Annotated in this window: 57 protein-coding genes and 1 riboswitch (1 of these 58 running past the window's edge); of the genes, 33 read left to right on the plus strand and 24 right to left on the minus strand. The window is 50.9% G+C overall.

Annotated features, from left to right (window positions below; all coding sequences use genetic code 11):
* A partial coding sequence (locus tag ABYK60_RS07695) for a prolyl oligopeptidase family serine peptidase (RefSeq protein WP_372871391.1) occupies positions 1–330 on the plus strand: 330 nt, incomplete at its 5' end.
* A gap of 155 nt (positions 331–485) precedes the next feature.
* Here the strand turns inward: ABYK60_RS07695 and arcA are convergent.
* A complete protein-coding gene (arcA, locus tag ABYK60_RS07700; RefSeq protein ID WP_372871392.1) occupies positions 486–1202 on the minus strand; it encodes a two-component system response regulator ArcA in 717 nt (238 codons plus the stop codon).
* A 554-nt stretch (positions 1203–1756) separates the two neighbouring features.
* On the opposite strand from arcA, the gene ABYK60_RS07705 reads away from it, so the two are divergent.
* From ABYK60_RS07705 to ABYK60_RS07715, 3 genes are all read left to right on the plus strand, one after another.
* Positions 1757–2203, plus strand: coding sequence for a DUF3293 domain-containing protein (locus tag ABYK60_RS07705; RefSeq protein ID WP_372871393.1), 447 nt, complete (start codon positions 1757–1759; stop codon positions 2201–2203).
* A gap of 97 nt (positions 2204–2300) precedes the next feature.
* A riboswitch (Lysine riboswitch) is annotated at positions 2301–2477 on the plus strand.
* A 138-nt stretch (positions 2478–2615) separates the two neighbouring features.
* Positions 2616–3983: a lysine-sensitive aspartokinase 3 gene (gene lysC / locus ABYK60_RS07710; RefSeq protein ID WP_372871394.1), complete on the plus strand. Its 1368-nt coding sequence runs from the start codon at positions 2616–2618 to the stop codon at positions 3981–3983.
* Positions 3973–5076, plus strand: a complete 1104-nt coding sequence (locus ABYK60_RS07715) for a succinylglutamate desuccinylase/aspartoacylase family protein (protein ID WP_372871395.1) — start codon at positions 3973–3975, stop codon at positions 5074–5076. The genes lysC and ABYK60_RS07715 overlap by 11 nt, the downstream gene beginning before the upstream one ends.
* 62 nt (positions 5077–5138) lie before the next feature.
* On the opposite strand, the gene asnC is transcribed toward ABYK60_RS07715, so the two are convergent.
* Entirely contained in the window at positions 5139–5600 is a 462-nt protein-coding gene (asnC, locus tag ABYK60_RS07720) for a transcriptional regulator AsnC (protein ID WP_372871396.1), read from the minus strand.
* 78 nt (positions 5601–5678) lie between these two features.
* The gene (gene rluA / locus ABYK60_RS07725; protein ID WP_372871397.1) at positions 5679–6353 is read right to left on the minus strand and encodes a bifunctional tRNA pseudouridine(32) synthase/23S rRNA pseudouridine(746) synthase RluA; all 675 of its coding nucleotides are present in this window, start codon (positions 6351–6353) and stop codon (positions 5679–5681) included.
* A 155-nt stretch (positions 6354–6508) separates the two neighbouring features.
* On the opposite strand from rluA, the gene ABYK60_RS07730 reads away from it, so the two are divergent.
* Both ABYK60_RS07730 and ABYK60_RS07735 read left to right on the plus strand, forming a co-directional pair.
* Positions 6509–8698, plus strand: a complete 2190-nt coding sequence (locus ABYK60_RS07730) for a winged helix-turn-helix domain-containing protein (protein WP_372871398.1) — start codon at positions 6509–6511, stop codon at positions 8696–8698.
* 336 nt (positions 8699–9034) lie between these two features.
* Entirely contained in the window at positions 9035–9226 is a 192-nt protein-coding gene (locus tag ABYK60_RS07735; RefSeq protein ID WP_372871399.1) for a hypothetical protein, read from the plus strand.
* A 266-nt stretch (positions 9227–9492) separates the two neighbouring features.
* Here ABYK60_RS07735 and ABYK60_RS07740 read toward each other — a convergent pair whose 3' ends face one another.
* From ABYK60_RS07740 to ABYK60_RS07750, 3 genes are read right to left on the minus strand one after another with little or no spacing between them, the layout of a single operon-like run.
* Positions 9493–9780, minus strand: a complete 288-nt coding sequence (locus ABYK60_RS07740; RefSeq protein ID WP_372871400.1) for a hypothetical protein — start codon at positions 9778–9780, stop codon at positions 9493–9495.
* A gap of 2 nt (positions 9781–9782) precedes the next feature.
* Positions 9783–10307, minus strand: coding sequence for a class I SAM-dependent methyltransferase (locus ABYK60_RS07745; RefSeq protein ID WP_372871401.1), 525 nt, complete (start codon positions 10305–10307; stop codon positions 9783–9785).
* Entirely contained in the window at positions 10304–10714 is a 411-nt protein-coding gene (locus tag ABYK60_RS07750; protein WP_372871402.1) for a hypothetical protein, read from the minus strand. The genes ABYK60_RS07745 and ABYK60_RS07750 overlap by 4 nt, the downstream gene beginning before the upstream one ends.
* 363 nt (positions 10715–11077) lie before the next feature.
* Between ABYK60_RS07750 and fccA the strand changes: the two genes are divergently transcribed.
* From fccA to ABYK60_RS07765, 3 genes are all read left to right on the plus strand, one after another.
* Positions 11078–12859, plus strand: a complete 1782-nt coding sequence (fccA, locus tag ABYK60_RS07755) for a fumarate reductase flavoprotein subunit FccA (protein ID WP_372871403.1) — start codon at positions 11078–11080, stop codon at positions 12857–12859.
* Positions 12860–13030: 171 nt separating this feature from the next.
* A complete protein-coding gene (locus ABYK60_RS07760; protein ID WP_372871404.1) occupies positions 13031–14020 on the plus strand; it encodes a 2-hydroxyacid dehydrogenase in 990 nt (329 codons plus the stop codon).
* A 66-nt stretch (positions 14021–14086) separates the two neighbouring features.
* On the plus strand, positions 14087–14821 hold the full coding sequence (locus tag ABYK60_RS07765; protein WP_372871405.1) for a dienelactone hydrolase family protein: 735 nt from the start codon (positions 14087–14089) through the stop codon (positions 14819–14821).
* Positions 14822–14893: 72 nt separating this feature from the next.
* On the opposite strand, the gene ABYK60_RS07770 is transcribed toward ABYK60_RS07765, so the two are convergent.
* Positions 14894–15535 carry a mechanosensitive ion channel family protein gene (locus ABYK60_RS07770; RefSeq protein WP_372871406.1) on the minus strand — a complete coding sequence of 214 codons (642 nt, stop codon included), beginning with the start codon at positions 15533–15535 and terminating at the stop codon, positions 14894–14896.
* Positions 15536–15630: 95 nt separating this feature from the next.
* Between ABYK60_RS07770 and ABYK60_RS07775 the strand changes: the two genes are divergently transcribed.
* The 12 genes from ABYK60_RS07775 to ABYK60_RS07830 all read left to right on the plus strand — a co-directional run bounded on the left by ABYK60_RS07775 (position 15631) and on the right by ABYK60_RS07830 (position 29313).
* On the plus strand, positions 15631–16377 hold the full coding sequence (locus tag ABYK60_RS07775) for a fused MFS/spermidine synthase (RefSeq protein WP_372871407.1): 747 nt from the start codon (positions 15631–15633) through the stop codon (positions 16375–16377).
* A 114-nt stretch (positions 16378–16491) separates the two neighbouring features.
* On the plus strand, positions 16492–18018 hold the full coding sequence (locus ABYK60_RS07780; protein ID WP_372871408.1) for a leucyl aminopeptidase: 1527 nt from the start codon (positions 16492–16494) through the stop codon (positions 18016–18018).
* Positions 18019–18227: 209 nt separating this feature from the next.
* On the plus strand, positions 18228–18797 hold the full coding sequence (ahpC, locus tag ABYK60_RS07785) for an alkyl hydroperoxide reductase subunit C (protein WP_011758735.1): 570 nt from the start codon (positions 18228–18230) through the stop codon (positions 18795–18797).
* Positions 18798–18889: 92 nt separating this feature from the next.
* Positions 18890–20464 (plus strand): alkyl hydroperoxide reductase subunit F, encoded by a 1575-nt coding sequence (gene ahpF / locus ABYK60_RS07790; RefSeq protein ID WP_372871409.1) that lies wholly within the window; start codon positions 18890–18892, stop codon positions 20462–20464.
* 194 nt (positions 20465–20658) lie between these two features.
* Positions 20659–21726 (plus strand): membrane-associated sensor domain-containing protein, encoded by a 1068-nt coding sequence (locus ABYK60_RS07795; RefSeq protein WP_372871410.1) that lies wholly within the window; start codon positions 20659–20661, stop codon positions 21724–21726.
* Positions 21727–21832: 106 nt separating this feature from the next.
* Complete coding sequence (locus tag ABYK60_RS07800) at positions 21833–22918, plus strand: porin (protein ID WP_372871411.1); 1086 nt, start codon at positions 21833–21835, stop codon at positions 22916–22918.
* Between the two features lie 9 nt (positions 22919–22927).
* Complete coding sequence (locus ABYK60_RS07805; protein ID WP_372871412.1) at positions 22928–23335, plus strand: phosphate ABC transporter substrate-binding protein; 408 nt, start codon at positions 22928–22930, stop codon at positions 23333–23335.
* A 45-nt stretch (positions 23336–23380) separates the two neighbouring features.
* Positions 23381–25000 carry a methyl-accepting chemotaxis protein gene (locus ABYK60_RS07810; RefSeq protein ID WP_372871413.1) on the plus strand — a complete coding sequence of 540 codons (1620 nt, stop codon included), beginning with the start codon at positions 23381–23383 and terminating at the stop codon, positions 24998–25000.
* Between the two features lie 483 nt (positions 25001–25483).
* Complete coding sequence (locus tag ABYK60_RS07815; protein WP_372871414.1) at positions 25484–27010, plus strand: M20 family peptidase; 1527 nt, start codon at positions 25484–25486, stop codon at positions 27008–27010.
* A 110-nt stretch (positions 27011–27120) separates the two neighbouring features.
* A complete protein-coding gene (locus ABYK60_RS07820) occupies positions 27121–27765 on the plus strand; it encodes a DUF3299 domain-containing protein (protein WP_372871415.1) in 645 nt (214 codons plus the stop codon).
* Between the two features lie 235 nt (positions 27766–28000).
* A complete protein-coding gene (locus ABYK60_RS07825; RefSeq protein WP_372871416.1) occupies positions 28001–28909 on the plus strand; it encodes a LysR family transcriptional regulator in 909 nt (302 codons plus the stop codon).
* Positions 28910–29040: 131 nt separating this feature from the next.
* A complete protein-coding gene (locus ABYK60_RS07830) occupies positions 29041–29313 on the plus strand; it encodes a hypothetical protein (RefSeq protein WP_372871417.1) in 273 nt (90 codons plus the stop codon).
* 17 nt (positions 29314–29330) lie between these two features.
* On the opposite strand, the gene ABYK60_RS07835 is transcribed toward ABYK60_RS07830, so the two are convergent.
* Positions 29331–29531 carry a cytoplasmic protein gene (locus ABYK60_RS07835; RefSeq protein ID WP_372871418.1) on the minus strand — a complete coding sequence of 67 codons (201 nt, stop codon included), beginning with the start codon at positions 29529–29531 and terminating at the stop codon, positions 29331–29333.
* A gap of 104 nt (positions 29532–29635) precedes the next feature.
* Positions 29636–31036: a cytochrome C biosynthesis protein gene (locus ABYK60_RS07840; protein ID WP_372871419.1), complete on the minus strand. Its 1401-nt coding sequence runs from the start codon at positions 31034–31036 to the stop codon at positions 29636–29638.
* 355 nt (positions 31037–31391) lie between these two features.
* Between ABYK60_RS07840 and ABYK60_RS07845 the strand changes: the two genes are divergently transcribed.
* Genes ABYK60_RS07845 through rlmC form a run of 3 tightly spaced genes read left to right on the plus strand, consistent with a single transcriptional unit; the run spans position 31392 to position 34215 of the window.
* Positions 31392–31832, plus strand: a complete 441-nt coding sequence (locus ABYK60_RS07845; protein ID WP_372871420.1) for a MarR family winged helix-turn-helix transcriptional regulator — start codon at positions 31392–31394, stop codon at positions 31830–31832.
* The gene (locus tag ABYK60_RS07850; protein WP_372871421.1) at positions 31829–33046 is read left to right on the plus strand and encodes a glycerol-3-phosphate dehydrogenase/oxidase; all 1218 of its coding nucleotides are present in this window, start codon (positions 31829–31831) and stop codon (positions 33044–33046) included. Before ABYK60_RS07845 ends, ABYK60_RS07850 begins: the two co-directional genes overlap by 4 nt.
* A 32-nt stretch (positions 33047–33078) precedes the next feature.
* Positions 33079–34215 (plus strand): 23S rRNA (uracil(747)-C(5))-methyltransferase RlmC, encoded by a 1137-nt coding sequence (rlmC, locus tag ABYK60_RS07855; protein WP_372871422.1) that lies wholly within the window; start codon positions 33079–33081, stop codon positions 34213–34215.
* Here the strand turns inward: rlmC and ABYK60_RS07860 are convergent.
* From ABYK60_RS07860 to ABYK60_RS07875, 4 genes are read right to left on the minus strand one after another with little or no spacing between them, the layout of a single operon-like run.
* Positions 34212–35408, minus strand: a complete 1197-nt coding sequence (locus tag ABYK60_RS07860; protein ID WP_372871423.1) for a sensor histidine kinase — start codon at positions 35406–35408, stop codon at positions 34212–34214. The two genes, rlmC and ABYK60_RS07860, sit on opposite strands and share 4 nt — an antisense overlap.
* Positions 35405–36109 carry a response regulator transcription factor gene (locus ABYK60_RS07865; RefSeq protein WP_372871424.1) on the minus strand — a complete coding sequence of 235 codons (705 nt, stop codon included), beginning with the start codon at positions 36107–36109 and terminating at the stop codon, positions 35405–35407. The genes ABYK60_RS07860 and ABYK60_RS07865 overlap by 4 nt, the downstream gene beginning before the upstream one ends.
* Positions 36094–36465: a DUF3019 domain-containing protein gene (locus tag ABYK60_RS07870; RefSeq protein ID WP_372871425.1), complete on the minus strand. Its 372-nt coding sequence runs from the start codon at positions 36463–36465 to the stop codon at positions 36094–36096. Before ABYK60_RS07870 ends, ABYK60_RS07865 begins: the two co-directional genes overlap by 16 nt.
* Before the next feature lie 9 nt (positions 36466–36474).
* Complete coding sequence (locus tag ABYK60_RS07875; RefSeq protein WP_372871426.1) at positions 36475–37311, minus strand: MipA/OmpV family protein; 837 nt, start codon at positions 37309–37311, stop codon at positions 36475–36477.
* 399 nt (positions 37312–37710) lie between these two features.
* Here ABYK60_RS07875 and chrA point away from each other — a divergent pair, with 399 nt between their 5' ends.
* Entirely contained in the window at positions 37711–38856 is a 1146-nt protein-coding gene (chrA, locus tag ABYK60_RS07880) for a chromate efflux transporter (RefSeq protein ID WP_372871427.1), read from the plus strand.
* Between the two features lie 70 nt (positions 38857–38926).
* Here chrA and lpoB read toward each other — a convergent pair whose 3' ends face one another.
* The 5 genes from lpoB to ABYK60_RS07905 are packed head-to-tail and all read right to left on the minus strand — an operon-like array spanning position 38927 to position 42608.
* Positions 38927–39520 (minus strand): penicillin-binding protein activator LpoB, encoded by a 594-nt coding sequence (lpoB, locus tag ABYK60_RS07885; RefSeq protein WP_372871429.1) that lies wholly within the window; start codon positions 39518–39520, stop codon positions 38927–38929.
* A 2-nt stretch (positions 39521–39522) separates the two neighbouring features.
* Entirely contained in the window at positions 39523–40911 is a 1389-nt protein-coding gene (locus ABYK60_RS07890; RefSeq protein ID WP_372871430.1) for a COG3014 family protein, read from the minus strand.
* Positions 40908–41405: a peptide deformylase gene (gene def / locus ABYK60_RS07895; RefSeq protein ID WP_372871431.1), complete on the minus strand. Its 498-nt coding sequence runs from the start codon at positions 41403–41405 to the stop codon at positions 40908–40910. Before def ends, ABYK60_RS07890 begins: the two co-directional genes overlap by 4 nt.
* 16 nt (positions 41406–41421) lie before the next feature.
* Positions 41422–41646, minus strand: coding sequence for a SlyX family protein (locus tag ABYK60_RS07900; protein WP_372871432.1), 225 nt, complete (start codon positions 41644–41646; stop codon positions 41422–41424).
* Between the two features lie 2 nt (positions 41647–41648).
* Positions 41649–42608 carry a WD40 repeat domain-containing protein gene (locus ABYK60_RS07905; protein WP_372871448.1) on the minus strand — a complete coding sequence of 320 codons (960 nt, stop codon included), beginning with the start codon at positions 42606–42608 and terminating at the stop codon, positions 41649–41651.
* A gap of 159 nt (positions 42609–42767) precedes the next feature.
* On the opposite strand from ABYK60_RS07905, the gene fkpA reads away from it, so the two are divergent.
* Both fkpA and ABYK60_RS07915 read left to right on the plus strand, forming a co-directional pair.
* A complete protein-coding gene (gene fkpA, locus ABYK60_RS07910) occupies positions 42768–43544 on the plus strand; it encodes an FKBP-type peptidyl-prolyl cis-trans isomerase (protein WP_372871433.1) in 777 nt (258 codons plus the stop codon).
* A 127-nt stretch (positions 43545–43671) separates the two neighbouring features.
* On the plus strand, positions 43672–45108 hold the full coding sequence (locus ABYK60_RS07915; RefSeq protein WP_372871434.1) for a methyl-accepting chemotaxis protein: 1437 nt from the start codon (positions 43672–43674) through the stop codon (positions 45106–45108).
* Positions 45109–45159: 51 nt separating this feature from the next.
* Here the strand turns inward: ABYK60_RS07915 and ABYK60_RS07920 are convergent, their stop codons facing one another.
* On the minus strand, positions 45160–46125 hold the full coding sequence (locus tag ABYK60_RS07920; protein ID WP_372871435.1) for a zinc transporter ZntB: 966 nt from the start codon (positions 46123–46125) through the stop codon (positions 45160–45162).
* 141 nt (positions 46126–46266) lie between these two features.
* Between ABYK60_RS07920 and ABYK60_RS07925 the strand changes: the two genes are divergently transcribed.
* Positions 46267–46641, plus strand: coding sequence for a YacL family protein (locus ABYK60_RS07925; protein WP_372871436.1), 375 nt, complete (start codon positions 46267–46269; stop codon positions 46639–46641).
* A 79-nt stretch (positions 46642–46720) separates the two neighbouring features.
* Here ABYK60_RS07925 and ABYK60_RS07930 read toward each other — a convergent pair whose 3' ends face one another.
* The gene (locus tag ABYK60_RS07930) at positions 46721–47350 is read right to left on the minus strand and encodes a response regulator (protein ID WP_372871437.1); all 630 of its coding nucleotides are present in this window, start codon (positions 47348–47350) and stop codon (positions 46721–46723) included.
* A gap of 1 nt (position 47351) precedes the next feature.
* Positions 47352–49055 carry a nitrate/nitrite two-component system sensor histidine kinase NarQ gene (gene narQ / locus ABYK60_RS07935; RefSeq protein ID WP_372871438.1) on the minus strand — a complete coding sequence of 568 codons (1704 nt, stop codon included), beginning with the start codon at positions 49053–49055 and terminating at the stop codon, positions 47352–47354.
* Between the two features lie 243 nt (positions 49056–49298).
* On the opposite strand from narQ, the gene nrfA reads away from it, so the two are divergent.
* Positions 49299–50702 carry an ammonia-forming nitrite reductase cytochrome c552 subunit gene (gene nrfA / locus ABYK60_RS07940; RefSeq protein ID WP_372871439.1) on the plus strand — a complete coding sequence of 468 codons (1404 nt, stop codon included), beginning with the start codon at positions 49299–49301 and terminating at the stop codon, positions 50700–50702.
* A gap of 93 nt (positions 50703–50795) precedes the next feature.
* On the opposite strand, the gene ABYK60_RS07945 is transcribed toward nrfA, so the two are convergent.
* Positions 50796–51335 (minus strand): hydrolase, encoded by a 540-nt coding sequence (locus ABYK60_RS07945; protein WP_372871440.1) that lies wholly within the window; start codon positions 51333–51335, stop codon positions 50796–50798.
* Between the two features lie 238 nt (positions 51336–51573).
* On the opposite strand from ABYK60_RS07945, the gene ABYK60_RS07950 reads away from it, so the two are divergent.
* The 4 genes from ABYK60_RS07950 (at position 51574) to ABYK60_RS07965 (ending at position 54907) form a co-directional block, all read left to right on the plus strand.
* Positions 51574–51912, plus strand: coding sequence for a P-II family nitrogen regulator (locus ABYK60_RS07950; RefSeq protein ID WP_372871441.1), 339 nt, complete (start codon positions 51574–51576; stop codon positions 51910–51912).
* 12 nt (positions 51913–51924) lie between these two features.
* A complete protein-coding gene (locus tag ABYK60_RS07955) occupies positions 51925–53175 on the plus strand; it encodes an ammonium transporter (protein WP_372871442.1) in 1251 nt (416 codons plus the stop codon).
* 131 nt (positions 53176–53306) lie between these two features.
* The gene (locus ABYK60_RS07960) at positions 53307–53669 is read left to right on the plus strand and encodes a hypothetical protein (RefSeq protein ID WP_372871443.1); all 363 of its coding nucleotides are present in this window, start codon (positions 53307–53309) and stop codon (positions 53667–53669) included.
* A gap of 80 nt (positions 53670–53749) precedes the next feature.
* A complete protein-coding gene (locus ABYK60_RS07965) occupies positions 53750–54907 on the plus strand; it encodes a tetratricopeptide repeat protein (protein WP_372871444.1) in 1158 nt (385 codons plus the stop codon).
* A gap of 71 nt (positions 54908–54978) precedes the next feature.
* Here the strand turns inward: ABYK60_RS07965 and ABYK60_RS07970 are convergent, their stop codons facing one another.
* Both ABYK60_RS07970 and ABYK60_RS07975 read right to left on the minus strand, forming a co-directional pair.
* On the minus strand, positions 54979–56235 hold the full coding sequence (locus ABYK60_RS07970) for a DUF4785 domain-containing protein (protein WP_372871445.1): 1257 nt from the start codon (positions 56233–56235) through the stop codon (positions 54979–54981).
* A gap of 10 nt (positions 56236–56245) precedes the next feature.
* Positions 56246–56660, minus strand: partial view of a hypothetical protein gene (locus tag ABYK60_RS07975; RefSeq protein ID WP_372871446.1) — the end only. The gene runs 443 nt beyond the window's last position; only the last 415 of its 858 coding nucleotides appear in the window; its start codon lies off the right edge, out of view; its stop codon occupies positions 56246–56248.

The following is a 56660-nucleotide window of genomic DNA, read 5'->3' on the forward strand; positions in this document are numbered from 1 at the left end:
GCCCCTGTGACCGATTGGAAGCTATACGATACCCATTACACCGAGCGCTATATGGGTCATCCGGACCGCAACGGCGAGGGTTACGATAAGGCGAGCGTGTTTCCCCATGTTGGCGGCTATCAGGGCGGGCTTTTGATGTATCACGGTATGGCCGACGATAATGTGCTGTTTGAAAACTCGACCCGGGTTTACAAGGCGCTGCAGGACGAAGGCAAGCTGTTCCGTATGGTGGATTACCCGGGCTCCAAGCACTCGATGCGCGGTGAGAAGGTGCGTACACATTTGTACCGCACTTTGGCCGATTTCCTCGATACTGAGCTCAAGCATTAAACCCGGTTTGATTGGGATATAAAAAGGCCTGTCGGTGACAGGCTTTTTTATTAAGTGTTTATAAATTTCAAAGATTAAGCTATTGGCTTATCGATAAAATTCAGCCAATAAAAAAGCCAATCCTAAGATTGGCTTTTTTATGTAAGGGTTAACCCTTATTCGTCCAGGTTACCGCAGAAGCGATAGCCTTCACCGTGGATGGTAGCGATGATTTCCGGCGTGTCCGGCTGGCTTTCAAAGTGCTTGCGGATACGACGGATAGTCACGTCTACGGTACGGTCGTGTGGCTTGAGTTCACGGCCGGTCATCTTCATCAGCAGATCGGCGCGGCTCAAAATTTTGCCTGGGTTTTCCACGAAGTGCAGCATGGCACGGAACTCGCTGCGTGGCAGTTTGTAAGATTCGCCGGATGGGCTGACCAGAGAGCGGCTGTTAATCTCCAGGCTCCAGTCGTTGAAGCGATAAACTTCAACGGCACTCTTTTCCTCAACTTCGGTGCCGGTGCTGTTAACGCGGGTCAGCAGGTTACGGGCACGAATTGTCAGCTCACGTGGGTTGAACGGCTTGGTAATATAATCGTCCGCGCCAATTTCAAGACCCAGGATCTTATCAACTTCGTTATCACGACCGGTCAGAAAGATAAGGCCGATGTTGTTGATTTCACGCAGTTCGCGTGCCAGCAACAGACCGTTTTTACCAGGCAGGTTGATATCCATCACCACCAGGTTGATTTTACTTTCCTGCAAGGCTTTATGCATTTCTGCGCCATCGTTGGCTTCAGTTACCACATATCCTTCAGCCTCGAAAATACTTCTCAAGGTGTTACGGGTAACGGCTTCATCTTCTACGATCAGAATGTGCGGATTTTGCATAGTTAAGTACCTAAATTAAATCAAATTCTTTGCCAACCGGAAATGCCGGTTTACTGTCGGTCAGGTTCTGCACGCCAGCAGGGCAGAAACTGTAAAACGCTGTGCTAAAGAGACGGCATATCATGCCAACATACTTTAGAGTCAGACTAAATACGTTCCATAAAAGGAATCAAAACTGTACTCACTTCGATAAACAATGCCTTGCTAAAGTTCCTCAGACATCATTTTTTTGCAAAGTATAAATGTTAAATTGAATATGGGTCACATTTCGTACAGTAGGTTAGCCAAGTCACTGACAATAACGAGGAAATTTGTAACAACCTGTATCAGATGTACGGCCAGATGTTTGGACGGCTAACGGGGCAGATTGTACTCGTTTTAGGCATTTGTTAACAATTGAAATGTTAACAAATGCGGCCTAACGACCGATTAATTATGATTAATATTTACTAAGTGCTTAAAAAATATATTTAATGTGTATTTTGTAAATGAGATCTCGCTCACACGACTAGGCAGAGTAAAAGAGTCTGCTAAACTGTATCGGGTTCTTTTGAATGATTCTCACCTTCATGAATAGTCATTTTGAACAGCTTTGGCAGCATTATCAGTCGACAGAATTTCTGTTGACTCAACAACTTTCTCTTTCTTCATCGTTCGCCATTGTCACGGCGCATAATCCCGAAGGTCAGATTTTGACATCCTGCCAGAATCGTCTGAGGGATAGAGCATTACTCAGGGACATTGAATCTTATGGTGTGCCCTACCGGGCCTTGGTAGGGGCCAGTAACGATCTTGCCCACATGGAAAAAAGTTGGGCGGTGTTTTTATCCAAAGCGGACAGTCTTGCGCTGGCGCGCCGTTATCAACAAAACGCCATCTACTATGTCATACAAGATCAGCTGGAATTATTGCCATGCGTGGCAGAAGCAACAGCTGTATCTCTGGGATCGTTCAGTAAACGGGTGCGTTTGGTGACCGAATTACCGGATTTAGGTCGTTAATCCCTGGCGTTGCTTATTAACAGTTTTGCCGGCTTTACTAATTTCGGATTGACTTGATTAGTCCTTTATTGCTACTTTTTTCATCCCTTCCAATGGAAGGCACAGAAGAGGAGCGTCAACTAGGTAGCAAGTTTGAGGAGTACCCACTCCAACGACGGCTTGTGAGGGAGATTGGCGCCGAGGCATGATTTTGCGGGGTAAGCACTTCATGTCGGTCGTTCAGGCTGAATCCTGACGATTGTCACCTGTAATTTGGTGGAGAGCTTCTGGTGACGATCGTTTTTCCCTCCTTTTGGGGTGCCGAATCTTTGCACCAGGCTCTTCGAACGAAGTCAGTTCGGAGCTTACACATGAAAACCCATATCAACCAATTTGCCGCTTTCGTCTACTCGCCGTCGACGGAGGTGTGCTGATGTCTCTTGTTGTTGCCAAGTTTGGTGGTACATCAGTTGCCGATTTTGAGGCAATGTCCCGCTGTGCCGATATAGTGCTGGCGAATGCCGCGACGCGGCTGGTGGTAGTCAGTGCCTCCAGTGGTGTGACTAACCTGCTGGTGGAACTCACTCAGGCTACCGTTACTGATGAGCGTCGGTTGCAGCTGCTCAAGCAAATTGCTCAAATCCAATACGCCATTTTAGACAAACTGAGTCGCCCACAGGATGTGGCTGCTGCGCTCGACAGTCTGCTATCGCGTATTTCCGTGCTGAGCGAGTCACTTATCCTTAATCGCAGCAAGGCGATTATGGATGAGCTCTTATCCATGGGCGAACAATGCTCGTCGCTGATTTTTGCTGCTGTGCTTCGCGAAAAAGGTGCCGGCAGTGTCAGCTTCGATGTCAGGCAAGTCCTGCGCACCGACAGCCACTTTGGCCGAGCTGAGCCACAGATTGAAGATATTGCTGAGCTGTCGCGCAACATTTTACGGCCGTTGCTGACAAGTCAGATTGTGGTGACTCAGGGCTTTATCGGTGCCAACGCTGAAGGGCAAACCACGACCCTGGGACGTGGTGGCAGTGACTATTCAGCCGCTTTGCTTGCCGAGGCGTTATGTGCTGATGCGGTGGAGATTTGGACCGATGTGGCCGGTATCTACACTACGGATCCCCGTCTTGCTCCCAACGCCAAACCCATTGCGGAAATCAGCTTCAACGAAGCGGCTGAAATGGCTACCTTCGGCGCCAAGGTATTGCATCCTGCCACCATATTACCTGCCGTTCGTCAGCAAATTCAGGTGTTTGTAGGTTCGAGTAAGGCACCAGAGAAGGGAGGCACCTGGATCCGTCATCAGGTTGATAATCCGCCTATTTATCGTGCGGTTGCGGTTCGCCGCGATCAGACACTGTTGAACCTGCATAGCCTGCAGATGCTGCATACCCGCGGCTTTTTGGCGGAAACCTTTGCCACTTTGGCGCGCCATAAGATTTCGGTCGACCTTATCACCACCTCGGAAGTGAACGTGTCGCTAACCCTGGACAAAACTGGTTCAGACTCCACCGGCAGTGGCCTTTTGAGTGAGGCGCTGCTGCAGGAGTTGTCGCAGCATTGCCGGGTGAGGGTTGAAGACAACTTGGCCTTGGTGGCCATTATCGGTAACCGTATCGCCAGCACACCGGGTATTTGCCGTCAGGTATTTACCGTGCTTGAGCCCCATAACGTGCGGATGATTTGTCAGGGTGCCAGCCCCCATAATCTGTGTGTATTGGTGGCTGAGAATGAGGCTGCACAGGTGGTTCGGGCGCTGCACGAAAATCTCTTTGAAGGTCATGCATATGCGTGTTGATAAGCATGAAGTTCGGGTGGGGGAACTCGCCGCTGGGCAGCCCCTGTCTTTACCTGTGTATCGCTTTAAGGGCAAGGGTGCTGGCCCGAGTGTTTACATTCAGGCCAACGTACACGGCGCCGAAGTGCAGGGTAACGCGGTAATTTATCAGCTGATGAAGCTGCTGGAACATTATGAGCTTTTGGGGGATATCCAATTAGTGCCTTTGGCGAACCCACTGGGTATTAACCAAAAAAGTGGCGAGTTTACTCTTGGGCGTTTTGACCCCATTACAGGTGTGAATTGGAACCGCGAGTATCTTGATCATGGCTTCAATATTGAGGTCTGGTATCAGGAACATGCTCATTTGGATGATAAGGCGCTGGTGATGGCGTTTCGCGCCACCTTGGTGGAAGAGTGCGCCCGTAAGCTTAATAATCCCTGGGGGGTGACCACGGGGCATCGGCTGGCGGTAACCTTGCAATCTATGGCTCACAGGGCGGATATAGTGCTGGATCTGCACACAGGGCCGAAATCCTGTAAGCATCTTTATTGTCCGGAATATGAGCGAGAGGCGGCGCAGTTTTTTTCCATTCCTTATACCTTGCTGATCCCAAACAGTTTTGGCGGTGCCATGGATGAGGCGGCCTTTGTCCCCTGGTGGACGCTGGCTGAGGTGGCGTCCAGCCATGGGCGTGAACTTGGGGTTAAGATCTCTGCTTTTACGCTGGAGCTTGGCAGTCAGGAGCGTATCGATTTGAATGATGCACTCGAAGATGCTGAGGGCATTCTGGCGTATCTGAGCCACCGTGGTGTGATTGCCGAAAAAGTGCTGCCCAAGCAGATGAAGCGTTATGGCTGCTTTCTGAAGAATTACCGCAAGTTTCATGCTCCAAAGGCTGGGATGGTGGAATATCTTGGACGGGTCGGTGAGCCAATGAAGGCGGGTGACGCCCTGGTGAAGCTGCTTAGACTCGATCTTTACGGTACCGGAGAGGAGTTGACATCGCTCCGGCTGCCCGAGGATGGGGTGCCAATATTGCATTTTGCCTCGGCATCCGTGCATCAGGGCACCGAGCTTTATAAAGTGATGACCAGGGTGTTTGAACTCTGAGTCAGCGAAACAAAAAAACACCGGATATAAGTCCGGTGTTTTTGTTTACAGCCCTTGTAAGCTTACGGCTTAACGGCCCGCACAATGGGGTTTTGCAGACTTATCAGTGTCTCAGTGGACTGAATTTCGGCAATGGATTGAATCCGATTAATCAGCACATGCTGCAGGCTATCGATAGACTGACACATTACCTTGACGAAGATACTGTAGTTGCCCGTGGTGTAATAGGCTTCCACCACTTCTTCCAGGGCATTCAGCTTAGCAATGGCGGCGGGGTAGTCGCCGGCACTCTTCAGATTGATGCCGATAAAGCAGCATACATCGTAGCCAAGCGCCTTTGGGTTGACGGTGATTTGGGCTCCGGTAACGATACCGGCCTGTTTCATCTTTTCCACCCGTACATGGATAGTGCCGGCACTGACACCAAAGCGCTTTGCAAGTTCAGCAAAGGGCGTGCGTGCGTCCGCCATCAGGGCTTCAAGGATTTGATTGTCCAATTGGTCGCGTTGAAATGATGTATCCACTGCGTACGGCTCTGCCTACTGAATGATTGAACAATAATTTACGGGTTTTAGTGTGAATTTGCCAGCGAAAAGGTGAGTTTACTGTTCACCGGTTGGTTCAGCAAATGGCACCTTTGCGGTGAATGTCAAGGGTTCGCCTGAGTAGGGATGAATAAAGCTGAGGCTGGCCGCATGTAGCAGCAGGCGATCTGCCAGAGACTTTGCCAGAGGATCGGCATAAAAGCCATCCCCTAGGATGGGGTGCCCAAGCGCCATCATATGCACCCTGAGCTGATGACTGCGGCCGGTGATGGGCGTGAGCTTAACCAGGGTGGAGCGTTTGCCGTAGCTGACAACTTCGACATGGGTAAGGGACGGTTTGCCGACAGCATGATCCACTTTTTGCCGTGGCCGATTGGGCCAGTCGCAAATTAATGGCAGGTCGACACTGGTGTTTTGCCGGACGTGGCCTGCAACCCGCGCATAGTAAATTTTGTTTGTCTCTCTATCCCGAAATTGGCGTTTCAGTTCCACTTCGGCACTTTTGCGAAGGGCGTACACCATAACGCCCGAGGTAGCCATATCCAGCCGGTGCACGACCTGGCTGTTGGGGTGCTCGGTCTTGATCCGTGACCAGGCGCTGTCATGGTGGATTGGATCTCTGCCCGGCACCGAGAGGAGACCGCTTGGCTTATTGATGACGATGATATCCCTGTCCTGGTGCAATATTTCCAGCCAGGGCTCGGTGGGGGGATTGTAAACAAAATCGTCCATCACAGGTCTCGGTACTCGTTTCGGGGCGCTAAAGATATCCAAGAGTGTACAGAGCGGCAAGTCTATTAATAGCAGAGATGCTTTCACTGCTTCCACTTGGCAATCAATATTGATTAAATACAGAAAGATAAATTAATAACAATAAAGCGAACGGCATGTTTAATAACAGCAGGTATCGCTTGGGTGACTACCTGATTGTTCCCGAGCGTTGTGTAGTGTCAAGAGATGGCATTGATACTAAGCTCGAACTGCGAGTGATGCAGGTGTTGGTCTGTTTGCTTGAGAGAGCCGGCCGCCCGGTAAGCAGGGACGAACTGATTAAGGTCGTGTGGCGTGGTGGGGTGGTATCTGATAATGCCATTAACAGGATTATTGCCCTTTTGAGAAATGCGCTGGGTGATGATGCCCGCAGTCAGAAAGTGATTAAAACCGTGCCCAAGGTCGGGTATGTAGTCGTTGCGGAGCTGGAAAAGATAGAGGAGACAGCGCCAAAGTTCCAAATTCCGCTTCAACAGGGTGAAAGTGCCTCAGAAAAGGTTTTGGGAGAAGGTCATTTCGGCCGGTTTCCTCCATCCGGCACAAACTCAGTTGATGCCTTGGTTAAAGAGGAGTCGACACTTAAGCTCAAAGGTAGCCTAAGGGGCCGCTTATTGGGATATGCCGCCGCGGGTCTTACTCTTTCGCTTTGTATTATAGGTGGCATCAGGTTTTTTACTCCTGAGCCTTCAGTTTCGAGCGCTGCTCTGATTAAAGATGCAATAGTTTCTTTGGAACCCCTGACTTCTCTGGAGGGGCAGGAAGTTGATCCGGTATTGTCTCCTGACGGTTCACACCTGGCATTTTCGTTTCGTTCTTTAAGCGACGAAAAATGGCAGGTTTTAATCCAGGATTTAAAGTCTGGCGTTGTGTCTCATATCGATGGCGGAAATCCCGGGAGTATGAGCAGCCGTTATCCGGCATGGAGTAGTGATGGTCGTCAGTTGGCCTATTTGCATTATGACGGTGTACAGCGATGTGAAATTGTGCTGAAAAATGTCATTTCAGATGAGTCGAGGGTGATTGCCAGTTGCGGTGCTGCAACACAGTCCAGCGCCCTGGCTTTCAGGGATAATCAGCTCCTTTTTATTGATTCAGAAGGTATAGAAGATTTCAAAAAAATCTACCGTCTGGATTTGGATACATTGCACAAGGAGCAGCTCAGTCAGCCTCATGTGTCTGGTCGGGGGGATCTGAGTTTTACGCTGTCACCTGATAATTCTCAGCTTGCAGTGTTACGTAATTCGGGATGGTCTGATACACAATTGATGTTGTTTACTTTTTCCTCCGGTGAGTGGCAAAGTTTGCATAAAGTAGGCTATCCGCTTCGAAGTGTTGCCTGGAGTAGTGATGGTAGAAGCCTGATATTTCGCGCTGAGGAAGGACAGCTTCATCAAATTGATTTAGGGTCGGGAGAGATCACTCGCCTGACCAAAATATTGCAGGAAATTAATTCACCCAAGTCGAATAATAACGGGCAGATTACGGCTGTTGTTGGTGAAATGGTGGAGGAAGAAATATGGCTCTGGGAGTCCCCCATGATAAAGCAATCGACTCCCAAACCCTGGATTTCCTCCAGCCGCAGAGATTACCGGGGAACCATTAGCCCCGATGGTGATAAAGTCGTATTTGTTTCCAACCGAACCGGCTTGCCGCAAATGTGGATTCGTTCAGTTGATGGGGTGGAACATAAATTGACTGATTTAAAGCGCTTTACTTATATCGATGAATTGTCTTTTTCGATGGATGGAAAGCGCGTTGCTGGTACATTAAACGGTGCCGCCTTTACGTTGGACTTAGCTGGTCAAGAGTTGGTCATGGTTCCGAAAAGAACTATGGTGAGAAATATTTCATTCGGTCTGGACTCGAATGAGTTGGTAATGTCGGAAGCATCAAGTGGTTCAAATAAAATCTTGCTTGTTGAAACAAGAACTGGTGATGTTAAAAGGATATTAAGCAAAGAGGGGTTTTCAGGTAAGTTTGATAAGTCAACAGGGAAGTTTTATTTTTCAAAAATGCACGAGCAGGGTATCTGGTGTTTGGAGGAGACAGGTGAGCGCTCATTAATGAAATATTTTACGCCGTACTTTTCTGGCGCATGGCATGTTGAAAATGACCATATTTGGTACTTGGCACAAGAAGGGGGTGATTACTATTTAGTTCGTTATAATGTGCGCAATGGTTTAACAGACAGAACTCATATAGATGCAAAAAACCTTTCCCTTCGCACTATGTCTATGACGGGCGATAAGAAAGTGTTGCTGTCCGTGCTGACAAGTTCAAATACGGATGTTGTTTTATTAAATTGACTTTTAAATCAGTTGGTTGCTGGTTACTCACTTTTCCGTCATGTTTTCATTATCGCCTAATTCTCATATTTGACTAATCTGATTCCAGCCAGTCGACTTGATTGCCCATAAAAAGACGCCTTACCCTGAGTCGCTTAATTTGTTGGTTTTATGGTCGCAAATAGCAATGGCGCATCTTGGTAATCGAGTTGACTGGCTTCAAATATTCATATTCAGCTTTATGCTTACTCTGCATCTGAAAATTGTCTGTATTTCAGTTCGGAATGGTCTGATTTTATTGCAGTCTAGTTGGTGAATTTAATTTGCTTTAGGATGGAATAATTGGAGAGTTTTGTAATGAATAAGCGATTTTTTAATAAGGTGCTTGCCGCCTCTGTATTTGCATCTGCTGCCGCCATGCCATTTTTCTTTATCAGTCAAGAGGCTGCAGTTCCAGAAGATGTGCCCAAGTTGGCGATCTGTGAACCATTTCCAGAATGTTATATTTACCGAGCGGATGAGGAGTCCCTTGTAAATAAAGCGCTTTAAGTGGAATTTATATATTTAGTCAGTGGTTTTCCAGTGATTGAATTCCCGCGAAATTATACGGAGTGTAGTAAATGTGGTCTGTCAGTCTATATATCGTGGGGGCGTTAAGTGGATTGTTCATAATCTACTACGTGTTTATAAATGTGGTTCTTGCGTCCGAAGAATCATGTTTGCTTGACCAACAGGACGACTAAATCTCCCTTTCCGCCAAAGTGGGCACCCTGGGCATCCTGGGTGCCGCTTTTATTACTTATCTATAAAGCTCTTTACAGGCCTGCATCCCTAAGATGCATGATAGCAAAAGTCCAAACTACAAATGCCAGTGCACCATGTACCAGGGCATAAAATCCCTGATCCAGTCGTTTAAGGCCTTGGGCATGCCAGATAAGCCAAAGATGGCACACCAGAATTAACGGGTACATCATTAACAGTGGATAATAAAATACCGGGCTGCCAAGTCCGGCGATGGCCCGTCCTAATATAGCCCAGACCGCTATAAGGGCTGTAACCAGAGGGGGCAGGGCATTTTTGTATTGTTCAGGGTATGGGAACATAGTTATTCCATTGGTTTTCGACATATTATCCCGGCTTTAAATGCCCCGTTTCCAGTAATAGGTTCAGGTACTTCTTCACCATAATACAGTTGATGCCACCCAGCAAAGACTGTTGTAAGCTCATTTTCCTCAAGCAGAAACGCGGGATTGCTGGGGCGGCCCAATTTGGCTTGTTGCCATGTAAAAGTCTGGTACACCAATATACCGCCCGGCTTAACCGTCTGTTTGATCAATGGCCACAAAGGTCGGTGCAGGTAGTTGAATACTAAAACCAAATCAAAACTGCCAAGACAGTTCACCTCGCCTGACTCCAAATCCTGCCGGATAATCGTTGCATTTGGATTGGTGGCGAATTCCGCTTCCAATGAAGCTGTGTGAATATCCAAAAAACTAACTCTGTGGCCACGTTGTAAAAACCATCGGCCATTTCGGCCCGTACCACAAGCTAAATCCAATACACATGATTCACTGTCATTACTCAGAACCGTCTCGAATCTACTGAGTAAAGCCGAATGTGGCAGAGTCATCCCTTAATTTCCCTGCGACTTTCGATGCGCCGCCGGTGCAACACGGAATAATGCCTCAGACCGGCAGGTCCATGAGAAACCACGACAGACAGCATGAGAATGATGACAAAAAGCGTGCTCTTATACTCCGGGAAAGGGATGAACAAGGCGAGAAGGAGGAGTTTCAATAAAGTTAACACACCTTTGAGCTGGATTAGCCAGCGCCAGTCCCGCAGGATTTCCCATCCCATTAAGGCGCAGCCACTGATCATGGCCATCGTCCAGAAGTGTTGCCATTCAGGTTTGGCAACCCCCAGAAGGACACCTCCGCCAACGCCACATATTCCCAGAAGATGCACGGCTCTCAGTCCGGTCTTTCCTATTCTCTGGAACCAAAATTGTTTTTCGGAGAGTTGCTTATCGGCCATGATGACTACTCGCATGGATAAAGAATTGCAGCATAACAGGCGGCGGCGCCGCTGAGGAGCTTTGGGTTTCCAATAATTAAAACCTGTGTTGCTTTTTAAAAGTAAAGTGTTGCCTGAACGATGTTTTTATAAGGGCGCTTGTGATCCTGTTCAATCAACGCAACAAAACATAGTGCTTCTCAGCAAATACTGATGATCGTCGATATGTTGCTAAGAAGAGTGTGACATCTCTTATAAAACTACCACTTTAGATAGTGCTACCATTTTGCCGGTAAGCAGCGTTTTACTCCTGAAATATTCTTCTTATAAGTGTAAAACGCGCCTAAAAAATACCTCTTAATATGTAGTAGTGGGAGAGCGCTTATGTTCACTGGAACGATGAAAAAATCCATGCTGGCTGCCATTATCTCTGCGGCCATGGCCGGCACTGCCTGGGCCAATGCAGATAATCTGGCTGATTTCCATGGTGATAATGGCTGCGATAGCTGTCACCAAACCGACAAGGGCCCAACCAACGATAACCTGACTCATGAAAATGCCCAGTGCGTCAGCTGTCACGGCGATCTGAAAGAAGTGGCCAGCGCAGAGCGCGAAGGCATAGTGTCTCCTCATCAGTCTCACCTCATTGGTGATATTGCTTGTACCAGCTGCCACAAAGGCCACGAAAAATCAGTGACCTACTGTGATGCTTGCCATAACTTCGGTTACGACATGCCTTTCGGTGGCAAGTGGGAACGCAAGTTCGTACCTGTGGATGCTGAAAAAGCCGCCCAGGACAAAGCCATTGCCGCTGGCCCACGTGAAAGTACCGATGTAGTTATCATCGGATCAGGTGGTGCAGGTCTGGCCGCGGCGGTTTCTGCCCGTGATGCCGGTGTAAAAGTGATTGTGCTTGAAAAAGAGCCGGTTCCAGGTGGTAACACCAAGCTGGCTGCCGGTGGTATGAACGCTGCCGAAACCAAGCCTCAGGCTAAGCTTGGCATCCAGGACAAGAAACAGATCATGATTGACGACACCATGAAAGGTGGCCGTAACATCAACAATCCTGAGCTGGTAAAAGTGCTGGCCAACAACTCTTCCGACTCCATTGATTGGCTCACCGCACTGGGTGCCGATATGAACGACGTGGGTCGTATGGGTGGCGCCAGCGTTAACCGCAGTCACCGTCCAACCGGTGGTGCCGGTGTGGGTGCCCACGTGGCGCAGGTACTGTGGGATGCCGCCGTAACCCGTGATGCGGATATCCGCCTTAACAGCCGTGTGGTACGCATTCTTGAAGATGGCAGCGGTAAGGTAACTGGCGTACTGGTTCAGGGCGCTTATACAGGTTATTACGTGATTAAGGCTGACGCCGTGGTGGTTGCCACCGGAGGCTTTGCCAAGAACAACGAGCGTGTGGCCAAGTACGATGCCAAACTTAAAGGTTTCAAGGCCACCAACCATCCGGGTGCCACCGGTGACGGTCTGGACGTGGCAACCCACGCAGGTGCCGACACTGTGGATCTGGAATACGTACAGGCTCACCCAACTTACAGCCCTGTGGGCGGCGTAATGGTAACCGAGGCCGTACGTGGTAACGGCGCTATTCTGGTAAACCGCGAAGGTAAACGTTTCGTCAACGAAATCACTACCCGCGATAAGGCCTCTGCAGCCATTCTGGCTCAGAAAGGCGAAAGTGCCTATCTGCTGTTCGATGATTCGGTGCGTAAGAGTCTGAGCAAAATCGAAGGCTACATCCACCTGAAGATTGTTAACGAAGGCAAGACGGTGAAAGAGCTGGCCGATAAACTGGCTATGCCTGCGGCCGAGCTGGAAAAAACCATCGCCAGCTACAATGGCTTTGTTAAATCCGGTAAAGATGAGCAGTTTGAGCGTGCCAACCTGCCACGTGAATTGGCCACCGCGCCTTACTATGCCATTGAAGTGGCTCCGGCGGTGCACCATACCATGGGCGGCGTGAAAATCGATACCAAGGCAGAAGTAGTCGGTAAAGATGGCAAGCTTATCGGCGGTATGTATGCAGCCGGTGAAGTGACCGGTGGCGTGCACGGTGCCAACCGTCTGGGTGGTAACGCCATCTCTGATATCGTGACCTTCGGTCGTATTGCCGGTGCTCAGGCGGCACAGTACGCTAAAGATCATTAATCTTTCTTAGCACTGAGGGGCATTCGATTGCCCAATGTCAGGCGGCCCTTACAGGGCCGCTTTTTTATTTGCTTTGTACGGCATAAGTGATTTGCTTCATCGTTCAGCCGACGACAGCAATGCGGAATTGGCTTACACTGCGGCCATTCACGCAATTCTCAGGACTTTCCCATGAAAATCGGATTCTTCAGCGCCAAACACTACGATATGCAGCACTTTGACCGGACCAATGTGGGCTTTGGTGCCCATATTGAGTACTTTGATTCACGGCTTTGTATGCAAACCGTGAAGTTGGCTTATGGTTTTGAAGTCATTTGTGCCTTCGTTAACGATGAGCTGTCGGCCGAGGTGCTCAATGAATTGAACGCCAATGGTACCCGGGTGATTGCCATGCGCTGCGCCGGTTTTAACAATGTGGACCTTGATGAAGCCAAACGCCTGGGAATGACAGTGGTGAACGTACCGGCTTATTCGCCTGAGTCTGTTGCCGAGCATACAGTCGCGCTGATGCTGACTCTTAACCGCAAGATCCATAAGGCCTATCAGCGTACCCGCGACGCTAACTTTTCCCTTGAGGGGTTGGTTGGCTTCAATATGCATGGCAAAACCGTGGGAATTATCGGAACCGGCAAAATAGGTCTGGCAACCATACGTATTCTGTTGGGGTTTGGCTGTAAGGTGCGTGCGTTTGACCCATACCCCAACCCGGCGGTTGAAGCGCTGGGTGTGCCTTATCTGAGCCTTGATGAGCTCTTCCCCTTATGTGATGTGGTGAGTCTGCATTGCCCACTCACCAAGGAGAACCACCACCTGTTGCGCGCCGATACCTTCGCCAAAATGAAGCCCGGTGCCATGGTTATCAATACCAGCCGGGGTGGCTTGCTCAATGCCATGGATGCCATGGAGGCGCTCAAAACCGGGCAAATTGGCGCACTTGGTTTGGATGTGTATGAAAACGAGAAGGAACTCTTCTTTGAAGATAAGTCCAACGAAGTGATCCAGGATGATGTATTCCGCCGGTTGTCGGCTTGCCATAACGTGGTGTTTACCGGCCACCAGGCGTTTTTAACCGAAGAGGCCTTGGGCGCTATTGCACATACGACCCTGAGTAATGTGAAGGTGGCTCTCAGTGGCGGGCGCAGCGGAAACGAACTTTTCTGAAATTCTGCGCTGACACAAGACCTTGGGCTTGCTAGATTGTTGGCAATCTCAAGCCCTGGAGGTCCTATGCGCGTCCTTAGCGAACTTTACACCCTCACCACATCAACGGGTCCGATGCAGACCCGAGTCTATCGTCCCGTGGCAGAAGGCAGCTTTCCTGCCATTATTTTTTATTCAGAAATTTTTCAGGAAACAGCTCCTATCAGCCGTATGGCAACTGTACTTGCCGGTCATGGTTTTGCGGTGCTGGTGCCGGAGATTTTTCACGAGCTGAATCCGGCCGGAACTGTGCTGGGTTATGATGATGTGGGCAAAGATAAGGGTAATAGCGACAAGGCCAGCAAACCGCTGGAAAGTCATGACAGCGACACAGTTGCCATGGTTGACTTTGCCCGCAGCCAGCCATGGTGCCGTGGCAAAGTAGGCGCCATGGGCGTTTGTATTGGCGGCCATCTGGCTTATCGTGCTGCGGTAAACCCCGACGTGGCGGCAGCTTTTTGTTTGTATGCTACCGATATTCACTCGGGCACTATTCCCAGTCAGGCGGGTAATGATTCACTGAGCCGCACTAAAGACATTCGTGGTGAGCTTTATATGGTGTTTGGCAAGCAGGATCCTCACGTGCCTGCCGAAGGCAGACGCCGTATTCAGCAAAACCTTGAGGACTGTAAAAGCCGTTATACCTGGCTTGAGGTGAATGGTGAGCATGCCTTTATGCGTGATGGCGATGCCCGTCATGACCCGGCTCTGGCGCTGGAGATGTACCAGAAGTCGATAGCCCTGTTTAAAAATACCCTTTGAGTCTGTATTGAAGAAAAACGCGGCCAAATAGCCGCGTTTTTTGTTTGGGCACAGAATGCTTTTTCGTGGTTTTCAGGACGCGCCTGGCGATGAGGGCGGCGACACAGACGCCCCCGATGATGGGTTGCTGCCTGCCGTGGTGGTAGTCGTTGCCGCCGCGGTCGGCGCATTCTCAGCCTTTTTCTCTTCTACCAGAGGCTGTACCGGGGCTTTGGGTTCATAAGCATCCGGATTCAAAAGCTTAATCACTGATTTTTGCAAAATCTGACTGTTGGGGTAGGTGATAAGGTTGCCATCGTCCCTTTTTATCAGCACATGGAACAGGGCGATTTCTTCGATAACGCCACGGATGTCCTCATCCTTGTCCACCACCTTGATGCGATCCCCAATACGGTAAGGGAATACGAAGAAAATCAGCACGCCGGCGGTAAGGTTACTCAGTATCGACCACTGAGCCACCAATGCCACCCCTAGCACCGCGAAGGCTGATGAGACAAACAGTGCCACATCGTGATAGCCCAGCCCCAAAGACACGGCCATCAGCGACAGGGTGATAAAAAACAGCACCGAAGTCAGAAAACGGGTCACCATGCTGGTACGGGCGGCACTGACCTGCTTTTTGTCCGCCAGCCGCTGCACCATGTACTTGAGGTTTCGTTGGATAAAAAAGAAAGCCACCAAATAAAAGCAGGCAAGAAGGATTTGATTTGTCATAAAATGCAGGCTCCGAAAATCCTTGGCACAAAGCATAGATTTTACTGACTGCTGCGGCCGATAGAGAAGTGCTTTTTGCTTGGAACTGCCAGAAATTGTCTGATTATAAACTGATTTACCAAAGCCAGGATGCCCATGGGCCTGTGCTGGTACTCGAAGGAGACGGCCTGCGGGTACTGTCGTTTGGTGACAACGATGAGCAGAGCAAGCTCGACATCCGAACCCCCCATATCCCCAAACATTCTTACGTACAGGTTATGTTGGAGTCTTTAATGTTTAAGTCTCCTCGCAGTGCCTTGGTGTTGGGCCTTGGCGGTGGCGCTCTGGTGCACGCTCTGCGCCATGCCGATGGGGCGCTGAAAATCAGTGCGGTGGAACTCAGACACGAAGTCATCGAGGTGGCCAAATGCTACTTTCAGTTGCCAGTAGGTAAAAAACTGCAGCTGTTTGAAGGGGATGCCAAAGTCTTTCTGGAATCGGCCGACCACAAGCGGGTCGATATTATTTTTGCCGATATTTATGGCGCACATGGGGTGGATGAGCAGCAGATGAGTCCGGACTTTATTGCCGGGGCGCTTCGACTGCTAAAGGCCGATGGCATGCTGGTGCTTAATTGCTGGAAGGAACACAGGAACAATTTGGCACTGCAGGCGCTGCTGAAACAGGAGTTTGCCGAGGTGTATGCCAGCCTTTCAAGCGGCGGCAACTGGGTGATTTTTGCATCAAGAGTGCCGGGCGTGCTGCGGGAAGAGGGTCTTAAACAGGCCCGGGCAGAGCTGTCCAACCGTCTTGGATTCACCGTTGGGCGGGCTTCCATGAGCTTTGGCCCTTGGGGTGGCTGAGGTTACGCACTGGTTGAGAATTGTAAGCCGGTGTTAAGGAGGGGCTTTACGGGTTAACCTCAAAATCCACCTTTGTTATGCTTGCGCGTCCCATAATAACAAGGTGTGAATCCCATGCTCAAAACCTCCAAATCCACACTGGCTGTGCTGTTTGCTTCTTTGCTGTCTATGCCTGCTCTGGCCGACAAAGTAAGTTTTTCCAATGAGTTGAATACTCAGGGCGAGACTCTGGTGCTGTTCAAAGTACAAAATACGCACTTCCCCGGCGCCCGGGTGCTGAGTGACGGCAGCCTGACTCACCTCGAGCGGGCCATGCAGGTTAATCAGTTCGATGGCGAAGAGGGAAAAATGCTGGAAGTGCTGGCGCCTGCCGGCAGTCAGCTTAACCGGATCCTGGTGATGGGGCTGGGTGATGGCAAGCTGACCGATGGTGAACTTAATAATCTGGGTGGCAAGCTCGCAGATAAGCTGGCAGCCCATAAAGACACCCGCATCACCCTGATTGCCGAGGGAACACCCAATGCAGCCAATCTGGCGGCTGAAGTGGCCCATGGTGCCAAGCTGAAGGGTTATGAGTTCGGCCGTTATGTAAGTAAAGAAGCGAGTGAGCGTGAGTTGCGCTTTGCGCTGACCGAAGCCAAGGCCGCCAGTGCTGAGTTTGCCCGTCTGTCGGCAGTTGAAGCTGGTGTCGCGCTTGCCCGGGATCTGGTGAATACCCCGGCCGGGGATATGACGCCGGAAGACTTCGCCATCGAGGCCAAAAAGCTGAAATCGCTTGGCGTTAAGATTAGCGTTATTGAACCTAAGGGTATTCAGAAACTGGGCATGGGTGCGCTGATGGGGGTGGGTAAGGGCAGTCTGCGAGGACCCCGCCTGGTGGTGGCCCACTGGGAAGGCGCTAACGGTGCGCCCATCGCCATGGTCGGAAAGGGCATCACCTTTGATTCGGGTGGCTATAACATCAAGGCGTCCGGTGGCTCGATGTCGCACATGAAATCCGATATGGCTGGCGCCGCAGCTATTTTGGGCACAGTGAAAGCCATGGCGATGCAAAAGGCAAGGGTGAATCTGGTGGCGGTGCTGCCACTGGCAGAGAACATGGTTTCCGGTGATGCATTGCGCCCCGGCGATGTGGTGCGTACGGCTGAGGGCCTGAGTGTGGAAGTGATGAACACTGATGCCGAGGGGCGTCTCATTCTGGCCGATGGCATGTGGTATGCCCGCACCCAGTATCAGCCCAGACTGATGATAGATGTGGCTACCCTGACCGGCTCCAAAGTGCGTGCCCTTGGCCGTGAGTATGCGGGTCTGTTCAGTGATGATGAAAGCCTGATTGCGGGTCTGACGGCTTCCGGCGCCGCCGTGGGTGAAAAGCTCTGGCGCTTGCCGCTGGATAAAGCCTATGGCGATGAACTCAAGTCAAGTATTGCCGATCTGAAAAACACCGGCGCCGAAGGCAGTGCGGGCGCATCCTCTGCCGCTATGTTCCTGCAGCGTTTTGCCGGAGAGCAGCCCTGGGCTCATATCGACATCGCAGGTAATGCTTTGTCTTCCTCAGAAAAACCGCTGAGTCCGGCCGGTGCCACAGGCTTTGGCGTGCGTTTACTGAGCCACTGGTTGACCGGGCAAGCCGGCAACTGAGGCCGCAATCGCTAATCATTAAAAAAGGGAAAACCAGGGTTTTCCCTTTTTTTTTGATTGGTTCAAATAAAAAATCGATTAAGGTGATAGTTTTTATCCGTTATCAATGATTGAAGTCCTTGGCTAATATGCTCTCCATCGACGGGGCGCAAGCCAAGTTGCCCTGACAAATTCACTGAACCAAGCGTTTGTTTACCAAGGAGCAAAACATGACTCAATCCATCATCAACAGCACCATCAAGCCATTCAAAGCCACTGCTTTCCACAAGGGCGAATTCGTGCCTGTGACCGAGCAGGATCTGCTGGGCAAGTGGTCTGTGGTGTTCTTCTACCCAGCCGATTTCACCTTCGTATGTCCAACTGAACTGGGCGACATGGCTGACCACTACGCCAAGCTGCAGTCCATGGGCGTTGAAGTGTACTCAGTGTCTACCGACACCCACTTCACCCACAAGGCATGGCACGACACTTCTGACACCATCAACAAGATTGAATTCCCGATGGTGGCCGACCCAACCGGCATCATCAGCCGCAACTTTGGCGTGATGATCGAGGAAGAAGGCCTGGCTCTGCGTGGCACCTTCGTTATCAACCCAGAAGGTCAGGTAAAAGTAGCTGAAATCCACGACCTGGGTATTGGTCGCAGCGCCAGCGAGTTGGTTCGTAAAATCCAGGCTGCTCAGTACGTTGCTACCCACGACGGCGAAGTATGCCCAGCCAAGTGGCAGCCAGGCGATGAAACTCTGGCTCCTTCACTGGACCTGGTTGGTAAAATCTAAGCCCTAAACCGCGTCAACCCTTGCTCCGGGCCACCCCCTGATTTGGCCCGGAGCTTTTCTCCCCAATTTCTTTGCTTGCATCTGGAGCCACTATGTTAAATGCGGATTTGAAACAGCAGCTTAAGACTTATCTGCAAAATTTACGGCAGCACGTCAGACTCGTGGTGTCTGCCGATGACAGCAAAAAGTCACAGGAGTTGCTCGACCTGGCCAACGACATCGCTTCCTTGTCTGCGTTGGTTTCAGTGACCAGGGCCAGGCTCGAGCGCACCCCTGCCATGCAGGTCACCAACGACCAGGGGACTGACATTCGCTTTGCCGGTCTGCCCATGGGCCATGAATTCACCTCGCTGGTGCTGGCGCTGCTGCACACAGGCGGTCATCCTCTGAAACTGGATGCCGAGGTGGTTGAGCAGATAAAAGCCCTGCCGGCTGAGCTTAAGTTTGAGACTTTTGTGTCTTTGACCTGTCAAAACTGCCCCGATGTGGTGCAGGCGCTGAATATGATGGCCGCCCTTAACCCCAAGGTCAGCAACACCATGGTGGATGGCGCCCTATTCCAGGACGAAGTGGAATCACGGCAGATCATGGCGGTGCCATCGGTTTACCTCAATGGTGAACTCTTTGCCCAGGGCCGTATCAGCCTGAAAGAAATTCTGGCCAAGGTTGATACCCAGGCCAGTGCCCGCGAAGCCGAGGCTCTGACGCAAAAAGCGCCTTTCGAGGTGTTGATTGTGGGCGCAGGCCCTGCCGGTGCCTCAGCCGCTATCTACTCTGCCCGTAAAGGTCTGAGCACAGGCTTGGTTGCCGATCGCTTTGGTGGTCAGGTCACCGAAACTGTGGGTATCGAGAACTTTATTTCGGTGAAAGCCACCGAAGGCCCCAAGCTGGTGGCAAGCCTTGAAGCCCACGTTCGTGACTACGAAGTGGATATCATGGAAAGCCAGAAAGCGGTGCGTCTGAGTCAGTCTGCCGATGGCAATGGCCTGTATCAGGTTGAGCTGGCAAGCGGCGCGACGCTGGAAGGCAAAACCGTATTGCTGGCCACCGGTGCCCGTTGGCGCGAAATGAATGTGCCCGGCGAGAAAGAATACCGTGGCCGCGGTGTGGCTTACTGCCCTCATTGCGATGGCCCGCTGTTTAAGGGTAAGCGCGTAGCCGTGATTGGTGGTGGTAACTCAGGCATTGAAGCGGCCATCGATTTGGCCAATATCGTGGAACACGTGACTGTGCTTGAGTTTGACAGCAAGCTGCGCGCCGACGAAGTGCTGGTTCGCAAGGCGCGCTCCATGGGTAATATTGATATCATCACCCAGGCGCAAACCACCGAAGTGACCGGTGATGGCAACAAGGTGACCGGTTTGGTGTATACCGACCGCCGCAGCGGTGATAGTCACAGCGTGGAACTGGCCGGGATTTTTGTGCAAATTGGTCTGGTGCCAAACACCGAGTGGCTCAAGGGCACACTGGAGCTGACTCCCCGCGGCGAAATTATCGTGGATGAGCGCGGCCAGACTTCACTGCCGGGCGTGTTTGCCGCAGGTGATGTAACCAACTCGGCCTACAAGCAAATCATCATTGCCATGGGCAGCGGTGCAACGGCAAGCCTTGGCGCCTTTGATTACCTTATCCGTCACGGTGAGCAGGCTTCAACCCAGGCCGCCTGATGCGCCCCGTCCATGTTCTGTTAACAAGCCGGCTTATGCCGGCTTTTTTTCATTGCCACTGGTACAGGCGAGTTCAGTTGTTAGTGCTATATTGTGGTTTATCGATTTGAAAAAAAGGAACTTCAGGGGATAAAGACGCCCGCTCCTTTAATGACGCCCTTGAAGATGAAACTCAGCAATACCTGCTGCGTGGCATGCTTTGGCTGAGCCTTTCCAGCTTACTGTTACAAATGGTGGTTGTGCTCAGTTATGTCATAAGTCCGGTCGACAAGATGGATGTTAAGCGATTGATTTTGCTATTTTTGCCATTTACGGCGCTTAATATACTGTACGTCAATTTATATTTTCGAAAGTTCAGAGTTATTGGTGCACGGGAGTGGGTCTGGGGTCATATTGTTGCCATAGTGCTGTGCTGGCTGGTCATCATGTCTGAAATGATGACAACGAATGAAAATATGCTGCAAGTCGTGGAAACCCTCTGTGACATCATTGCAATTTTGCTCGCTATTGCTCTTTTTCCCAGCCTGAAACTGATGTTTTTCAGCATAGTGCCAGTTTTAGCGTTTACCGCTTACAGCCGCTATCAGGTGAGCCCGGACACGTTATTTTTCAACATCATGCGTGTTATTTGTTTGTTGATGCTGCTTTTCAGTGGGCGGCAGGTGATCTATCGCTGGTTTAAAATGGCCGTGCGGCGAGATGTGGAAAAACATAGATTACTCAAACATTTTCGACGTATGGCGCTTGTGGACGGGCTAACAGGCCTCAGTAACCGTCGTCACTTCGATGAAATCCTCGGACAGGAAGTTCGTGCAGCCACCCGCACAGGCCATTCTCTGTGCCTTATTCTGATGGATATAGACTTTTTTAAACGTCTTAACGATTCTCTTGGTCATCAGGGGGGAGATGAGTGCCTGAAAAAGATGGGAGAGCTGTTGTCCGGCGCCGCCAGTAGGCCGCGGGATTTGGCGGTCCGCTATGGTGGTGAAGAGTTTGCTTTGCTGCTACCAGAGACCAGTCTTGCCGGTGCAAAAGATATCGCCGGCAAGGTGGCTGAGCTGCTGGCAGAGGCTCGGATTGCTCACCCCGATTCCGCCATAGGTAACTGCGTGACAGTCTCTCAAGGATTGGTGAAATGGCAGGCGGGAATGGACAGTGCTGACTTATTGGCAGCAGCCGATGGTGCACTTTATGAGGCCAAGGAATTGGGCCGGAATCAATTCAGGGTTGCGAGCATCTCAGCAGAGTCATCCACACCTTAGACAACACCCTGCGGTGGTTGTTCAAAAAAATAGCCTGAAAGTTTGCCTATTTGTTGCCGTGTCCTAGGCTTAAAGTCGGATACACCTGACAAATAAAGGGTTTTGTATGAAACACAAGCTGGCAATCTGCCTCGGCGCGCTGATGGTGAGTGGGATGGCGTCGGCTGAGGTCAATATTTCAGGGTTTGCCTCCATTGTTGGAGGTCAGGTATTGGAAGGCAGTGGGGTGGAGGAGTTTGGGTTGGAGCCAACTTTTCTCGCCGATTATCCGCTGGTGGGGGCCTATACCGAAGAAATCAGTTTCGAGCCCGATACGCTGTTTGGCATACAGATATCGGCTGATCTGATGGACGGATTGTCGGCTACTGCCCAAATAGTGTCGCGGGGAGCCAATAACTTCTCTGCAGATTTCGAATGGGCTTACCTTTCATATGAACTTAACGAGCATTGGACTGTGCAGGCAGGTAAAAAGCGTTTGCCGCTGTACTACTACAGTGACTTTTTCGATGTGGGCTATGCCTATCCCTGGATCCGTCCGCCCGCAGATAACTATACCTGGCAGATTTTCAACTACACAGGTGTCAGTGCGCTTTATAACTATCTGATAGGCGACTGGACACTGACAGGTCAGGTGTATTTTGGCCGTGAGGATGATGAACCCAATAAGCTGTTGTCTGAATTCTTTTTCGGTGACTCTACCCGGGAAATCTGGAAAGACATAGCCGGTGTTGTGGCACAGTTGAATTATGAGTGGCTCGATATTCGCTTGACTCACATGCAGTATACCAACGAGCGTTACATAGGTGGTGAACAGGTGGAGTGGGATGGCCAGACTGAGCGGGACGGCAAGTTCTATGGTTTGTCGGTTAACGTTGACTGGAATAACCTGGTGGTACTTACCGAGATGAATCGCCTTACATTACAAGATTCTGATTTGGATACTTATCTTGTAACTGTTGGCTATCGTATCAAAGATTTTATGCCCTTCGTTTCTTATTCTGACTTTGATGATGGCAGCGAAATCCATAACACCACCTCGGTAGGGCTGAGATGGGACTTCCATCCATCTGCCGCATTTAAAATCCAGTATGATGATGTGGAAGATAATGGCACCGGTGCTGGCACAGAGGACTCCTGGCGCGTGGCTGGGGATTCCAAGTCCATCAGCCTGGGCGTAGACCTGGTATTTTAGGAGAGAGCCATGAAAAAATTAATTTACTCAATCCTACTGTGTCTGTGCTCCATGCAGGCCTGGGCTGGTGTGGCTGTAATAGTTCACCCCAGCAATGGCGACAGTATTGATAAAAAAGCCATTGAGAATATTTATCTTGGCAAAACCAAATCCTTTCCTGGTGGAAGCCAGGCGGTTCCGGTAAATCTGGAAGGTGGGCCGGTGAGAGAGGCGTTTGATTCAAATGTGCTCGGGAAGTCATCAAGTCAGCTTAAGTCATATTGGTCACAAAAGGTGTTTACCGGCAAAGGAACACCACCGAAGGAAGTTACCACCCCCGATGAGGTTATAGGGCTGGTATCGTCAAACCCCAATATAATTGGCTATATTGATAGTAGTCAGGTAAATGGCTCGGTAAAAGTGGTGGCCGAGTTCTAACTGCCGGTGCCGGTTTACGCCGGCACCCCTCTTAAGGGGCTGCTTATGTCTTGGTTCAACAACCTTTCTATTTTCAAAAAAGTCGGGGTGATTTTTGTTCTCTCCGTGGCCATATTTATGGTCAACCTCGGCATCAGCATTGTTTCCATCAGTAAAAACCGTGCCACGCTCGATTTCATGGAAGATAAAATCTATCAGCGGGTTGAGCTCGCGAATCAAAATGTCATGTTGGTTCAGCGGTTGGAGGAAATTTATACCCAGGCGGTGTCTTTTGCCGATGAGGATCTGCTGGAGCAGGCTGCTACGCTGCATGAAAACCTCGCTACCAATCTTAAATTGCTGCAAGAAAGCGATAAGGCAGAAGCTGAACAGTTAAAGGAAATGCTGTCTGATTTGAGTCGCTACAATGGTATGACTTTTGACCTGGCAAAGAGCATGCTCGATGGCACCGCCGATATGGCTAATATAGGCGCTATCAGCCAGAAAAAGACCGCAGCATATGAGGCTGTGCTCGGTAAAATTCAGGCATACAAACAGGCAAAAGTGGCTGAATTTAAAAACACCATCAAAGAAGCTGGAGATCGCTCCGAAAACAGCCTCTGGATGACTATGGTGGTTGGGGTTGCTTTACTGCTGCTCATGGCTATCGTCACTATTTCCATTGCCAGAGCCATCAGCCATAGTGCCAAGGATGTGGCTCGTTCGCTGGGGGAGTTGGCAGATGGTAAAGGAGATTTGACTCACCAATTGCCTGTCGGTAATAAAGATGAGCTGGGCCAGGTATCCAATAATTTTAATCGTTTCCTCGGTCTTCTTGCTGAGTCAATACAGCGGGTTGTGAATGTGACCGCCCCCTTGCTGGACAGTGCACATGCCCTGAAAGACAAGATGGATGTGGCTACCGGCGCTACAGAGCGTCAGAGCCGGGATGCCCAGGCGGTGCAGGCGGCAATGGAAGAGATGCGTCATTCGGTAACGGATATATCCCACAATGCGGATCAGGCTGCAGAAGCTGCGCAAATAGCAGAGCGTGAAGCCATGGAAGGGATGTCAGTGGTGCAACGTACCATGGATATTTCCCAGGAACTCAACTCTGAAATTGAAGTTGCATCAAATGCGATTAATGAACTTGCGAAAGATACTGAGAGTGTAGGTTCAATTCTCAATGTGATCACCTCCATTGCCGAGCAGACCAATCTGTTGGCGCTCAATGCTGCCATTGAAGCTGCACGTGCCGGTGAGCAGGGCAGAGGGTTTGCGGTGGTGGCCGATGAAGTTCGGGCGTTAGCATCCAAAACCGCTGATGCCACCAAGGAAATAAGGGAAGTGCTTTCCAGACTCAAAGGTGCTGCGGAGTCTTCGGTAAACACTATGACGGTGGCTATGTCCAAGTCGTCAGAGAACGAGGAACACGCCCAGAAAACCGGCCAGGCGTTAAAGACTATTCAGGAGCAGATTGTCAGTATCAATGCCATGAACACCCATATTGCCAAGGCAACGGATGAGCAATCGCAAGTCGCATCTCAAGTGGTAGATAGTGTGGTAGATATGAATGCATCTTTCGAGCAAACATTGATCATACTTAATCAGGTTCATGAAGTTTCTTCCAACTTGTCCGATTTTGCAGAAGAGCTGCAAAGCGCTACATCTCAATTCAAGCTTTAATTTCTCTCCCTAGGAACTCAGGGATGAGTTCTGCTTTTCCTCGAAAATCGGTGTTTTAACCCAGGTGCTGTCTGCACATATTGGGTTCACTGTCACAGTTTATGCCTGTTTTATGGTGCCTTTTTTAAGGCTTTCGTTGCTAGTGTTTGTAGAGTTGCGCTGTCACGCTGTTCTGTTCACCTCTTTGAACCATGTTGATATGTGGGGTGGAAGGGGAGTTTTTCGAAAGTCACGTGTTTTGGTGACACTAACAACACTGATTCTGACCGATTTAAATGCAAGGTTTAGAAGGGAAAAAGTTGCCTTTCAGGCTTTAAGCCGTTTGGTGCCTGACACATTCATGCAATGAAATTAATCATGGGATAAAGCTTTTTGTATGGTTTGATCCATCAAATGCGATTGGTTTGTAGCGAAATCTTTGCGGATACTGAGCTCATTGAAAAGACATACACCGACTCATATCCCGACAATTTGAGGAATTTTATGATGACCAAGCCATCAAAGCTTTTTACCGGTATCGCTTCAGCGCTGGCACTGAGTGCCAGTGTATCTGCATGGGCCACAGAAGACAGGGACTTCAGTTCAATGCAGATGAAAGGCATTGAGCAAATAGAAGTGAGTGTCGATCTGGATGGGGCGGCGAAGCGCCTGTCAAAAGCGGTGCAGTTTCCTACCATTTCAAACCAGGATCGCAGTGATTTTGATGAAGCGGCGTTTAACGGCTATCACAGGTTTATCGAGCAATCTTACCCGCTGGTGCACAAAACATTGAAGCGCGAGTTGGTAGGTGAGCCCCGTCCTTTCAGTTTGATTTACACCTGGGAAGGCAAAAATCCCGACTTACCGCCCGCCGTTTTCATGGCTCACCAGGACGTAGTGCCTGTGGCATTGGAGTCCCGTGATCAGTGGCTGGTAGACCCCTTCTCCGGTGATATCAAAGATGGATACATCTGGGGCCGTGGCTCGCTGGATGACAAAAATCAAATTCACGCCATTCTTGAAGCCGCAGAAATGAAAATCAAAGAAGGTTTTCAACCTGAACGCACCATGCTGTTCGTTTTTGGCCACGATGAAGAAGTGGGCGGGCCCGAAGGGGCTAAGCATGCGGCGGATATTATTGAGCAGCGCTACGAAAAGATAGCCTTTGTGCTTGATGAATCGGCGCCGCTGATCCCCGGTGTTTTCCCTGGCATTCGTGAAAACACGGCGCTTATCGGCATTGCTCAAAAAGGCTACGTCAGTCTGGAGATAGCCATCAATGGTATGGGAGGTCACTCATCTCAACCAGCCTCTGAGTCCAATATTGTGGCGCTCGCGAAAGCAGTGACCAAAGTGGAGGCGGCGCAGTTTCCCTACAAAATCCACGATGCTGTGCGTTATCAGTACCGCTTTATGGGACCAGAGCTGCCTGCTGAGCAGCAGCCTATGTACAAGGCAGTGGCCTATGGTAACAACGACTCAGTGACTGAGCTTGAGCAAAAGTTTATGGAGGTGATGTCGCAAAACCAGGTTACCCGGGCGATGTTGCATACCACCACGGCGGTGACCATGTTCAACGCTGGCATTAAAGACAACGTGCTGCCCCCTGCGGCCACGGCTGTGGTGAACTTCAGACCTATGCCAGGTGACACCCCGGAAGTGATCATCGAGCATGTGAAGAAAGCCATCAACGATGACCGTATCACAGTGCGCGATATTTCAGCATCAACGCCAGCAACCAATGTGGCCGATCCCAATGGTCAGGGCTACAAGCTGCTTGAAAAGACCATTCGTCAAACCTGGGGTAACGACCTGATTGTGTCGCCATTCTTTGTCATTGGCGGCTCTGATTCCAAACACTTCCAGGCTCGCGCCTTTGCGCCGGACGTGTACACCATGACAGCGCTGCAGCTGGAAAGCGTGAAAGAGTTTGAAGGTTTCCACGGCGTGAATGAGCGGATTTTGGTGGAGGAGTATGGTCGTTCAATCGGGTTCTTCTACACCCTGATGGAAAATCTGGGCCAGCTGTAAACACTGAGCCAGCCTTGAAACTATCCCGTGGCTAACACCTGAGTAGCCACGGGCTATCTCCTTCCCTGATACCAGCCGTCGGCTGCGGATAACGAGTTGGAAATCCAGATATGAAACAGTATTTGTTACTGAGTATCTTCCTGCTGGCGTCAGTTGCCAATGCCTCTGAAACCAGTGCCTCTGAAACCAGTGCCTCTGAAATCATCAGTTGGGAGGCGTTGCGCCCAGGTGAGACTCAAACAAGCGCTATCTCCGGCGCTGACAAGGCATTGCTATCAGAAATCTATGCCTATGAGATTGCCATGCAAAGCAGAAGTTTAAGCCCGCTGGAGCAGGATGGCTATCGCCAGCGGGTCGCGCTGGCTGAAAAGCGGGGGCTGGACGTCAAAGTACAAGTGGCTTTGCTGATGGATAGGCAGACATTGTCTTCATCAGTTATCCCCAATCTGGCGATTAGGGATGTGAAGCTTGCGGGGTACCTTATTCCACTGCAGGGGCAAGCTGCCAAATACACTCAGTTTGTATTAGTGCCAAACGCCAGTGTCTGCGCCCACACTCAGTTAGCGCCGGTTGGCCAATCTGTTTTGGTCAATGTCCCTGATGGTTACGAGCTGACTGAAACGTTTGAACCTGTTTGGGTTGAAGGAAATATTCAGACTGATCAAGTAGTGAACTCAGTTCAGCTGTCTGATGGAAATAAAACCATGACAACGGGTTACGTGATCAATGCTGCGAACATAAAAAGACAGGATTGAACTTCTGTTTAACATGTACCGGACATTTAACCGGTGACCGATTTTGCATTGTGACTTGAGATGTGTGACTTGAGATTTGTGACTTGAGAATTGTCATCAGTGGGCCACAATGTTTGTGGAAGCAAACGCCAATCGCCCTGAAAAGTGGCTGGGGGACAATAAAGTCTGTTGCTTTGGGGCGAGGACAGCAAAAGTAGTGCTATCTTGTGGGCTGTGTCTGAGCTCGGAGACTGGTATGAATTTTAGCCTCGAACAGTTATTGGCGTTTGTGACTGTTTATGAAAAGCTGTCGTTCAGCAAAGCTGCGGTGAAACTGAATAAACATAGAACCACAATAGGTCAGGTCATCACGAATCTTGAAGATCAGTTAGCGGTAACCCTGTTTGAGCGAATAGGTCGTACGGTAGAGCCAACCGAAGATGGCCATCTGCTATATCTCTATGCAAAGCAAGTGATTGAGCAAGTTCGCTCGTTTGACAACATGGCGCTGAGTCTGTCCTATGGCACCTTGGGGCGGGTGATTTTTGCCTATCCGAGTTTTATTCCCAGTCATGCACTTTCTTTGATCCGCAAGCAGCTCGCGCAAGACTTTCCCGCCATGCAGGTTGAATTTGTGGTCAGGGACAGGGAGGCAATCAAACAAGGCATTATTGACGGCAGTATTCATTTTGGTGTGGTGAATATTCATGACAGCACTGCCGTGCACAGCATGGACTCCACCTTCCTCGGGCATGTTGAGTTTCTGCCGTATGTGCAGAGCAATGGCAGGTTGCATACTCTGGATAAAAGTCAGGTGGTCAATGCGTTGCGTACCGAGCGTCAAATCATGCTCAAGTCGCTGGTTGATGAAAGAATGGGTAATAAATTTCTGTTTTCGGCCAACCATGAACTTGCTGATCAGCAGGCGCTCATTATCAACATGGTCAGGGAGGGACTGGGTTGGGCCTGGTTGCCCAAGGCTCTTTCTGAGTCAAACGCGGCAGTTGATGGTATTTCGCCCCTCGATGTCGATATGATGTTTGAAGGCGTGAAATTACCCATTTCACTTTGGTGTCCGCAGAGTAAAAACATAAAAGATATCAAGCACTCCATTCTCAAATCCATACGCGAGCAAATGCAAAATTACGCCCGGAATGGCGGATAACCGATTCTTGCCTGCCAGGCTGCACAGGCCCCCCTGTAAAGCTGCTCTGTATGAGTCAATTTTACTTGTCAGTCAGGCTCAATTCAGCCTGTAGCTGATATCTATGGCAGCCACTGTGTATAGGAGCAAGAATGATGATAGCTATGCTACCCAAATGCCGGATGCTACCCAAGCCCCGGATTGCAGTTTTGCTGATGTTGGCCACTCTGTCAGGAGGCTGTGCTCAGGCATTATGTGATCTTCGCACCGATAAAGATCCTTATGACCCCGAGGGAGACAGGCGTCAATGTGAGCGGCAAGTTGAGCAATACATTGAAACTCAGGCCGCAGAAAAGCAAAAGCGCCAAGATGCAGAGCAACAGGCGCTTTTGGATGAAGCTTTGGCTGGGCGGCGGGTGCGCTAGCCAGCCAGTACTTCGTTTCAGGCTGTGGTATCGATATTGTGGCCTATGTTGCCGACCGGAGCTGACTTTGGCGCAGGTGCCGTGGCGGCGCTGATCAGATCGAGTGCTATTTGCCCCTCGACTTTCTGCTGATTCTTTGCCAACTGAGCAACCTTTACCCCAATGGCGCCGTGGCTCAGATTGGGTTCGATACTGCCTGAATTAATGCTGATTGCCATGAGTTACCTCTTCGTTTCGGTCAGATCCAGTTATCGGCTCGGTATCCATAAACTTTAGTCTTCGAGCCCTGATTTGCAAGGCGCGGCATTGCCAGTGGGCACGCTCATTGGCTCGTCGCCTTTGCTGCCAGTAACTTACGCCCAAGTAAAATCACCGTTGTCAGCAGAATGGAGCCCAGGATCAGTCCAATGGCCAGCGCCACGTTTTGCAGCGAGGTCGGATCCCACACCAGCATACCCCCCAGGCCGACCATCATAATGCCCGACATGAGTTTCAGCGATTCGCCTTCTTTTTCGCTGAGTTTGCGTTTACCCAGGGTCATGGCAAACACCAGCACTATCAGTGCCAGCGGAATGACATAAACGATGTTGTACATTACCAGATAGAAATAGCGCTCGGCATCAGGCAGTTCGTGCATGGCCAGCACGCTGGTATAGATCATCGGGAAGCCTGCGGTGCACAGCAGCTCGTAGGCATTGGCCAGAATCGCCAGCACAGTGGTGCCGAGTATCATGGCGGTCATGGAGCTGGCGCTGGAGAGTTTGCCCATGCGTTTTATCAGGCCGGTGCGCTTTTCGGCCGACATAGATAAGGTTACTTCGCCTTTCTCAAAGAAGAAGTCTTTAATATTCAGGCTACCTGCCAGCAGTGCAAGCATGCCCGCCGCCAGAATAATGGTACCGCCATCGCCATCAGCGCCCAGCAGCTCAAACATATTCAGCCAGGCAGTCATAAACAGGAAGTAAATAAAGCCCGAGAAGAACACGAAGATACCACCCACAATCAGCATGCGGCTGCGGCTCTTGGCATTCACCATGATCGACAGTAAGAACAGCAGTACGAAGAAGGCGCAGGGGTTAAAGGCATCGACCCCGGCCAGTACTAAAGTCAGCAATGGCAGCGACAGTTGATCCGGCGTCACCACACCGACAAAGGGCAGTTCAACCGGTTGCACATTACTGCTGGCACTGCTGGCGGCGTCGGCTCCTGAGTCACAGGTGCCCACCTCAGCGCTTGATTCACAGGTGCCAAACAACGGCTGGGTGGTGCTGACTGAAATGGCTCCGTCATCATCGGCGACTACACCGCCCAGGCTGCGGTAACAGTCTTTGAGCCTGCCGAGCAAGAACTGGCCGGTAACCTCGGCACTGCTGTAGCCCACGCTGGCTTTGCCGCAAATGGCGAAGAAGGGCACTGAACGGGTATCTGTGCCAGTGGCTTTGGCTACTTCCTGCCATTTATCCCGCGCGCCGAGGGCGGTGATCATGTGGGACTCCAGCGAAATCCAGGGATACTTCTCGGGTAAGGCGTCGATAAAGGGGTGGGCTTCGGCACAGTGGGGGCAGGTCTTTGACCAGAAGAAATACAGCTTAACCATCGGTTTGCCGTTCTCGTCCAACTGGTGCCAAACGGGTGAGGTTTCCTGATGTCCGGAATGGGCATCAGCGCTCATGGTGAAAAAACTCAAAAACAGGAACAGGGAAACAAGCATTGCGCGGACCATATGGCCTCCAGACCCGTATCAATCGGGAGTCAAGACAGAAAGCTCTGTCTCTACTTTACTGAAAACCATTGAGCAGACTAAATTTGCCTGCCAAAACTGTAAATTGCATCAGAAAACAACTCAATTATGCGAGGGTGATACAGGTTCATCATCACTGCGTAAAGCGATTGTAAATGAATCATCTGTGACGTCAGATAACGTTTATGGCCTACACACCTTATAAGTCGGGCTAGCTGGAGAGTCAGTGTATTAACGGTAAATATTCTGAATCTCTGTCTGAATACGCTCGCCACATCAGTGTTTTTTTTGCTATAACACAAATAGTTTGTGTGCAACTTAATACTTGAGAGGCTATATGGCCCAAGATTCTCTGGCGCTGGACCGACAGGTCTGTTTTTCCCTTTACCGGGCAAGTAATGCCATGATCCGCGCGTACCGCCCAATTCTGGATGGTTTGGGGCTGACCTACCCTCAGTATTTGGTGATGCTGGTGCTGTGGGAAGAAGAAGGTCTCAGCGTCAAGGCGCTGGGCGAGAGGCTGCATCTGGATTCCGGAACCCTGACACCACTGCTTAAACGGCTGGAAAGCAAGGGATTGGTGAGCCGCGGTCGCAGCGAGCACGATGAACGGGTGAGGGTATTACACCTGACCGATGAAGGTCGCATGCTTAAATCGGGTGCTCGGGAGATCCCCGACCGGATGCGTTGCATGGTGGGGGCGAGCCTGGAAGAGCTGACCGAACTAAAGCGCCTTTGCGACAAGGCCAGCAAATTGCTGGAGCGGGAAATATCGTGAGCAAACATGTGGATGTGTTGGTGGTTGGTGGTGGCATTAACGGCGTGGGCGTGGCTCAGTTTGCCGCTGCTGCGGGCTTCAGTGTGCTCTTGGTCGATCGTGGCGAAATTGGCGGTGAAACCTCTGGCAACTCCAGCAAGCTTATTCACGGTGGTTTGCGTTATCTCGAAAGTTTTCAGTTGGAACTGGTTCGAAAATCCCTGGGTGCCAGACGCGATTTGCTCGCTCTGGCTCCTAAACTGGTGAAGCCGGTTCGCTTTTACATTCCCATTTATCGTCACAGCCAGCGCGGAGCCCTGACCATCCGTGCCGGGCTGTCACTTTACGGGCTCTTATCTGAATTTGACCCCCTTGGCCGTTTCAGAAAAGTGCCCCGCAGCGAATGGCAAAACCTCGATGGGCTTGCCACCGAGGGCCTCGAAGCCGTGTTTCAGTATTGGGATGCCCAGACTGATGACCGCCTGTTGTGCCAGGCGGTAGCCCACAGCGCCAATCTGCTTGGAGCCGAGGTGTGGGAACAATCTCAGGTAGTGGGAATTCGTCATCACGGCGATGGCTGCGAAATCGAACTGCTGCGTCAGGGGCAAGCTCAACAAGTTTCTGCCGCATTGGTGGTTAATGCCTGCGGCCCCTGGGTAAATGAGCTGCTTGGCTGCGTGTTGCCACCGACAACCAGTTTGGCTATTGATTGGGTGCAGGGCTCGCATCTGCTGCTGGATATCGCCCCACCGGGCGGCATCATGTATCTGGAGTCTCCGGTGGATAAGCGGGTGGTGTTTGTGATGCCCTGGTATGGCAAAACCCTTGTTGGTACCACAGAAACTTTGCTGGAGAGCCTTGATAGCAAGCCTGAGATCACCGAGGCGGAGCGGCGCTATTTGCTGGCGCTTTACAGTCGTTATTTCCCCAATGCTGGCAGCACCGAAGCGCTGGCGGGCAAGATTTGCGGCAGCTTCTGTGGGGTGCGGGTGCTGCCAAAGGTCAATGGTGATGCTTTTAACGCTCCGCGAGATACCCTGATGCACACCAATGTGTCTCATCCGCGGCTGCTCAGTATTTACGGCGGTAAGCTCACTACCTTCAGAGCCAGCAGCGATGAAGTGCTTAATTGGATAAAGACGCAGCTGGGATCTCGCCCAGTTGTTGCCGATGTCGACAAGCTGATATTACATGCGGCGCCATCCCGGGATGATTTTGCCTCGCAAACAGGCTAAAGTGTGCGCCGATTTTGTGAGGAGAGCCGACCGTGAGCTGTGAATACTTTGCCAAAGGCCTTTGCCTGTCCTGCCGTTTAATGCCTGCCAGCGTGGAAAAACAGCTGAATGACAAGCAGCATCGGCTTGAGTCACTGCTGACAGCCTTGCCGGTGGAACAGTATTTACCTGCAATATCCGGTAAGGAGTTCGGTTTTCGTAACAAGGCTAAAATGGTGGTCATGGGCGCGGCTCATCAGCCGGTGCTTGGGATCCCCGGGCCCGACGGCACGCCGGTCAGTTTGAGCCATTGCCCACTGTATCCGGCCGATATGCAAGAATTGCTGGTCGAACTTGAAGGTTTTGTGCGCCGTGCCGGCATTCCCCCTTATCGAATCGATAAAGCCAAGGGCGAGCTTAAGTTTATTTTGCTTACCCGCAGTGCCGTGCGCGGTGAGTTTATGTTGCGTTTTGTGCTCAGAAGCAAAGAAGCCATTGCCCGTATCGAGCGCGAATTGCCAGCCTTGCTGGTTGCGTTTCCCGCCATTAAAGTGGTGTCGGTAAACTTGCAACCGGTGCACATGGCACGGCTCGAAGGGGATGAAGAAATCTTCCTCACCGAGGCGACCCGGCTGGAGGAGGTCTTTAATGGCGTGCCGCTGTTTATCCGCCCGAAGAGTTTTTTTCAGACCAATCCCGAGGTGGCGGCAAGCCTTTATGCCACTGCGGCAAATTGGGTGGATGAACTTGCGCCTCAAAGCCTGTGGGATCTGTTCTGTGGTGTGGGCGGCTTTGGCCTGCACTGTGCCAGTGCTGACTTGCCGGTAACGGGCATCGAGATTGAGGCGGAAGCCATCGATTGTGCCAAGAGCTCTGCTGCGGCCATGGGGCTGAATAACATGACATTTTCGGCACTTGACTCGACCGATTTTGCCAAAGGTAAGCAAGCCGGTGAGGTGCCTGACGTTATCATTGTCAACCCGCCCAGACGTGGTATTGGTGAGGCTTTGTGCCACAGCCTGTCTGAGTTTGCCCCCAAGGCCATTTTGTACTCGAGCTGTAATCCCGAGACTCTGGCAAAGGATTTGGCGCTAATTGATGGTTATCGTATTGCCCGGGTTCAACTTTTCGATATGTTCCCCCATAGCGACCACTTTGAGGTGCTGTGCCTGTTGCTCAAGGCCAGTTAATGCAGTGGGCGCCGCCATCTCAGACTGATGGCAGCGCCCCCAAGACGCCTGGAGTTGTCTACTCTGAGTTTTCCCTGATGCCAGATAGCAATCTTGCGCACTATATAAAGTCCCAAACCGTACCCGGAACTGCTCGGGTTGTTGCCGCGCTGAAACGCCTTGCGTAAATCCTTATCCGAATCATCAATTCCCGGGCCGTCATCTTCAATTGTCAGCCGCCAATGACGAGGCTCGGTTATCAGGCTGATATGAATTTCTTTATCGGCATATTTGAGGGCATTGGCTATCAGGTTCTGTCCGGCCAAATTCATGCTGAGGGGGTCAAGTAATACCATGCCTGCACTCAGGCTGCAGTTCACTTCTGTCTGTACGTGGATCTTTTCCCGGTAGAGAGCAAATTTATTTGCCAAGTCGGTGATAAAGGTATCCGCATTGTGCCAATCACGGCTATGCTCACCCCGTTGATGCTCCACCTTCGCAAAGGACAGGTAGCTTTTGGTCAGCTCTTCAATCTGGTCTATGTCCTGCTCAAGCCGTGACAGATACTCCTTGGGCAGATTGTGTTTAGTCAGTTCCAGCACAAAGCGCATACGGGATAATGGGGTGCGGATTTCATGGGATATGGTGCGTGATAAATCTCTGTGCAGTCTTATAAAATCCATAATTTGTGCCGTCATGGTTTCAAAGCCCTGCGCTAAAGGGTAGATTGCGGAGCGGGGGCTGATACTCGTTTTTAGTCGTTTGGGTTGGTTTCCGAAACTGACCGCCTGCGATTGAAGTACGCTCAGATCTTTAAATACGCGACCAATTAAAAGCAGTATCGTGAGTGCGAGGCTTGCATAAAGCAACGGAACTAATTGAGTTGCTTTATTTGTGTTGTGCATTGCACTGACAGGCCCCATTTGTTGCAGGCTGCCATCGGCTTGCTGCCGATAAAAGTACTGCTTGCCATCATCCTTACTGAGCCCAATGACCTTACCCTCCGATAATTGCTGTTTAAGATCATCCGAAAAAGCAATGGAATTTGCCGGTAGTAATTTAAACCTTAATTGCCCCTGTAACAGCAGGGATTCAGCATCCAGGCTGTAGCCATAAGCCTCTTCAGATGCGCTGTAAATCAGGTTGAATGACCAGACAATGAGGGCGCATGAAGCGATGATCAGCACAAACAGCCGGAATAGCTGACGCCTCATTGCATTTCATCCATGTTGACGCTCAGTAAGTAGCCGCGACCGTGAACGGTGCGGATGCTTAGCCCGGGGATGGTGATTTTTTCCAGTTTGCGCCTGAGGCGCGAAATTTTCAGATCCATTGCGCGGTCAAGGCCATCATAATCTCGGCCAATAATCTGCTCAAACAGGTATTCGCGGCTCAAAACCTGATCCAGATGGTGCACAAAAACCCACATCAGATCGGTTTCCTGGGTGGTCAATGGATAGTTTTTGTCTGCAAAACAGAGTTGTTGATGTGCTTTATGCAGTATCAAGTCCTGTCGTTGCCAAATTTGATTATCGTCTTTCGCTGTCGATTTAAGACGGGCTTTTATCCGTGCCAGCAGTAAAGCGGGCGCCACAGGTTTACTGATATAGTCGGCAGCACCGAGTTCCAGCCCCCGGATTTCATCTTCGTTATCGGCAAGCGCTGTCATAAAAATAATGGGGGCCGCTACTATACGGGATAGCTTTGGGAAGGCGCTGAAACCATCCTGACCGGGCAGCATTACATCGCAAATTACCAGGGAAACCGTTTTGCCCGGCAGCAATTTGAAGGCCGCCTCCACTGACGATGCATGCAGAAGTTTAAAACCATTATTTTCCAGAAAAGTGCAGATAAGCTCTGCCAGCGGCAGGTCATCTTCTATCAGTAATAATGTAGGGCTTACAGCAGATCCCAATTCAGTCCCCTCCGTTTGCGTTTGGGAGCCGGCTGGTACAGTGCCACCGAAATTTCCGTACGCATCAGTATTCTGGAGTTCATATCACGAATTTCCAGCATGGTGTCGCGCTCCAGTGCCAGCGACAATTGCTCATTCAAAGCTTTTAGCCCAGTATAGCAACGCCTTGGTATTGCTTCGTGGCTTAACCACAAACACAGATTTTGCGCTTTATCCCCTTGATAGGATACATGTACATCAAAGCGACAAGGCAGCTTATCACTGCTGGTAGCGCAGGCATGGGGGACAACTTTAAGCTCACCGGCTGCAGATGAAAGATGCAGTAATAACAGGCTAAGGATGACGAGATATTTCATTTTGTCTCCCTAGAAGCTGTAACTGACACCAACAAATCCGGCAAAGTAGTCGTCAGCGTCGATTAGCACGCTGTCCCGAATGGACTTGCCTAATTGGGTGTGTTTGAGTGTGGTGACGAAGGTCAGGCTGTCGGTGATGGGAACATTGAGCACAGCTTTGACATACCAGTTAGTGGCCGCTTCCAGCGGTTTTAGCCTGATAGGGCGACCGAACTCTTCAGGTCGAACGTTGTAATAGTAATCGACTAAATCGGCGTTTTTATAAATTCCCCCTGCTTCCAATCCGAGAGCTCCCCACGACCAGCCCAGGGCTTTGCGGAAACTCAATTGCCATTCATAGCCATTGTGGACTCCGGTTACATCATGAAACACGCCAGTGGTCAGATCGAACGCCGGCGTGTACCAAGTGGCGCTCAAACCGGCCATGTATGAGATCTTACGCTCAACCGCAGGTGGAGGCTCAATCACTTGTCCCGGCCGTGCAACGGGGACCCGAATGGGTGTAAATCCCAAGATATCTGCCAGCAGCAATTTACCTACGCCGTCATATTCAAAGAAAATACCGTCGTCATTAAGTTGACCCTGAAGGTCGACAGAGAGCCAGTCGTTTTCATACAGACTGTAGCCAAGGGTAAAGTTTTCCACATAAAAGCGGTCGCCATAGTAATACCAACTTGGCAGTACATAGGTAGTTATGTCTTCAGTTTTGGCTCGGGGGTTTTCCAGTGTGCCGTAACCCAATGCAACGGATATTTGCCAATCGCCAGGGCTCACTTGCTGTAACTCCTCGGCCATGGAAGGGATACTTAGTGGCAGCAGAATTGCCAACAGCCTTAAATACTTCATTTAACTTAATGCCTTACCTTCAAACATATAAACGGGCGTGTCTGGTGAGTACTCTTGTATCAAAGCGTAACATTCCACGCTGTTAATTTAAGCAAAATTAACCTGAAGCGTACAAAATGCTACAGATTTTCACGGCTGTTTCGCCGTATATCTGTTTAGCCGGAGAAATCCGGTATTGCCTTGAAGTAAGAGCCGGGGATGCGCTCTCGGGGCTCACTGATGATTTTGAGTGTCGTCAGCACGGCCAGGAGTGGCCGTGACCAAGTTGCCTTGTGCAACCGCCTTTCATGTCCTGTGATTCCGTTTTGGATCCCACCGCTTCGGCGGTGGTCTTTTGTTGTCACTCATCTGCAATAAAGATGTCATAATCTATGGCCATGAGCGTATGGAGATTAGGCTATGTGGCAGATTTTTTTGCGTTTTTTTATGCTTGGACTCACCAGTTTTGGTGGCCCGGCAGCCCATATTGGATATTTCAGACAAACTTTTGTTAATGAGCTTAATTGGCTTGATGAGCGCCGCTTCGGGGCGCTGGTCGCCCTGTCACAGTTTTTGCCGGGGCCAGGTTCAAGCCAGCTGGGCTTTGCCATCGGTCTGACCCGTGGCGGTCTTGGCGGCGCCATGGCTGCCTTTATTGGTTTTACTCTGCCATCAGCCATGCTGATGTACCTGCTGGCGGTCACCAGTGCAAACTTACTTGGGCAATCCTGGTTTGAGGGGCTTATCCATGGTCTTAAGCTACTGGCGGTAGTCGTGGTGATGGACGCATGCCTGGGCATGTTCCGTCAGTTTTGCCAAAGCACCGCGGCCAGATTGATTATGGCGGCCAGTACCCTGGCTCTGCTGCTGTTTGGTCTCAGCTGGGTACAATTTTTGGTGCTGGGCCTGGCGGCTGTAGTGGGGGTGGTTTATCTATCGCCGGCAGGTGAAACGAAGGGCAAGCTTGCCGGCATTGGCTGGGGTTGGCTGTTGGTGTTTGCGTTGCTGCTTGGTGGTGCGTTTTATGGCGTAGATGCCTTTAATGGTGGTACACAGGCCTGGCTGGGTGCGGTGAATTTTCAGGCCGGTTCTTTGGTGTTCGGCGGCGGCCATGTGGTGCTGCCTCTGCTTGAAGGGCACTTCAGTGAGCTTATGTCGCCGGACCGCTTTTTGACCGGATATGCCGCGGCACAAGCCATTCCGGGGCCCATGTTTACTCTGGCAACTTTTTTGGGCACAGATGCAACATTGGGTGATCCGGTATTGGGTGCCCTGATTGCGACGCTGGCGATTTTTTTGCCTGGCTTTTTGCTGCTGCTGGCGTTTTTACCTGCGTGGGAGGGCTTGAGTCAGCGCCCAAGGATTGCAGGTGCTGTAGCGGGCGTGAACGCCGCTGTGGTTGGGTTGTTACTAAGTGCCTTGTATCAGCCTATCTGGCTTTCGGCGGTGGCGGAACCAACAGATATGGCCTTGGTGGTAGCGGGCTTTACGGCGCTGAAAGTGCTGAGGTTGCCGATACTGACTCTGGTGGCCAGTTTTGCTTTGGTTGGCGGGTTGTGGCTGTAAGCTGCATAGGAAGGTTTTACCAATAAAAAAACCAGCGCATAGCGCTGGTTTTTTCATTCAGAAGCCGCAGTTACATGCCAAGGAATGATTTTGACTTGGTCTTGCGAATTTCTTTTTCATCGGACCATTCAATAAGGCCGGTTTCCAAATCCATCAAACGCATGGTCACCTTATAGTACACATCTTTGGTGCTGCCATCTTGCTTGACTATGCTGGACAGGTTGCCATACAGCATATATTGGGCACCAATTTGGCGACCAAAATTAATGGCGGTGGAAGGGTCGACCATACCTGAATTATTTTGATAATCCAGTTGCTTGCGAACTGCATCTACCTTGGTCATATCGATAAAACGAAACTTGCCTGAGCGCAGTAATTTGTTGCTGATGGAGTCGGTTACCGACTCGGTATCTATGTGCTCGGAAGTTTTGTTTTTTATCTTATCGACAAAAATAATGGGGCGTTGATTGGCTGTCATGGCTACAACGGGTGGAAACGTGAGCATGCTGTCAACCATCTTGGAGGTAATTGCCTGCAGATCGGTGGAACCAAAGTTCTCGTTCACCGTCTCCACTTCGGTGGCATCTCCGTACTCGACTTTGGATTGACAGGCGCCAAGTCCAAGGGACGCTGCCAGGATGAAAATCAGTTTGAAATGTTTCATAGTCAGTTCCATTTACGCTTGATGTTGATTGAATAAAACCGGATGTTGTTGCCTGTGTCAATCGCCCATACCAAAGTGGTTTGTCCGGGCGTTATTTCGATATCGGTGGCGGTATTGCCAAAGCTGAGCCGATATTGGCCTGCTGAGGTGTAAGTTCTGGCGATTTGCGCCTGCCGTGGCAGTGTAAGCCAGCTTCGTCTGTCGGCCTGTTCGGTGATGACATTGAAAATCTGCATCGCCACGGCTGCACCATCGAAATCGTCTCTTCGTTTTTTGGAATCACTCTGTACGCTGCGGGTCAGTTCTGACTTTGCGTAAACTCTGGCCGCCTGTCTGAAAAGCAGCCCTGGTAATTCTTCTTTAAGGGCGTTAATGGCAAGGGCATCCAGATTGGCTATGGCAGCTGCGTTAAGCGGTTTGTCGAGTCCTGTCAGACTGGCGGGTAATACCTGGGAATAGGCGGGGCCATAAGTGGGCAAAGAAATGGTTTGCCAGTTGCCATCTATGGTAAAAGGCACGGTAAGCGCTTGCTTTTCTGGTACAAAACCGCGCTCTACCAATACGACCAGCTGGCCTTCATCCTGTTTAGGCAGCCGGGCCTCGCCAAAGCGGGCCTTGAATTCATCGTACTGGGGCATGGAAAGCTGTTTGGCCAGTCGCACCAGATCCTGCTCAAGATAACTATTACCCGGGAAAATCTGTGCCGCCTTGCGGTAATCAATAAAGGCGTCATTTTCTTCTCCCAGTAACTCGTGCAGTAACCCTGTGGTGTAATAGCTGTAGGCGTTTAAAAAGGAGCTGGTTACCCCCCCAGCCTGCTGGCCAAGGCGGCTAATTTCCGCATCTACGGTGCCATTGGCCATGGCTTTTACCGCGTCTTTGGATTTCTCGTAGCGCTTTTGCTCCAGTTCCTGAAGATCATTGGCGCGGCGCACTTCCACCAAAGCACCTTCAAAGTCATTTTGCATCAGGTAATTGAGGGCCTGATACTGATGCACCATGATTCGCTCAAAGCCCGGGCCCCGATAAGGGATTAGATTATCGTTAAGCACCAGGCTGCCAGCGCTGGCGCCGAGCTCGCTTACGCTGACCAATGCTTTGTCGTCAAAGCGGGCGTAGGCGGCAATGGCGGCCTGGTAGTAGGTTTGGCTGGCATTGAAGTCACCGCCAATCTGCGCGACCCGACCAGCTTCCTGGGCATAGAGCAGGCCGTCGCGTGAGTTGATTTCGCCAGCCAGTTCAGGCAGCGGCGCCAGGGGAGTCGGCCCGGACAGGGCTTGTTTGACAGGGGCTATCTGTGATGGATAACTGATAAACAGGCTGCCCATGGCACAGCCGCCAAGAATCAGGGGCAATGTGAGCGTCAGCAGTGCCGGGTAGAGTCGCTTCATAGGTGACAACTCTCCTGGACCTTAATGCGTTCAAGCAGGGTAATGCCGTCCAGATGATCCAGTTCGTGCTGAAAAATCCGTGCAATAAAACCTTCGAGCCGCTGCTGATGATAATTGCCCTGCTCATCCTGCCATCGTGCATCGACCCAGCGATAACGTGAAATGCGGACACGGGCTCCCGGAACTGACAGGCAACCCTCTTCACCGATTTCTGTCTCAATGCTATGTGCGCGCAGCTCGGGGTTGATCATCAATAGTGGCGCCATACTCGGTGCGTCGGGATAACGTTCATTCGGGCGTGAAGCCACAATAAACAGCCGAAGGCTGACACCGATCTGCGGTGCGGCTATACCAACGCCGTTGGCCTGTTGCATGGTTAAGGTCAAGGTATGCGCCAGTTCGCCAAGAGCGGCATTGAAGCCGGTCACGGGCAGCGCTTCTTGATAAAGAACCTTGGCGCCTGTGGTTAAAATTTCTGCTGCTGCTTGAGTCATCCCTGGCCTTTTAATATCAATAGTGAGGAGGAGGGGTCTCTTCAGACTCTGAGGCGATATTGCTCGGCTCCATCGCTTTGAGTTTGTTGACAACCAGCTCAAGGGTATAGGTCTGCTTTGCCACCAATTCATTGAGACGAATCACTTCCTGATTCAGCTCTTCCACCGTCATTTCGGTGAAGGCCAGTTTGGTTTGCAGCTCTTCGATTTCCCGTTGCAGTGCTTGTAAATCTGTTTGCATTGTTACCTCTGTGACCAATATTCGACCCGACCGCTGCTGCTGATACTGACAATGGGACTGGGCAGGGTGGTTTCTGCTACCGAGTATACAACGGCCCCTTTGATTTGGGGGTGGGTTGCCAGACTAACTTGCCAGCGATCGGCCAGTTTTCCATCTTTTGTCTGCCAGCTGAATACTTCCCGAAATGGAGTACCTGTGAGTAGCATTTGATTGTCCCCGGTAAAACGGCTGGCCGAGAAGGTCATACTGCGTTGTTTTATCTGGAGATGACTAATCATTTTACCGTTGTCAGCAGCAAAAATTCTGGCATCGGCCTTGGCGTCAGCGGCAAAGGCCAGTTCACCATCGGAGGACAGTGCCACCTTCAGTACGCGGGCATCGAAGTCTTGTTCATGTAACGGTTGCCCGGACGTGGCCTGCCACAAAATGGCACGGTAGTCGTTGCCGCCACTGAGTGCCAGTTTGCCATCGGCCGACAGGGCGACACTGTTAACCTTCTCCTTGTGGCCCAAAAAGCGGATAAGTTTGGTTTGTCCGGCTACCAGTGACATCACTGAGCCATCCACCAGCCCGATCAGCAAGCTACCCTGGTTGGCTACAGCTATGGCATGACCGGGGGAGGGTAAACTCCACCAGCCAACCTGAGCGCCATCCGTTATTCTCCACAGAGCCACTGAATCCCGGCTTAATGAGGCCGCAAACGCGCCGTTGTCAGAGAGCGCGAGCTCAATTGACTCATTGCCGCTATCGCCATGTCGCCATCGATATTTGAGGGACTTGGGGGTAAGCTGCCACAGCTCAACACCGCCGCTTTCAGTACTGATAAGTGCCATAGAGGCATCTTTACTGAGGGCCGCGCCGTAAATAGAGGATTCGGTCAGAGTCATGACCCTATCCGCATCCTTTGGAATGCAACCGCATAGCAGGCTTGCCAATACGGGTAGCCACAGATAAAAACGGATGAACTTATTCCACATGCCTTGGTCTCATTGCTGTCTGGGTTCCGGACGGCCCTCACTTGGTGCTGCCCATGGCATAAGCTTAGTAACTAGTATAAAGTGGGTCGGTTCGATTTATAACAAAGGTTATTGTAACCACTTGAGGACGCTAAGGAAGCTTCAATGAAATCTATTTATAAATACTCACTGGTCGCTCTGGCCGTAGTAGGTTTAACTGCTTGTAATAAAGAAGAAAAAGCAACTGAAGTTGCTCCAGCTGTATCCCTGACAACTGAAGCTCAGAAAGAAGCCTACAGTGTGGGCGCCTCTATCGGCAGTTACATGTCAGGCCATATCAAGGAGCAGGAAGCTCTGGGGCTGCCTGTTGACCGCGCGCTGATCATCGAAGGTTTTTCCAACGGTCTGAACAGCAATCTTAAGTTGACCGAAGAAGAAATGCAGACTGTGCTGCAGAATCTGGACAAGAAGCTGAACGACAAGCGCATTGAGCTAGCCGAAGCACTGGCTGCCAAAAATATGGAAGATGGCAAAAAGTATCAGGAAGCCAACAAGGCCAAAGAAGGTGTGACCACTACTGAATCAGGGCTGCAATATGAAGTTCTGACCGCAGGCAGCGGTGACAAACCAGCCGCTGAGGACGTAGTTGAAGTTCACTATGCCGGCACCCTGATAGACGGTACTCCGTTCGACAGTTCATACGATCGTGGCCAGACTGCAAAGTTCCCTCTGAATCGTGTAATCGCCGGCTGGACAGAAGGCGTGCAACTGATGCAGGTAGGCTCCAAGTTCCGTTTCGTTATCCCATCTGAACTGGCTTACGGTGAGCGTGATAATGGCACCATCCCAGCCAACTCTACTTTGGTGTTTGAAGTTGAGCTGGTGTCTATTGAGAAAGCACCTGCTGTAGAAGCAGCAGCTGAAGAAGCTCACGCACACTGATCAACTTCTGATGAAAAAAGACGCCATCCGGCGTCTTTTTTTATGCCTTAATTGTCGGAAATCACCATGCAAGATTCTGAATTAGGTGTAATAATAATGTTTCGCCGAACAGCGTTCCGGAGTGCAAATGAAGCAGGTAGATTTTCGAACAATAGATAAAATTTTCATCCGTATGTCCATCAACGACAAAATGTGGGTGGTGTTTTTCTTGTTTGTGTTGGCGCTGGGGAGTACCGCTGGACTGCGGTATTTCCAGAGCATTGATGCAATTGAATCTGGCTCGATACATACCGCACAGGCGCGTCTGGATGCTGTGCTTGATACCCTGAATGCGACCGGTCAACTTGAGAATGCAACAAGCCTTGGGTTAAGCAGTGGCAGCGGAAAAAGCCGTCATAGCGGTGATTCGGTTACTGTGAGTGCTGTGGCTGCGAATGGCCAGTCATATACTTTGCGACAGGATGTTCGTTCTCAGGAGGCAGATGCCCGTTCTGACGCCTTGGCAAGCTTATTGTGGACGTCATTATGGATATTGCCCTTCGGTATTTTTGTCTATTGGGTGGCTACTTTTATTGGTGGTGCTTTGTGGGTGCTGTATACCACCACTGAGAAGATTGGTTCCGGTGATTTGACGTCACGCCTGGGCTTTCATCCGGGCAGGGATGAGTTTGGTACCATAGGTTGTGCCTTGGATAAGGCTATGGATACTCTGACTGAATTGGTGAAGGTGGTAAAGACCAATGCTGATACCCTGAGTGAGACTTCTGAGTCATTCGCCAGTGAAATGAAGCAGAGTTTGCAACAGATTAACCGTCAATATGTATCGCTGGACTCAGTGGCTACAGCGATGGAAGAAATGACAGCATCTGCTCAGGAAGTGTCCAATATTTCCCGGCAGGCAACTGAGCAAACCGAGCGTGACGCGACGCAGGTTGGCTTAAGTTTTCAGCGGGTGCAAAAAGCAATTTCAGATATTCAACAGTTGTCAGGTCTGATTGAACAGGCATCCAGCTCAGTGGCAACCCTCAACGTGAACACAACGCAAATCAATGAGGTTATTACCACTATTAACGCTATTTCAGAGCAAACCAATCTGCTGGCTCTGAACGCGGCAATCGAAGCGGCAAGAGCCGGTGAACAGGGACGTGGTTTTGCGGTAGTTGCAGACGAAGTGCGCACCTTGGCAAGTAGGACTCAGGCCGCCACAGTTGAGATCCAGGCTATGATTGAAAAGCTTCAGGGTGAGAGCCGCAATATTGCTGGCATTACCGAAAAGACAGTCAGTCAGGCTCAGTCCAGCAGTGGCGTGATTGCGGATATCGGCGAAGATGTTAAAGGTATTGCCGATTCATCCCGTGCTGTAACCGATATGAGCATTCAAATATCCACCTCGGCTGAAGAGCAAAGCAGCGTCGCTAATAGTATTGCCGCTGAGCTAAGTGATATCCGTAATCAGTCGAATACTATACGTACGGTGGCAGAGCAGTCTTCTGAAGGGGTGGCCAGGCTGTCTGAGGCGTCCCGTTCCCTTGGTAAGGTGCTGGCGCGGTATCGCACCAATTAACCCATCGTTTTTAAGAGTAAAAAAGGACGCGATAAGCGTCCTTTTTTATTTTCATAACCAGCGTTTTCGGTAAAAAAGCCACAGCTGCAATAGCACAAGCACTACCAAAATAACGCAAAATAATGCGAAGGCCCAAGGGGTATCAGCGCCGGGGATCCCCCCGATATTAACCCCGAGCAGACCGGTCAAAAAGCCCAGGGGCAGGAAGATTGCCGTCACAAGAGAGAGGAAGTAAAGTCTTTGGTTAAGTTCTTCGGACTGACGGCTCATGAGTTCTTCATGGGTTACGCTGGCCCTGTCTTTCAGAGCATCAAGATCTTCAATTGCACGGGTGAGTCTGTCTCTTATCTCGCGCATTCTTAACTGTTCGCTCTTTTTGAACAGGTGTCCGGTTTCAGTTTGTAGTGCTGCGAAAGCTTCTCTTTGCGGAGCCAGATAACGGCGGACCATCACGGTTTGACGCCTCAGTTCTGCGATTTCATTACGCACATCACGGCTGTTTCCTGTGACAATCTGCTCTTCAAGGTCGTCAACCTTTTCTTCAAGGCTGTTGATGAAGTCGGTTTTTATCAGGGTAAGTTTGTCACACAAGGACAAAATAAACTCTGATGGTGTGGCAGGTCCTGTCTTGCTGACAATCTGTGCCGCCAACTGTTTAACCGATTGTAATTCACGGCGACAGGCGCTGATAATGCGATGTTTGTCAGCATATAACCTGAGAGCAACCATATCCTCAGGCGCTGAGTCGGGATTAAGATTTACCCCACGCAGTGCCAGCAGGATGCCACTTTCATTGGCTAACGCTCTGGGGCGGGTATCGCGGGAAAGCAGCGCATCAATTTCCAGCCCCGGCAGATCGCTGCCTTGCAGCCACTCTCTGGCTTCTTTCGCATGATAGTTTAAATGAACCCATATACAGCCCTGTTCCGGAGTCCATTGACGGAGGGATTCCGTGTCAAGAGACTGACCCGCTTTCTCACCGCTGAGCCACAAACAGTAGACAAAGCCATTGGTCATAGTGCTTTCCTTTTTTTATCGTTTTTCAAACACTAACTTAAGCCATTCATCTGTGACAAGTACAGAGTCATGACAGACGCAGGAAAGCTGGCCCGCGATAGGATAAAATTGCTTTATTGAATAGTGATTTTGGGTATCCCAATGGAATATGAGTTTCGCCGTAATGGTCTGGACGGTTCGGTATTGGCGCTCTTCAGCATGGAACATGAAGTCGTAGGTCGATGGTTGGGTGAGGAGTTGGGCGATGACAGGGATGCTATTGATGAGGTGTTGAACGCAGTCGATGCATTGCTGGGTGGCGAGATAAGTGAATGGCGCAAGACAGGTCGGGAATTCAGTATTGAACTGGATTTGGAGCAAGCGAGAGTCTACGCCAATGTGTTGGGTTTTGAGCAAGAGCAAGATTTGGACGAAGGTATGGCGCTGTATGACGCTGAACTGGAGGCTGGCTGTGGTCTGGAGGATTTGCAGGCAGTATTGAAAAGTTGGCAGCAATTTCTATACGAGAGTCGCTGATGGCAGCACTATAATCAAACGCCCGATGAGTGACATCGGGCGTTTTTGTTCGCGGATCAAGATAACTGTGTATCCGTCACTAACGATTAAGGTAGCGAACGGCCATCTCAGTGCGGGATTTGGCGCCGGCTTTGCGCAGCAGGTTTTTCACATGCACTTTTACTGTGCCTTCGCTGATATGTAATTGCTCCGAAATCAGTCGATTGCTCAGTCCTTCGGCCAAATGTTCGAGGATTTGCAGCTCCCTAGGGGTCAGGGCATCTATCCATTCGTTTTCATCGGTGGCACTTTTGAGTTCGAATAAATATTCCTCGACAGCCTCACTGATGACCCGATGACCAAGCATGGCTTCCTTCAGTTTTTCAAGCAGCAAATCCGGTTCAGTGTCTTTGAGCAGATAACCATCTGCACCAGCCCGCAGCAGACGGATCACGTCCTGCTTGGCATCGGATACGGTCAGGATGACGATACGGGAGGTGACTCCTTCCTGACGCAGCCCTGCCAGAGTATCGAGCCCGGACATGCCCTTCATATTAAGATCCAGCAATATGATATCTGGTTCATCTGTGGCAACGGCACTCAGTGCGTCCAGCCCGCTGCCGACTTCGCCGAACAGGGTAAAATCCTTATCAGAGGTGATGAGCTGACAAATACCGCGACGCAGCAGAGGATGGTCGTCTACGACCAGAACTGAATAAGGTTTACCCATCTCAAGCAGGCTCCTGATGTGGTGGAAGGGTTAGGGTGACTGTGGTGCCACCAGCGTTATTACTCGAAAAATGCAAGCGGCCATCAAGCTTGCTGGCGCGTTCATGCATAATGCCAATGCCAAAGTGTTGATCGCGCTCTTTAAGATGCGCAAGGCCGATGCCATCATCACTGATGCTGATGTTAATCGTACCGTCATCGTTTTTACAGCATTGAATAACTATTTCTGTTGCCTTGGCATGTTTAATGGCATTGAGCGTGGCTTCACGGGTCAGTTGTAAAATATGAATGTGTTGATTGGCCCCCAGCAGTTGCTCGCGAATACCGTAGTCAATCCGCAGCGTTGCATCGGATTGGCTGCGCAGTTGCTCCAGCATGGCTTCGAGCGCATGTTTGAGATTGGGTTCTTTAATGGTCAGGCGGAATGTTGATAGGAGTTCTCGCAACTGAACATAAGCGTTGCTGACGCCTTCATTGATTTCGTTTAATTGTTCCTCGACCTGCGGGTTTCGGCAGCTGTCATCCAGTCCCTTGCGAAGCAGGCTGATTTGGATTTTAAGGAAACTCAATACCTGACCGAGTGAGTCATGCAGTTCCCGGGCAATCACGCCGCGCTCTTCCATCAGCGCCAACTGTTGGCGTTGCTCTGCCGATTGGTGAATGAGTATTGAGCGTGCCAGCATAATCGCGAAGTTTTCAAATAGCGGCCTATTGGGCGCCCTGTCTGACACCATCTCCAAATATCCCAAATCTGTGTTTTCAAACGTCAGTGGAAAGCGACAGGAAGGCTCAGCGTCTGCCGGCCAGCCTCCGTCAGCCTCTATGGCTTCATCGGTGTCGTCTTCGTACTGGATAATTAGGCGCAGATGATCCAGATGTTCATATTGCTTTAACTGATCCAAAGCTCCCTTAAGAGCCTTGTAATCGAGGCTTTTGCCATGAAGCATCACCAGATTGTCGTACAGGAAACTTAACTCCTGATTGGCGCGGGTAAGTGCATGGGTCTTTTCCTGTACCTGAGATTCCAAATCACCATAGAGTGCGGACAACTCTTTGGCGGTGGAGTCCAGCGCGTCCGCCAATGCTTGAAGTTCTATGTACTCCGTTTGAGGCATGTCTACATCGAAGTTTCCTTTGGAGATGGTATTGGCTGAAATCATCAGCTGTTTCAGAGGTTCAACCACCTTGCGTTTGGTATAGCGCACAGCTGCCAATGCGATAGCCAGCATCAGCCCAAGGCCAATTAATTGACTGGCGGCCAGCAACCGGAGTTTAAAGGCGGCGTGATGTTCGGTTTCCAGCACCAGTATGTCGATGGTGTCGACAAAGTCTTTCAGGGATGAAGCGTAAAGACGTGAGTTTTCCTCTTCGATGAAGTACTTCATCACCTTCCATTTATCGATGACCAAAAGGTATTGATCTTTAAGCCTTTGTGGTGTGCTCCAGTCCAGAGAACGCCTAAGGGCGGGTGAATACAATGTGGCTTCGAATTCCCGGATTTTAGCTGTGGCCTCATCGCTGCCTGAATTTGCGTAAAACATCAGCCGGTAGCTTTGCATCCGCAGCGAGCCGGAGGCGTTAATGGCCCTTGCATCGCCTAAGCTATATGTGAGATTGGCAAGAGCAAAAATCGACAGACCGCTGGATAGCAGGATGAGGATCATCATCAGACCGAGAATTTTGGACGTGAGGCTGCCGCGTTTCATGACGCTCCTGTACTTCTATCGAGTTTGTTTACAACTAAAGTCTATGTTCTACATTAGCTTTTTCTTTATCACACCCGCAAAGATACAAAAGTGTGAACAAAGACACATCCAATTGTTGATCTTGTGCAAACTTTAGCTTCGTTACCTCTTATGAGGTATGTAATAAGAGGGGGGGGAGGTCTAAATTTGACCTTGGAGATGTCGTGGATATTCAGAAACACAATAACGCAACACGGAGATGAGATGGTGAAAAAGCTTAACGGAAAATCCTTTGCGCTCAGCGCATTGGTCGCCGCCAGCTTAGTAGCTGCCGGCGCGATGGCCAGTGAAAAAACTGAGCCACGCAATGAAGTATACAAAGACAAATTCAGTAAGCAATACAACAGTTGGCATGAAACCGCTCAAAGTGAAACCCTGACAGATGCACTTGAGCAGGATCCTGCACTGGTTATTTTGTGGGCTGGTTATGGTTTTGCCAAAGACTACAATGCCCCACGTGGTCACATGTACGCGCTGACTGATGTACGTAATACTCTGCGTACCGGCGGCCCAACCTCCGCTGAAGATGGTCCAATGCCCATGGCCTGTTGGAGCTGTAAGAGCCCTGACGTTCCCCGTGTAATTGAAGAGCAGGGTGAGAAAGGCTATTTCACCGGTAAGTGGGCCAAGGGTGGCGCTGAAGTCGCCAATACCATTGGCTGTTCAGACTGTCACGAAAAAGGCACATCTAAGCTGCGTATGTCCCGCCCATTTGCGGCACGTGCTATGGAAGCCATTGGAACTCCGTTTGATAAAGCCTCCAAGCAGGACAAAGAATCAATGGTGTGTGCTCAGTGTCACGTTGAGTACTACTTTGAGAAAACTGAAGATCACAAAGGCTTCGTGAAGTTCCCATGGGATGGCGGCACCACGGTGGAAGCCATGGAAACCTACTACGATGCGCTGGATTTTGCCGATTGGACTCATGCAGTCTCCAAGACGCCAATGCTGAAGGCTCAGCACCCAGGATATGAAACCTGGAAACTGGGTACTCACGGCCAGAACAATGTATCCTGCGTTGACTGTCACATGCCTAAAGTGACCAATGAACAGGGTAAGAAGTTCACCGATCACAAAGTGGGTAACCCATTTGATCGCTTTGAAGAAACCTGTGGTACTTGCCACAGCCAGGACAAAGATCACATGCTGACTGTCTACAAAGGCAACAAGGCAAAAGTGATGGAACTGAAAGGCAAAGCTGAAACTCAGCTGGTAGCCGCTCACTTTGAAGCTGGTGCCGCTTGGGAAGCTGGTGCGACAGAAGCAGAGATGAAGCCAATCCTGACCAATATCCGTCACGCTCAGTGGCGTTGGGATTACGCGATTGCTTCTCACGGTGTGTCTGCTCACGCCCCTGCTGAAGCCCTGCGTGTTCTGGGTACCGCGGTAGACAAGGCTGCCAATGCCCGCGTACTGCTGGCTCAGCTGCTGGCTACCAAGGGTGTGAAACAACCTATCGCACTGCCTGATATCTCTACCAAGGCCAAAGCTCAGGCTGCCCTGGGTATGGATATGGACAAGCTGAGAGCTGAAAAAGACAAGTTCAAGAAAGAACTGTTGCCCAAGTGGGAAGAAGAAGCCAAGGGTCGCGAAGCGACCTATAAGTAAGCAGCAAACCCCAAGCCTGCAAACACAAAGCCCCCGCATTGCGGGGGCTTTTCTTTATGTGTACTGCCTTACGGGTCTGCGGCGTGGAGCCCATTATTTGATGAGCTTCAGCAGTGCCTTAAAGCTGTCGCCCACAGCATGGTGTTGCAATTCAAACAGCAGTGATTCCACGTTGGTCAGACGGGCGCCAGCTTCGCGCATCATCTCCAGTCCCATCGTTTTGTTTTCAATAGTACGAGAGCCCATGGCATCGGCCACCAGATGCACGCCAAAACCATTGTCCAACAGGTCGCGACAGGTCTGATACACGCAGATATGGGTTTCGATGCCGCACAGCAGTACCTGCTTACGGCCGCTGGCCTGCAGTGCTTCGCGAAAGCCATCGCAGGGCCAGGCGCTGAAATGTTCCTTGGCGATGGGGCTTAGGCCTTCGAGCACCAGTTGCAGTTCTTCTGAAGTGTGACCGAGTTTTTCGGGGAGTTGTTCCAGCCACAGGATTGGTATATCGAAAATACGCGCGCCGCTGATCAGGGTGATCAGTTGTTGATGCAGCGCTTCAGAGCCTTGCATCAGGCGGGCGAGTTTTCCCTGAACATCTACCACAACCAGGGCCGTTTCGTTTGGGGTCAGCATGGGGTATCTCCTTTTTTAATCCAGTTAACTCCTTTTTGTGTGTGATGCCAATACGCCATAAGTCATATGCACCAGCTTGGTGCATGGGTTGCATAGCTGCACTTTATTTGTGCGTTTTTATGCGCCAACATTAGGGTTTGTGAAAGGTATTTTCAATAAAAACAGCAAGATGAAATCTTGGCCTGATGCTTGTAATTCCTAAGCCAGAACAGACTGACAACGATAACTGGAGGCCGGGATGAAACTGGTGAGTGCAATCATCAAACCTTTCAAACTCGACGATGTGCGTGAAGCCATTGCGGGCATGGGAATAGAGGGAATGACGGTAACTGAGGTCAAGGGATTTGGCCGCCAAAAGGGGCATACCGAGTTGTATCGGGGCGCGGAATATCAGGTGGATTTTCTGCCCAAGATCAAACTGGATATTGCCACCAAGGCAGAGAACGTAGATCTGCTCGTGGAAGCGATAGTGAATGCGGCGCATACCGGCAAGATTGGCGACGGCAAGATTTTTGTTATCGATCTCGAGCAGGCGGTGCGTATCCGTACCGGCGAAACCGACGACGAAGCACTGTAAGGGGGATTGGAAATGGAAGAGTTGAGCAAACTGGGCCTGACAGTGGCCGAACTGAGATTTGCACTGGATACCTTTTACTTTTTGATATCCGGCGCGCTGGTCATGTGGATGGCCGCGGGTTTTGCCATGTTGGAAGCAGGGCTGGTACGTTCCAAAAACACCACTGAAATCCTCACCAAGAACGTGTGTCTGTATTCCATTGCCTGTATCACCTACCTGGTTGTTGGCTACAACATCATGTACGTGGACAACCCGGAAGGCGGCTGGTTGCCAAGCTTTGGTGCCCTGATTGGCAGTCAGGCGGCAGATGCCGACCACTCGCTGGAGTCTGACTTCTTCTTCCAGGTGGTGTTTGTGGCCACCTCGATGTCCATCGTCTCCGGCGCAGTGGCTGAGCGCATGAAACTGTGGGCTTTTCTGGCATTCTCAGTAGTCATGACCGCAGTTATCTACCCGGTGGAAGGCTTCTGGACCTGGGGTGGCGGCTTTGTCAGCGCCGCAGGTTTTGTGGATTTTGCCGGCAGCGGCATCGTGCATATGGCTGGTGCGGCGGCAGCGCTGTCTGGGGTGATGCTGCTGGGTGCCCGCAAAGGCAAATATGGCCCCAAAGGCCAGGTAAACCCTATCCCTGGCTCTAACCTGCCAATGGCCACCCTGGGGATGTTTATTCTGTGGATGGGCTGGTTTGGCTTTAATGGCGGTTCGCAGCTGATGGTATCTGATGCGGCTAACGCTACCTCGGTAGGCAAGATTTTCGTGAACACCAACTCAGCGGCTGCATTCGGTGCCATTTCGGCGCTGGTAGTGTGCAAAATGATTTGGGGAAAGGCCGATTTGACCATGATTTTAAACGGCGCTCTGGCCGGGCTGGTGGCCATAACTGCCGATCCGTTGTCACCTTCACTGGGGTTGGCGGCTGCGATTGGTCTGGTGGCCGGTGGTCTGGTGGTGTTTTCCATAGTGGCCTTCGACCGTGTGCGCATCGATGATCCGGTAGGCGCGATTTCGGTGCACGGCGTGGCCGGTATCTTCGGTTTGCTGCTGGTGCCACTGTCAAACGCCGATGCCACTCTTGCAGGGCAGTTGTTTGGTATTGTCTCTATCTTCGCCTGGGTATTCGGCGCTTCCTTTGTGGTGTGGCTGATGCTCAAAAAGACCATGGGGATCCGCGTCAGTGAAGAAGAAGAGTACAATGGTATGGATGCGTCCGACTGCGGTATCGATGCCTACCCCGAGTTTGTGACCGTGAAAACCGCAGGCTAAACGACAAAAGTCACAGTAATAGCAGCAGGCCATGCAAATGGCCTGCTGTTTTGGTTTATGGCCTGGAATAGGTCTTGCCGCTGATACATGGCGGCGGGATACTGGTGGCAATCACACAAACAGGAGTCCCTATGCAGTGGCCTAAAATGATGATGGCAGCAGGCTTTATCCTGAGTTTGGCCATACCCGCTTTGGCGGGGCAGGTAGTGGTTCGCAGCAGCGATGAGCCCTTTGATGCCTTTGCGGTGCGGAATGAGTTGGCTCGCCAGCACGAGTGGCAGGAGGCGCTTCGCGCCGAGCAGCAACTGAAAATACTGGAGCGCTTACCCATCGGTTGTATCCTGCGGCCAACACCTTATCGGCATTTTCACTGCGATGGGTTGTTTTACCGTCCTTATCAATGGCGTGACAAGGAGCTGTATATCTCAGTTCCCAATCCAGAGCGTCCGGACATCAATCAGAAACCTGGTAAACCCGTTCAGCCGCAAAGTTAATCTTTTGTTACGTATTGGCTGAGTCAGTGAGCGTTTTTTGGCGTAATCTCAGATTAAGGGAAGTTACTATTGGGGGCGTTATGTCTGCCAGAATTTTGCTTTGTCTGTTACTGCCTTTGATGGTCGCCTGCAGCAACACCGAAACACCGCCACCAAATGCTCGCGCCAATAATCTGCTTAATGATGGTGTCTTTGAACCGGTGTCAGGGTTGCCGACTCCACAACAGGTTTTTGAATTACCTCCGGGCGTGGCGCAATCTTTAAGGCGAGAGTTTGAAAGACATAAAATGGCTCCCGGCAATAATGAGTTGGCTCATGCATGGCTTGCTCAGTATCTGCGAGCCAGCGAAGGCGGCTTTCGGTATCAGGACAATGTAACCCGAATCGCAGCCGACACCTTTTACGACAGGGCTGGAAACTGTATGTCGCTGGTAGTGCTTGCCGCAGCGATGGCCGATGCATTGGGCGTGTCGATTGATTTTCAGGATGTTTTGGTGCAACCCACCTGGGACCGGCAGGGGGATTTCTATCTCATAAATGGCCATGTGAATTTAAGATTGTTGCCGCCTGAAAAGGTTAATGTTTTCCACCTTGACGGCCCGATTTTAATCGATTTTTTACCGGAGAGAGCACTGCGTGGATATGACAAAGTTCGTATCGACAGGCGGATGCTGCTGGCGATGTTTTATAACAATCTTGCGGCAGAAGCATTGGTGAATGGTGATCACAACAGAGCTTATGGGTTGATTCGTTTGTCTCTTGAACACAGCACAGTGTTTGTCCCGGCACTGAATACACTGGCGATTTTATATCGTTACCACCAACGGGAGGATTTGGCGGAGACCGTCTACCGTGAGGCGCTGAAGATTGAGCCGGAGAATATGACTACCCTGTATAATCTGGCGTTGATTTTGTCATCTCAGGACAGGCTGGATGAATGGGCCAAGATACATAAGGTGTTGGAGCTGGCGCGTATTCGCAATCCTTACTACTACTACGATATGGCCGAGCAAGCATTGTCAGAACATGAATATCAGCTGGCGGTCAGCTGGTATTTGCGCGCCCTGGAGAAGGCCGATTATCGTCATGAGTTTTACTTTGGTCTCTCCCAGGCTTATTGGGCCTCAGGCAATACTCTGAAAGCCAAACAGAGCATGGAAAAAGCCATGGCGCTCAGTCGTGACAATGACAACAAGCTCCGTTATCAGGCCAAGCTTAATGCCATGGCGAGTCATTGAAAAATTGATGTAAGACGAAAGTGAAAAGGGCGCCGGTTGGCGCCCTTTTATATTGGATAAATCCAAGCAGTTTACAGGCTCAGAGCTCTGTCCTGGAACGACAATCTTGCCATCTGGCCCTGATCTTTCAGTTCCAGCTCCCGTACATGGAAAGGAGCGCTAACGCCTGATGTGGCAATTATTTCCTTGCTCAGCGGCAAGGTCAGGCTGCCATTGCCCTCGAGCCAGGCGGCGGCTTCCGTGCGCAGAATCGCCACTTCGTTGCCATTGGCGTCGGTGCCGGTCAGTACCGCTGAGGCGGCAAAACGTCCCGCATCTGCCAGCTCGAGGCTCAGATTCAGGCCCACCGGTATGCCATCATGCCACTGGGTTTCCACCTCGGGGCTGATGCGCGCACTGGGTGCGTACAGCTTAAAGGCGCTCTTGATGGTGCGTCGCACAGTGCGATCGCCATCACTGGCTGTAACATCAATCACCAGTTCACTGAGGCCCATGGGCGCATCGGCGCTGAGATTATCTGGCAGACGCAGCATCAGTTTGTCACCTTGTTGCTCCTGTGCAAGTTGCAGTTCAGTGTCGCCCTGTTTGAGGCGGACGTTGGTGTTGATATTGCCACTCATACCATCCAGCCCCAGTGCCAGTTCAACGCTGCCACTGTTGGTGCTGACCAGCATGGGGCTTGAGAGGGTCAGGTTGTAGGGGCTGCCTTTCTCTTTAACGTTGACCAGATAACGGGCGCGGCTATCCAGCGGCTGGCGGGTGCTTAATCTGTAGTTGCCGGCAGGTGCTGCGGCCGACAACAAGAGCGCGCTGGAGTTATCTGTCATGCCGGCGGTGGCCAGCGCCTCGCTGCTGGCCATTGAACGCACCAGATTGGGCACCTTGGCACCTTTGGGAGCCTGTAGCTCCAGCTGTTCCGGGCTGATCGGGTTGGCATGATACAGGGCGCCTGAACTCATGTCGGCGCGGGGCGCAATGCGGATCACCGCGCCGCCCTGGGTGACATTCAGGTTAACGCCCCGATTTAGCTCTTCGCCGCTGACACTGAACCAGTACTCATTGCTGGCAAGACTTTGGCTGGTTTGCGGCAGCTTGCTTTGGTATTCGCCCGAAAGTGGTGCAACAAAGCCGATGGCATCGCGACTGGTGTTGATACCGGCAGATGTTGGCGCCTGCACTTGCATGGGGGCAAAGTCCGATGAGATAGGGGCGCTCAGGGATGTGGTTTGTATACTGAAAGTCTCGGCCACGCTGGCGTCGTCGTTTTGGCAGGCGCCAAGCAGCAGCGCCATCAGTACCGCAGCGGCCAGCTTATTATGCTTATTCATGGGCTGTCTCCTAGATGCGGTTGCGGATAAATACGTCCAGGCCAAAGCAGGCGCGGCGGCTTTGTTGATGACTCAAAGGCTCAGAGCCCCAGGTTTTTTGCTTGTCTTTGAACCAGACGCTGCCGGCGGCACTTTGTGAGCTGCACTCAAGGAAGCCATCAGAGCAGTCATCGAGCCAGTTCTGGGTGGTTTCCAGTGCGACCTGATACTGATAGCCACCGCAGTAGCTGTCGCTGTCCCAGAAGGCTGAGTCCACATCGGAGCCCACCACGGCCTCAAATGGTTTGCCAAGGCTTGGGCGACCAGCGGTGCCATTGAGCCAGTTGGCATTGTAATAAGCCATCCAGCTCACTTGCTGCTGCTTTACCGCATTGCTGCCGTAACCCAAAATCCAGCCGAGGGTGGTTTCGAAGATATTGCCTTCG

It is taken from the genome of Shewanella sp. (genome assembly GCF_041630135.1).
Lineage (GTDB): Bacteria > Pseudomonadota > Gammaproteobacteria > Enterobacterales > Shewanellaceae > Shewanella.

Bases quoted from the DNA above. Each gene is read 5' to 3' on its own strand.
- ABYK60_RS07840 (WP_372871419.1), bottom strand. From the start codon at position 31,036: ATGGTCCGCGCAATGCTTGTTTCCCTGTTCCTGTTTTTGAGTTTTTTC.
- ABYK60_RS07890 (WP_372871430.1), bottom strand. From the start codon at position 40,911: ATGAAGCGACTCTACCCGGCACTGCTGACGCTCACATTGCCCCTGATT.
- ABYK60_RS07805 (WP_372871412.1), top strand. From the start codon at position 22,928: ATGAAAAAATTAATTTACTCAATCCTACTGTGTCTGTGCTCCATGCAG.
- ABYK60_RS07950 (WP_372871441.1), top strand. From the start codon at position 51,574: ATGAAACTGGTGAGTGCAATCATCAAACCTTTCAAACTCGACGATGTG.
- fccA (WP_372871403.1), top strand. From the start codon at position 11,078: ATGTTCACTGGAACGATGAAAAAATCCATGCTGGCTGCCATTATCTCT.
- fkpA (WP_372871433.1), top strand. From the start codon at position 42,768: ATGAAATCTATTTATAAATACTCACTGGTCGCTCTGGCCGTAGTAGGT.
- ABYK60_RS07955 (WP_372871442.1), top strand. From the start codon at position 51,925: ATGGAAGAGTTGAGCAAACTGGGCCTGACAGTGGCCGAACTGAGATTT.
- ABYK60_RS07745 (WP_372871401.1), bottom strand. From the start codon at position 10,307: ATGACTCTGCCACATTCGGCTTTACTCAGTAGATTCGAGACGGTTCTG.
- ABYK60_RS07920 (WP_372871435.1), bottom strand. From the start codon at position 46,125: ATGACCAATGGCTTTGTCTACTGTTTGTGGCTCAGCGGTGAGAAAGCG.
- ABYK60_RS07730 (WP_372871398.1), top strand. From the start codon at position 6,509: ATGTTTAATAACAGCAGGTATCGCTTGGGTGACTACCTGATTGTTCCC.
- ABYK60_RS07750 (WP_372871402.1), bottom strand. From the start codon at position 10,714: ATGGCCGATAAGCAACTCTCCGAAAAACAATTTTGGTTCCAGAGAATA.
- ABYK60_RS07915 (WP_372871434.1), top strand. From the start codon at position 43,672: ATGAAGCAGGTAGATTTTCGAACAATAGATAAAATTTTCATCCGTATG.
- ABYK60_RS07900 (WP_372871432.1), bottom strand. From the start codon at position 41,646: ATGCAAACAGATTTACAAGCACTGCAACGGGAAATCGAAGAGCTGCAA.
- ABYK60_RS07870 (WP_372871425.1), bottom strand. From the start codon at position 36,465: ATGAAATATCTCGTCATCCTTAGCCTGTTATTACTGCATCTTTCATCT.
- ABYK60_RS07845 (WP_372871420.1), top strand. From the start codon at position 31,392: ATGGCCCAAGATTCTCTGGCGCTGGACCGACAGGTCTGTTTTTCCCTT.
- ABYK60_RS07925 (WP_372871436.1), top strand. From the start codon at position 46,267: ATGGAATATGAGTTTCGCCGTAATGGTCTGGACGGTTCGGTATTGGCG.
- lpoB (WP_372871429.1), bottom strand. From the start codon at position 39,520: ATGAAACATTTCAAACTGATTTTCATCCTGGCAGCGTCCCTTGGACTT.
- ABYK60_RS07820 (WP_372871415.1), top strand. From the start codon at position 27,121: ATGAAACAGTATTTGTTACTGAGTATCTTCCTGCTGGCGTCAGTTGCC.
- ABYK60_RS07970 (WP_372871445.1), bottom strand. From the start codon at position 56,235: ATGAATAAGCATAATAAGCTGGCCGCTGCGGTACTGATGGCGCTGCTG.
- ABYK60_RS07740 (WP_372871400.1), bottom strand. From the start codon at position 9,780: ATGTTCCCATACCCTGAACAATACAAAAATGCCCTGCCCCCTCTGGTT.
- ABYK60_RS07830 (WP_372871417.1), top strand. From the start codon at position 29,041: ATGATGATAGCTATGCTACCCAAATGCCGGATGCTACCCAAGCCCCGG.
- ABYK60_RS07735 (WP_372871399.1), top strand. From the start codon at position 9,035: ATGAATAAGCGATTTTTTAATAAGGTGCTTGCCGCCTCTGTATTTGCA.
- ABYK60_RS07965 (WP_372871444.1), top strand. From the start codon at position 53,750: ATGTCTGCCAGAATTTTGCTTTGTCTGTTACTGCCTTTGATGGTCGCC.
- ABYK60_RS07945 (WP_372871440.1), bottom strand. From the start codon at position 51,335: ATGCTGACCCCAAACGAAACGGCCCTGGTTGTGGTAGATGTTCAGGGA.
- arcA (WP_372871392.1), bottom strand. From the start codon at position 1,202: ATGCAAAATCCGCACATTCTGATCGTAGAAGATGAAGCCGTTACCCGT.
- ABYK60_RS07930 (WP_372871437.1), bottom strand. From the start codon at position 47,350: ATGGGTAAACCTTATTCAGTTCTGGTCGTAGACGACCATCCTCTGCTG.
- rluA (WP_372871397.1), bottom strand. From the start codon at position 6,353: ATGGACGATTTTGTTTACAATCCCCCCACCGAGCCCTGGCTGGAAATA.
- ABYK60_RS07825 (WP_372871416.1), top strand. From the start codon at position 28,001: ATGAATTTTAGCCTCGAACAGTTATTGGCGTTTGTGACTGTTTATGAA.
- ABYK60_RS07705 (WP_372871393.1), top strand. From the start codon at position 1,757: ATGATTCTCACCTTCATGAATAGTCATTTTGAACAGCTTTGGCAGCAT.
- lysC (WP_372871394.1), top strand. From the start codon at position 2,616: ATGTCTCTTGTTGTTGCCAAGTTTGGTGGTACATCAGTTGCCGATTTT.
- narQ (WP_372871438.1), bottom strand. From the start codon at position 49,055: ATGAAACGCGGCAGCCTCACGTCCAAAATTCTCGGTCTGATGATGATC.
- ABYK60_RS07795 (WP_372871410.1), top strand. From the start codon at position 20,659: ATGCTTTGGCTGAGCCTTTCCAGCTTACTGTTACAAATGGTGGTTGTG.
- ABYK60_RS07960 (WP_372871443.1), top strand. From the start codon at position 53,307: ATGCAGTGGCCTAAAATGATGATGGCAGCAGGCTTTATCCTGAGTTTG.
- chrA (WP_372871427.1), top strand. From the start codon at position 37,711: ATGTGGCAGATTTTTTTGCGTTTTTTTATGCTTGGACTCACCAGTTTT.
- ABYK60_RS07715 (WP_372871395.1), top strand. From the start codon at position 3,973: ATGCGTGTTGATAAGCATGAAGTTCGGGTGGGGGAACTCGCCGCTGGG.
- ahpC (WP_011758735.1), top strand. From the start codon at position 18,228: ATGACTCAATCCATCATCAACAGCACCATCAAGCCATTCAAAGCCACT.
- ABYK60_RS07815 (WP_372871414.1), top strand. From the start codon at position 25,484: ATGATGACCAAGCCATCAAAGCTTTTTACCGGTATCGCTTCAGCGCTG.
- nrfA (WP_372871439.1), top strand. From the start codon at position 49,299: ATGGTGAAAAAGCTTAACGGAAAATCCTTTGCGCTCAGCGCATTGGTC.
- ABYK60_RS07875 (WP_372871426.1), bottom strand. From the start codon at position 37,311: ATGAAGTATTTAAGGCTGTTGGCAATTCTGCTGCCACTAAGTATCCCT.
- ABYK60_RS07760 (WP_372871404.1), top strand. From the start codon at position 13,031: ATGAAAATCGGATTCTTCAGCGCCAAACACTACGATATGCAGCACTTT.
- ABYK60_RS07860 (WP_372871423.1), bottom strand. From the start codon at position 35,408: ATGAGGCGTCAGCTATTCCGGCTGTTTGTGCTGATCATCGCTTCATGC.
- ABYK60_RS07770 (WP_372871406.1), bottom strand. From the start codon at position 15,535: ATGACAAATCAAATCCTTCTTGCCTGCTTTTATTTGGTGGCTTTCTTT.
- def (WP_372871431.1), bottom strand. From the start codon at position 41,405: ATGACTCAAGCAGCAGCAGAAATTTTAACCACAGGCGCCAAGGTTCTT.
- ABYK60_RS07800 (WP_372871411.1), top strand. From the start codon at position 21,833: ATGAAACACAAGCTGGCAATCTGCCTCGGCGCGCTGATGGTGAGTGGG.
- ABYK60_RS07765 (WP_372871405.1), top strand. From the start codon at position 14,087: ATGCGCGTCCTTAGCGAACTTTACACCCTCACCACATCAACGGGTCCG.
- ahpF (WP_372871409.1), top strand. From the start codon at position 18,890: ATGTTAAATGCGGATTTGAAACAGCAGCTTAAGACTTATCTGCAAAAT.
- ABYK60_RS07780 (WP_372871408.1), top strand. From the start codon at position 16,492: ATGCTCAAAACCTCCAAATCCACACTGGCTGTGCTGTTTGCTTCTTTG.
- ABYK60_RS07835 (WP_372871418.1), bottom strand. From the start codon at position 29,531: ATGGCAATCAGCATTAATTCAGGCAGTATCGAACCCAATCTGAGCCAC.
- ABYK60_RS07810 (WP_372871413.1), top strand. From the start codon at position 23,381: ATGTCTTGGTTCAACAACCTTTCTATTTTCAAAAAAGTCGGGGTGATT.